At 41.0% G+C, this 57,671-nt stretch carries 46 protein-coding genes and 1 pseudogene (1 of these 47 running past the window's edge); 15 read left to right on the top strand and 32 right to left on the bottom strand.

Translation table 11 applies throughout. The features are described 5' to 3' along the window. Window positions 1–17: 17 nt before the first annotated feature. Entirely contained in the window at window positions 18–4,904 is a 4,887-nt protein-coding gene (locus HWQ36_RS17415; RefSeq protein WP_366829197.1) for an AAA family ATPase, read from the top strand. Between the two features lie 197 nt (window positions 4,905–5,101). Here HWQ36_RS17415 and fabD read toward each other — a convergent pair whose 3' ends face one another. The 4 genes from fabD to HWQ36_RS17435 form a co-directional block, all read right to left on the bottom strand. Beyond that, window positions 5,102–6,025 (bottom strand): ACP S-malonyltransferase, encoded by a 924-nt coding sequence (gene fabD, locus HWQ36_RS17420; protein WP_292704947.1) that lies wholly within the window; start codon window positions 6,023–6,025, stop codon window positions 5,102–5,104. Window positions 6,026–6,137: 112 nt separating this feature from the next. Continuing rightward, window positions 6,138–7,130: a beta-ketoacyl-ACP synthase 3 gene (locus HWQ36_RS17425; RefSeq protein WP_292704948.1), complete on the bottom strand. Its 993-nt coding sequence runs from the start codon at window positions 7,128–7,130 to the stop codon at window positions 6,138–6,140. Window positions 7,131–7,270: 140 nt separating this feature from the next. After that, window positions 7,271–8,293: a phosphate acyltransferase PlsX gene (gene plsX / locus HWQ36_RS17430; RefSeq protein ID WP_292704949.1), complete on the bottom strand. Its 1,023-nt coding sequence runs from the start codon at window positions 8,291–8,293 to the stop codon at window positions 7,271–7,273. 313 nt (window positions 8,294–8,606) lie between these two features. Next, window positions 8,607–10,088, bottom strand: a complete 1,482-nt coding sequence (locus HWQ36_RS17435; protein ID WP_292704950.1) for a leucyl aminopeptidase — start codon at window positions 10,086–10,088, stop codon at window positions 8,607–8,609. 188 nt (window positions 10,089–10,276) lie between these two features. Between HWQ36_RS17435 and HWQ36_RS17440 the strand changes: the two genes are divergently transcribed. Next, window positions 10,277–10,636 (top strand): type II toxin-antitoxin system RelE/ParE family toxin, encoded by a 360-nt coding sequence (locus tag HWQ36_RS17440; RefSeq protein WP_292704951.1) that lies wholly within the window; start codon window positions 10,277–10,279, stop codon window positions 10,634–10,636. A 5-nt stretch (window positions 10,637–10,641) separates the two neighbouring features. After that, window positions 10,642–10,857 carry a hypothetical protein gene (locus HWQ36_RS17445; protein ID WP_292704952.1) on the top strand — a complete coding sequence of 72 codons (216 nt, stop codon included), beginning with the start codon at window positions 10,642–10,644 and terminating at the stop codon, window positions 10,855–10,857. Window positions 10,858–11,114: 257 nt separating this feature from the next. Here HWQ36_RS17445 and HWQ36_RS17450 read toward each other — a convergent pair whose 3' ends face one another. The 5 genes from HWQ36_RS17450 to HWQ36_RS17470 form a co-directional block, all read right to left on the bottom strand. After that, window positions 11,115–12,281, bottom strand: a complete 1,167-nt coding sequence (locus tag HWQ36_RS17450) for an EcsC family protein (RefSeq protein WP_292704953.1) — start codon at window positions 12,279–12,281, stop codon at window positions 11,115–11,117. A 154-nt stretch (window positions 12,282–12,435) separates the two neighbouring features. Beyond that, the gene (locus tag HWQ36_RS17455; RefSeq protein WP_292704954.1) at window positions 12,436–13,059 is read right to left on the bottom strand and encodes a Uma2 family endonuclease; all 624 of its coding nucleotides are present in this window, start codon (window positions 13,057–13,059) and stop codon (window positions 12,436–12,438) included. Window positions 13,060–13,152: 93 nt separating this feature from the next. Beyond that, on the bottom strand, window positions 13,153–13,980 hold the full coding sequence (locus HWQ36_RS17460; RefSeq protein ID WP_292704955.1) for an alpha/beta hydrolase: 828 nt from the start codon (window positions 13,978–13,980) through the stop codon (window positions 13,153–13,155). A gap of 44 nt (window positions 13,981–14,024) precedes the next feature. Beyond that, entirely contained in the window at window positions 14,025–14,261 is a 237-nt protein-coding gene (locus HWQ36_RS17465; protein ID WP_292705017.1) for a hypothetical protein, read from the bottom strand. Beyond that, complete coding sequence (locus HWQ36_RS17470) at window positions 14,221–14,946, bottom strand: 1-acyl-sn-glycerol-3-phosphate acyltransferase (protein ID WP_292704956.1); 726 nt, start codon at window positions 14,944–14,946, stop codon at window positions 14,221–14,223. Before HWQ36_RS17470 ends, HWQ36_RS17465 begins: the two co-directional genes overlap by 41 nt. Before the next feature lie 380 nt (window positions 14,947–15,326). Here HWQ36_RS17470 and metG point away from each other — a divergent pair, with 380 nt between their 5' ends. From metG to menH, 5 genes are all read left to right on the top strand, one after another. Continuing rightward, window positions 15,327–16,931, top strand: a complete 1,605-nt coding sequence (gene metG / locus HWQ36_RS17475; RefSeq protein ID WP_292704957.1) for a methionine--tRNA ligase — start codon at window positions 15,327–15,329, stop codon at window positions 16,929–16,931. Between the two features lie 166 nt (window positions 16,932–17,097). Then, the gene (locus HWQ36_RS17480) at window positions 17,098–17,727 is read left to right on the top strand and encodes an NYN domain-containing protein (RefSeq protein WP_041565095.1); all 630 of its coding nucleotides are present in this window, start codon (window positions 17,098–17,100) and stop codon (window positions 17,725–17,727) included. Continuing rightward, window positions 17,727–18,932, top strand: coding sequence for an LPS export ABC transporter periplasmic protein LptC (gene lptC, locus HWQ36_RS17485; RefSeq protein WP_292704958.1), 1,206 nt, complete (start codon window positions 17,727–17,729; stop codon window positions 18,930–18,932). Before HWQ36_RS17480 ends, lptC begins: the two co-directional genes overlap by 1 nt. Window positions 18,933–19,091: 159 nt before the next feature. Beyond that, a complete protein-coding gene (locus tag HWQ36_RS17490) occupies window positions 19,092–19,493 on the top strand; it encodes a metal-sensitive transcriptional regulator (protein ID WP_292704959.1) in 402 nt (133 codons plus the stop codon). Between the two features lie 203 nt (window positions 19,494–19,696). Then, window positions 19,697–20,515 carry a 2-succinyl-6-hydroxy-2,4-cyclohexadiene-1-carboxylate synthase gene (gene menH, locus HWQ36_RS17495; RefSeq protein ID WP_292705010.1) on the top strand — a complete coding sequence of 273 codons (819 nt, stop codon included), beginning with the start codon at window positions 19,697–19,699 and terminating at the stop codon, window positions 20,513–20,515. A 14-nt stretch (window positions 20,516–20,529) separates the two neighbouring features. Here menH and HWQ36_RS17500 read toward each other — a convergent pair whose 3' ends face one another. Then, complete coding sequence (locus HWQ36_RS17500) at window positions 20,530–21,180, bottom strand: glycoside hydrolase family protein (protein WP_292704960.1); 651 nt, start codon at window positions 21,178–21,180, stop codon at window positions 20,530–20,532. A gap of 306 nt (window positions 21,181–21,486) precedes the next feature. Between HWQ36_RS17500 and HWQ36_RS17505 the strand changes: the two genes are divergently transcribed. Further along, a complete protein-coding gene (locus HWQ36_RS17505; RefSeq protein WP_292704961.1) occupies window positions 21,487–21,951 on the top strand; it encodes a DUF29 domain-containing protein in 465 nt (154 codons plus the stop codon). 467 nt (window positions 21,952–22,418) lie between these two features. Here HWQ36_RS17505 and HWQ36_RS17510 read toward each other — a convergent pair whose 3' ends face one another. Continuing rightward, window positions 22,419–23,075 (bottom strand): NAD(P)H-binding protein, encoded by a 657-nt coding sequence (locus HWQ36_RS17510; RefSeq protein WP_292704962.1) that lies wholly within the window; start codon window positions 23,073–23,075, stop codon window positions 22,419–22,421. Between the two features lie 178 nt (window positions 23,076–23,253). Here HWQ36_RS17510 and HWQ36_RS17515 point away from each other — a divergent pair, with 178 nt between their 5' ends. After that, window positions 23,254–23,925, top strand: coding sequence for a DUF1997 domain-containing protein (locus HWQ36_RS17515; protein ID WP_292704963.1), 672 nt, complete (start codon window positions 23,254–23,256; stop codon window positions 23,923–23,925). A gap of 69 nt (window positions 23,926–23,994) precedes the next feature. Here the strand turns inward: HWQ36_RS17515 and HWQ36_RS17520 are convergent, their stop codons facing one another. Then, the gene (locus tag HWQ36_RS17520; RefSeq protein WP_292704964.1) at window positions 23,995–24,465 is read right to left on the bottom strand and encodes a DUF4079 domain-containing protein; all 471 of its coding nucleotides are present in this window, start codon (window positions 24,463–24,465) and stop codon (window positions 23,995–23,997) included. 297 nt (window positions 24,466–24,762) lie between these two features. On the opposite strand from HWQ36_RS17520, the gene HWQ36_RS17525 reads away from it, so the two are divergent. Then, window positions 24,763–26,043 (top strand): ankyrin repeat domain-containing protein, encoded by a 1,281-nt coding sequence (locus tag HWQ36_RS17525; RefSeq protein WP_292704965.1) that lies wholly within the window; start codon window positions 24,763–24,765, stop codon window positions 26,041–26,043. 548 nt (window positions 26,044–26,591) lie between these two features. Here HWQ36_RS17525 and HWQ36_RS17530 read toward each other — a convergent pair. The 17 genes from HWQ36_RS17530 to metH form a co-directional block, all read right to left on the bottom strand. After that, window positions 26,592–27,983, bottom strand: coding sequence for a PP2C family protein-serine/threonine phosphatase (locus tag HWQ36_RS17530; protein ID WP_292704966.1), 1,392 nt, complete (start codon window positions 27,981–27,983; stop codon window positions 26,592–26,594). 1,186 nt (window positions 27,984–29,169) lie between these two features. Next, window positions 29,170–30,813, bottom strand: a complete 1,644-nt coding sequence (gene ftsY / locus HWQ36_RS17535) for a signal recognition particle-docking protein FtsY (protein WP_292705011.1) — start codon at window positions 30,811–30,813, stop codon at window positions 29,170–29,172. A 218-nt stretch (window positions 30,814–31,031) separates the two neighbouring features. Continuing rightward, entirely contained in the window at window positions 31,032–31,673 is a 642-nt protein-coding gene (gene nusB, locus HWQ36_RS17540) for a transcription antitermination factor NusB (RefSeq protein WP_292704967.1), read from the bottom strand. Between the two features lie 122 nt (window positions 31,674–31,795). Beyond that, the gene (locus HWQ36_RS17545) at window positions 31,796–32,560 is read right to left on the bottom strand and encodes a DUF502 domain-containing protein (protein WP_292705012.1); all 765 of its coding nucleotides are present in this window, start codon (window positions 32,558–32,560) and stop codon (window positions 31,796–31,798) included. A gap of 529 nt (window positions 32,561–33,089) precedes the next feature. Then, window positions 33,090–33,998, bottom strand: coding sequence for a glycosyltransferase family 2 protein (locus HWQ36_RS17550; protein ID WP_292704968.1), 909 nt, complete (start codon window positions 33,996–33,998; stop codon window positions 33,090–33,092). Between the two features lie 118 nt (window positions 33,999–34,116). Further along, entirely contained in the window at window positions 34,117–34,959 is an 843-nt protein-coding gene (locus HWQ36_RS17555; protein WP_292704969.1) for an HpsJ family protein, read from the bottom strand. Window positions 34,960–35,201: 242 nt separating this feature from the next. After that, window positions 35,202–35,846 (bottom strand): TIGR04282 family arsenosugar biosynthesis glycosyltransferase, encoded by a 645-nt coding sequence (locus HWQ36_RS17560; protein WP_292704970.1) that lies wholly within the window; start codon window positions 35,844–35,846, stop codon window positions 35,202–35,204. A 32-nt stretch (window positions 35,847–35,878) separates the two neighbouring features. Continuing rightward, entirely contained in the window at window positions 35,879–36,445 is a 567-nt protein-coding gene (locus HWQ36_RS17565) for a GspH/FimT family pseudopilin (RefSeq protein WP_292704971.1), read from the bottom strand. Then, complete coding sequence (locus HWQ36_RS17570) at window positions 36,411–37,487, bottom strand: glycosyltransferase (RefSeq protein WP_292704972.1); 1,077 nt, start codon at window positions 37,485–37,487, stop codon at window positions 36,411–36,413. The genes HWQ36_RS17565 and HWQ36_RS17570 overlap by 35 nt, the downstream gene beginning before the upstream one ends. Continuing rightward, window positions 37,480–38,478, bottom strand: coding sequence for a hormogonium polysaccharide biosynthesis glycosyltransferase HpsE (gene hpsE / locus HWQ36_RS17575; RefSeq protein ID WP_292704973.1), 999 nt, complete (start codon window positions 38,476–38,478; stop codon window positions 37,480–37,482). Before hpsE (HWQ36_RS17575) ends, HWQ36_RS17570 begins: the two co-directional genes overlap by 8 nt. 18 nt (window positions 38,479–38,496) lie before the next feature. Beyond that, window positions 38,497–39,459, bottom strand: coding sequence for a hormogonium polysaccharide biosynthesis glycosyltransferase HpsE (hpsE, locus tag HWQ36_RS17580; protein ID WP_292704974.1), 963 nt, complete (start codon window positions 39,457–39,459; stop codon window positions 38,497–38,499). Window positions 39,460–39,658: 199 nt separating this feature from the next. Continuing rightward, window positions 39,659–40,357 (bottom strand): prepilin-type N-terminal cleavage/methylation domain-containing protein, encoded by a 699-nt coding sequence (locus HWQ36_RS17585; RefSeq protein ID WP_292704975.1) that lies wholly within the window; start codon window positions 40,355–40,357, stop codon window positions 39,659–39,661. 28 nt (window positions 40,358–40,385) lie between these two features. Continuing rightward, window positions 40,386–41,369, bottom strand: a complete 984-nt coding sequence (gene hpsC, locus HWQ36_RS17590; RefSeq protein ID WP_292704976.1) for a hormogonium polysaccharide secretion pseudopilin HpsC — start codon at window positions 41,367–41,369, stop codon at window positions 40,386–40,388. 127 nt (window positions 41,370–41,496) lie between these two features. Then, the gene (gene hpsB, locus HWQ36_RS17595; protein ID WP_292704977.1) at window positions 41,497–42,180 is read right to left on the bottom strand and encodes a hormogonium polysaccharide secretion pseudopilin HpsB; all 684 of its coding nucleotides are present in this window, start codon (window positions 42,178–42,180) and stop codon (window positions 41,497–41,499) included. Window positions 42,181–42,201: 21 nt separating this feature from the next. Further along, entirely contained in the window at window positions 42,202–47,190 is a 4,989-nt protein-coding gene (gene hpsA, locus HWQ36_RS17600) for a hormogonium polysaccharide biosynthesis protein HpsA (RefSeq protein ID WP_292704978.1), read from the bottom strand. A 460-nt stretch (window positions 47,191–47,650) separates the two neighbouring features. Next, a complete protein-coding gene (locus tag HWQ36_RS17605; RefSeq protein WP_292704979.1) occupies window positions 47,651–47,827 on the bottom strand; it encodes a hypothetical protein in 177 nt (58 codons plus the stop codon). A 561-nt stretch (window positions 47,828–48,388) separates the two neighbouring features. Continuing rightward, window positions 48,389–51,916: a methionine synthase gene (metH, locus tag HWQ36_RS17610; protein ID WP_292704980.1), complete on the bottom strand. Its 3,528-nt coding sequence runs from the start codon at window positions 51,914–51,916 to the stop codon at window positions 48,389–48,391. A gap of 181 nt (window positions 51,917–52,097) precedes the next feature. Here metH and HWQ36_RS17615 point away from each other — a divergent pair, with 181 nt between their 5' ends. Both HWQ36_RS17615 and HWQ36_RS17620 read left to right on the top strand, forming a co-directional pair. Then, window positions 52,098–52,880 carry a hypothetical protein gene (locus HWQ36_RS17615; protein ID WP_292704981.1) on the top strand — a complete coding sequence of 261 codons (783 nt, stop codon included), beginning with the start codon at window positions 52,098–52,100 and terminating at the stop codon, window positions 52,878–52,880. A gap of 31 nt (window positions 52,881–52,911) precedes the next feature. Beyond that, on the top strand, window positions 52,912–53,334 hold the full coding sequence (locus HWQ36_RS17620; protein WP_292704982.1) for a DUF488 domain-containing protein: 423 nt from the start codon (window positions 52,912–52,914) through the stop codon (window positions 53,332–53,334). A 148-nt stretch (window positions 53,335–53,482) separates the two neighbouring features. Here HWQ36_RS17620 and HWQ36_RS17625 read toward each other — a convergent pair whose 3' ends face one another. Continuing rightward, window positions 53,483–55,291: an ABC transporter ATP-binding protein gene (locus tag HWQ36_RS17625; RefSeq protein ID WP_292705013.1), complete on the bottom strand. Its 1,809-nt coding sequence runs from the start codon at window positions 55,289–55,291 to the stop codon at window positions 53,483–53,485. Window positions 55,292–55,556: 265 nt separating this feature from the next. Between HWQ36_RS17625 and HWQ36_RS17630 the strand changes: the two are divergent. Then, window positions 55,557–55,781 (top strand): annotated as a pseudogene (locus HWQ36_RS17630) (DNA-binding protein); the annotation flags it as partial. Between the two features lie 2 nt (window positions 55,782–55,783). Next, complete coding sequence (locus tag HWQ36_RS17635) at window positions 55,784–56,011, top strand: hypothetical protein (RefSeq protein ID WP_292704984.1); 228 nt, start codon at window positions 55,784–55,786, stop codon at window positions 56,009–56,011. Window positions 56,012–56,220: 209 nt separating this feature from the next. Here HWQ36_RS17635 and HWQ36_RS17640 read toward each other — a convergent pair whose 3' ends face one another. Beyond that, a complete protein-coding gene (locus tag HWQ36_RS17640) occupies window positions 56,221–57,351 on the bottom strand; it encodes an aldo/keto reductase (RefSeq protein ID WP_292704985.1) in 1,131 nt (376 codons plus the stop codon). A gap of 98 nt (window positions 57,352–57,449) precedes the next feature. Beyond that, on the bottom strand, window positions 57,450–57,671 hold the 3' end of the coding sequence (locus HWQ36_RS17645; protein WP_012406891.1) for a bifunctional nuclease family protein. It continues 276 nt past the right edge of the window; only the last 222 of its 498 coding nucleotides appear in the window; its start codon lies off the right edge, out of view; it ends in the stop codon at window positions 57,450–57,452.

Below are 57,671 nucleotides of genomic sequence, written 5' to 3' on the forward strand. Positions count from 1 at the left end.
GCTTGGGTGCAACAGAAATGATGCTGGTAGCTGGGTTTTCGGGAATTGGTAAAACTGCCGTTGTTAACGAAGTTCATAAACCAATTGTGCGGCAACGCGGCTATTTTATTAAAGGTAAATTTGACCAATTTCAACGCCATATCCCCTTTAGTGCATTTGTGCAAGCATTTCGGGATTTGATGGAACAATTATTAACAGAAAATGATCTGCAAATTCAGCAATGGAAAAAAGAAATATTATTAGCTGTGGGAGAGAATGGACAGGTAATTATTGAAGTCATCCCAGAATTGGAAAAAATTATTGGGAAACAGCCGCCTGCACCAGAGTTATCAGGAATAGCTGCTCAAAATCGCTTTAATTTATTATTCCAAAAATTTACTCAAGTTTTTACTAACAAAGAACATCCATTAGTCATATTTTTAGATGATTTGCAATGGGCAGATTCAGCATCTTTGAAATTAATAGAACTATTAATAGCTGATACCGCTCATCTTTTGATCGTTGGGGCGTATCGTGATAATGAAGTCACTCCAGTACATCCATTCATGTTGACTTTGAGTGAAATTGCCAAAACATCAGCAACCATTAATACGATTACTTTAGCACCACTGCATGAAGTACAAGTGAATCAATTAGTAGTTGATACCCTAAAGTGTGCAGAAAATGCAGCTTTACCTCTATCGCAATTGATATTTCAGAAAACTCAAGGTAATCCATTTTTTGTTACCCAATTTCTCAAAGCATTACATCAAGATAAATTTATTCAATTTAATTTGGAATTAGGTTGTTGGCAATGTGAAATTACTCAAGTAACTCAGCTAGCAGTTACGGATGATGTTGTTGATTTTATGACTTTTCAATTAAAAAAATTGCCAAAAATAACTCAAGATGTGATGCAGTTAGCTGCTTGCATTGGTAATTCTTTTGATTTAACAAATTTGGCAATTATTTCTGAAAAATCAGAGGTAGAAACAGCAGCATATTTATGGAAAGCTTTACAAGAAGGTTTGGTTTTGCCTAGTGGTGAAGTTTATAAATTTTATCAACAAGAGTCATTAGTCAATAGTCATTTGTCATTAGTAGACGAACTAAAACAAATGACCAATGACCAAGGACAAATGACAATTACATACAAATTTTTGCACGATCGCGTCCAACAAGCTGCTTATTCCCTGATTTGCGACGACCAAAAACAGGCAACTCACCTCAAAATCGGACGATTATTCCAACAAAACTTATCACAGATCGAAAAAGAAGATCAGCTATTTGATATTGTCGGGCATTTGAATATCGGAATTGAATTAATCACTCAACCAAACGAACGAGAAGATTTAGCCAAACTTAACTTAGCCGCCGGACAAAAAGCCAAAAATTCTACAGCCTATTCATCTGCCAGGAATTTTGTGCAAACAGGGCTGGAATTGCTCACCCAAAACTGTTGGCAAAATCAGTATGAATTAACCCTGAATCTTTATGTGGCTGCGGCTGAAACTGCCTACTTGAATGCTGATTTAGATGGCATGGCAGAAATGGCAACCCAGGTGTTGCAATCAGCCAAAACAATACTAGACAAAGTTAAAATTTATGAAACTCAAATCTTAGCACTGACAAGCCAAAGTCAGATGTTAGAAGCGATCGCTGTAGGACAACAAGCCCTAGTACAATTGGGGGTTGAGTTCTCATCTGAACCTGACGCAGCCTTGACTGGCATTGCACTACAAACTATTGCCGAGCGACTCCAAGGCAAACAGATTCAGGAACTGGTTAACCTACCTGTGATGAGTAACCAAGAGACAATTGCGGCGATGCAACTGTTAACAACGCTGTTTGCACCTATTTTTCAGGCAAAGTCAGACTTGTTACCTCTGCTTTGCTCCACAATGGTGAGCTTATCACTGCAATTTGGCAATGCACCTGCATCAACCATCGGGTATACAGGCTATGGCATGGTGCTGTGTGTTTTTTTAGGAGAGGTAGAAAAGGGCTATAGCTTTGGACGAGTGGGATTAAGCTTACTCGAACGGTTAGATGTGCGGGAACTCAAGTGCATAGTTTTAGTTTGGTTTGCCAGTTGTCTCCAGCATCGTCAAGAAGCACTGAGGGCAGTAATACCAACGCTGAAAAACAGCTATCTGGCGGGAATGGAAACAGGTGATTTTCTCAATGCTGGCTACAGCACACTGAATTATTTTGCTGCTAATTTATTGGCTGGAGTCTGTCTAGATGATTGGGAACCAGAAATGGAAAATTACTGTGTTGTCTTCGCTCGATTAAAGCAAGGTTTGACTTTGGCTATTTTGAAGATCACACAACAGGTAGTCCATAACTGGAGAGAAACTGTCAATCAACCGGATTTATTAATTGGCACTGCTTACGATGAAACGGTAATGATTCCTAAGCACTATCAAGATAATGAACTGACTGCGATCGCTAATCTCTATATCTATAAATTGATGCTTGCCTATTTCTTCGGCAACTATAACAATGCCCTAGACTACATTACTCAAGCCAAACTCTATTTAATCGCAATCCCCGGATTATTTCATATTGCGATTTTCCATTTCTATGCTGGGTTAACCTACTTAGCAAAATTCTCTACGCTCTCAGAAATTGAGCAAGCAAACAGTCTCGCTTTAGCGGAAACTCATCAAACTAATCTGGCTGAATGGGCGCACTATACACCCATGAATTACCAACATCAAGTTGACTTGATAGAAGCAGAAAAATACCGAGTTTTAGGCAAGAATTATCAAGCAGGTGATTTGTACGATCGCGCTATTTCTCTTGCCAAAGCTAACGGCTACATTCAAGAAGAAGCATTAGCCAATGAACTAGCAGCTAAATTTTACCTCGATTGGGGTAAAGAAAAATTTGCTGCACTATATATGCAGGAAGCTTATTATTGTTATGCTCGTTGGGGAGCAAAAGCCAAAACCAATGACTTAGAAAAACGTTATCCTCAACTACTCCAACCGATATTGCAACAGCGACGACTGCACCTCAATCCTCTAGAAACCATCGCTTCTATTGCTCAAACATCAAATACCTCATCTACTTACAGCAGTAGCAGCAGTATTTCCGATACTCTAGATTTTACCTCCGTTCTCGAAGCTTCTCAAACTATTTCCAGCACTATTGAGTTAGATCAACTCGTTGCCAGTCTCACCAAAATTATCCTCGAAAATTCCGGCGCAAAAAAATCTGTATTAATTCTCCCTCAAGCAGGTAATTGCCAAGTCCGAGCAATTACTTTTATTAATGATCAGCAAAATTCCCTAGAGCCAATCCAAACTATTCTCAACACACAACCACTAGAAACTTATCAAGATATTCCCATCAACATTGTTAATTATGTCAAGAATACTCAAAAAACTGTTGTGATCAATAATTGCCAAACAGATATTCCTGGGCTGATTGGGGAATACATGATAGAACATCAACCCCAGAGTGTTTTATGCACGCCAATTATGAATCAAGGGAATTTGATAGGTATTTTATATTTAGAAAATAAAATCGCCTCCGAAGTATTTACCCAAAAACGTCAAAAAATTATTCAACTACTTTCCTCTCAAGCTGCAATATCTTTAGAAAACGCTCAACTATTCACTCAACAGCAAGAAAAAATCCGGGAAATTTCTCAAAAAGAAGCAGAGTATCGCAGTATCTTTGAAAGCGTTCATGATGGATTATCAATCTGCGATTTAGAAACAGGAAATATAATTGCGAGTAATCCTACTAATTGCCAGATGCATGGTTATTCTCAAGAAGAATGGCTGCATCTGAAACCACAAGATTTCATCCATTCAGATTATCTCTATCTCTTTAGTAACTTTTTAGAAAATCTCAGAGTAGGCAAAGAATTTTCTGCTCAGGTTATTGGTAAACGGAAGGATGGTAGTTATTTTGACGTTGAAGTGAAAGCATTACCTTTTTTGTATAAAGGTAAGTTGCATGGATTAACAATAGTACGAGATATTAGCGAACAGCAAGCTGCACTCCGTGAACGTCAAAAAGCAGAAGCGATTATCATCCATAAATCTCAAGAATTAGAACTAGCATTACAAGATTTACAACAAGCACAATTACAAATCGTCCAAAGTGAGAAAATGTCAGCACTGGGTAATTTAGTAGCTGGAGTTGCTCATGAGATGAATAATCCTCTCGGTTTTATTTCAGCTACTCTCAAACAAGCTAAACCTAATTTGGCTGATATTGTTGAACATTTAAAACTATATCAAGAAAGCTTAGAAAATCCCAGTGATGAAATCAAAGAACATGCAGAAGAAATTGACTTGGATTATACTTTAGAAGACTTGCCAAAGATGATAGATTCAATGCTGATAGCGTGCGATCGCCTGAAAAATATCAGCACTAGTTTAAGAACTTTCTCCCGTGCAGATAAAGATTACAAAGTTGCATTCAACATCCACGAAGGTATTGACAGTACGATTTTAATTCTCAAACATCGCCTCAAAGCTAACGAACAACGTCCAGCAATTGAAGTGATAACTGAGTATGGTAATTTGCCCCAAATTGAATGTTTTCCTGGGCAATTAAATCAGGTATTTATGAATATTCTTGCTAATGCTATTGACGCGCTGGATGAATCAAATAGAGGACGAAATTTTGAAGAGATTAAGTCTAATCCCAACAGAATTATAATTAAAACTTCTCTGAAAAATCAAGGCGTTGAAATTGCTATTGCTGACAACGGTCAGGGAATGAATGAAGAAGTAAAACAAAAGATTTTTGACCATTTATTTACTACAAAAGGTGTGGGTAAAGGGACGGGATTAGGATTAGCGATCGCTCGGCAAATTATCGCAGAAAAACATGGAGGAGTGATTGAGGTAAATTCTCAACCAGGCGAAGGTACTGAATTTTTGATCCAGCTACCGATGTAGCATATCCACAATAGGAAAAGGCGCAGAATTTGTCGTAATCTTACCGATTGAAGCTAACTTCGCAGGTTGATGAAAATTTATCAAGGATTCGTTTTAGCTCTACCTTTATCGCTCCTTCAAGTACATAATTTCAGTACTTCAGCATGAATTTTGTTAGCGGATAGCTAGGGTTTAGCCCATTCTGAACGGTAGTTGCTCTACTTGGGGAGACCCCAAGACCGCACTACCTCCTCCTGAATTCTGTTTGGTAAATCAGCAGCACTCTGGATGTTTTTTAATATTAAGTCAGGGCTACTACGTTTAATCAAGCCAGTTAGAACTTTACCAGGCCCAATTTCCATTACTTGCTGGATACCGTTAGCTGGTAATTGCAGAGAAATTTCTCGCCATCTTACAGAACCAGTCATTTGTTTATTCAGACGTTCCTTTAAAATCTCGGCATCAATAGACGGAATTGGTTCGACATTAGATAAGACTGGCACAGTAGCTGGTTGAAATTCCACAGAGTCTAAAATGTCTTGGAATTCCGCAGCAGCTGGCGCGATTAAATGTGAATGAAATGCTCCAGAAACTTTTAGGGGAATAGCACGCTTGGCTTTAACTTGAGTCATCACTGCTTGTACAGCCTCAGTCGTGCCTGAAATTACCACCTGAGCCGAACTATTATCATTTGCTAGAACTACATCAGGGGTTTGGGAAATGACTTTTTCCAACTGTTCGCGGTCAAAGTTCATCAAAGCTGCCATCATCCCACCGACGGCACTATCCATGAGTTCTGCACGACGCTTTACTAGATATAAACCAGCCGACCACTCAAAGACACCCGCTATATAAAGGGCAGAATATTCTCCCAAACTGTGACCAGCAACTAAATCTGGCTGGTGTCCTCGTTCTCGGAGAAGATCGGCAAGAATGCTTTCTATCACATAAAGACTTGGCTGAGTATATAGCGTCTGTGATAACTTTGCTTCTTCGTTTTGACAGATTTTGGTTACAGACCAGCCCAAAATTTCTTCGGCTTGGGCAAATTTATCTTTAGCGAAAGGTATATCTAATAAGTCTATTCCCATTCCCAGCGCTTGAGATCCTTGTCCGGGAAACACCCATGCAGTTTTAGTCATTTGTCATTTGTCATTTGTCACTTGTACTGAGCGTAGTCGAAGTATTGGTCATTGGTCATTTGTCATTGGTCATTAACAAAGGATAAATGACTAATGACAAAGGACAAAATATTTATTTTCCCCATTGAAAAATTGCCGCGCCCCAGGTAAGACCGGCACCAAAGCCGGATGTAGCAACGATGTCATTAGGTTTAATTTTACCTTGCCGCACTGCTTCATCCAAAGCTAAGGGAATGGAAGCAGCAGAGGTGTTACCATACTGGGCGAGATTACTTATAACTTTATGTTCTGGGATATTTAGGCGTTGGGCAACGGCATCGATAATGCGCTGATTAGCTTGATGTAACACTAGCCAATCTATTTGGTCAACGCTAAGATTAGATTGAAATAAGGCTTTATCTATGATTTCTGGCACTTTTTGCACAGCAAAGCGGTAGACTTCTTTACCGTTCATAGTAATAGGTTGGTAAGTGCCTTTAGTGATATTTACACCGGGGAGTAATACTTGGGAAGCGCCTGTATAAGCAAGGTTGAGGTGATGATTTTGAGTGCCATCACTTTTAAGGGCAAATCCTAATAAGCGATCGCTTTTAGCAGCCTGCAATACTACCGCTCCTGCACCATCGCCGAATAGTACACAAGTGCGACGATCTTGCCAATCTACCCAACGAGAGAGGATATCTGCCCCTATCAAAAGTACATTTTTATAGACACCTGTTCTAATGTATTGGGCTGCTGTAACCAAACCAAACACAAAGCCAGAGCAGGCTGCTGTCAAGTCAAAGGCTACTGCGTTGGTAGCTCCTAATTGAGCCTGTACTTGACAAGCACTACCAAACAAATCATCAGGGGTGGAAGTCGCTAGCAAAATCAGGTCTAGGTCTTCTGGTTTAATTCCTGAAGCTGCGATCGCTCGACTGCTGGCGGCAGTAGCTAGTCCACTTAAGGACTCAGATGATACAGCTAATCGACGCTCACGAATTCCAGTTCTTGTGGCAATCCACTCGTCTGATGTTTCAACTAGTTCAGTCAATGTCTGGTTGTGTAGGGAAATTGCTGGTACTGCCGAGCCACTTCCGGTAATTGCTATGCCTAAATTTTGCACTCCTAATCTCCCAAGCTATCAGCTTTTGTCCTGTGTCAGTTGTCCTTTGTCATTTGTCCTGTGTCAGTTGTCCTTTGTCAGTTGTCCTTTGTGCTTTACAAATGACTAATGACTAATGACCAATGACTAATAACTAATGACTAACCGCTTTCGCGCTCTAGGATATATTGGGACTGAATTCTTTGTAGCACCTGGTTGTCAACGGCTTCTTTAGCCATGCGAATAGCATTGAAAATTGAAGGTGCTTGTGAGCTACCATGACCGATAAAACAAACTCCTGCCACGCCTAACAACAAAGCACCACCGTGTTCTGCATGATCCATCCGTTGCTTAACTCGCTTCAGGTTTGGTTTTAAGAATGCTGAACCAATTTGACCATGCAATCCTTGGGGTAATTCTTCCCGCAGAATTTGCAGAATCACTTCTCCAACTGCTTCGGCAAATTTTAACAGTACATTGCCCACAAAGCCATCGCAGACAATTACATCAAAGCGACCGGAAAGCACATCACGCCCTTCGGCATTGCCAATAAAATTAATTTGAGAATTTTCGCGGAGCAGTTGGTGGGCGCGGACGGCTGCATCATTGCCCTTAGAGTCTTCTTCGCCGATATTCAACAAACCCACTTTCGGTTCGGTTGTACCTAAGACATACTGACTGTAAGCCGATCCCATGACGGCAAACTGCTCTAAAAACTTTGGACGGCAATCTACATTTGCGCCGACATCAAGGACTAACACTGGCTTACCAGCAACAATTGTCGGAAAAACAGTCCCGATCGCTGGACGATCAATTCCCGGCAATCGCCCTAAGCGGAGTAAAGCTGATGCCATAGCTGCCCCAGAGTGACCGGCAGAAAACACGGCATCTGCCTTTTGCTGCTTGACTAAATCCATTGCCACATTGATAGAAGCCTTGCGTTTGCGTCTAACTGCATTTAAAGGCTCCTCATCCATTGCGATCGCTTCCTCAGCAGCAACGATCTCCACCTGCCCTAAATTCGTTTTTGGCGGCAAGGCAGCTTCTATTTGTTGGGGATCACCAACAAGTAATATATCTACACCCAATTCTTCCTTTGCTCGCAGTGCGCCAGCAACGATTTCACCGGGTGCGTGATCCCCTCCCATTGCGTCAATTGCGATCCGTACACGAGTCGATCCCATTGCTCAGAGCTTTTAGAAACCTTATAAATTTTACCAGATGGCTTTGCCGAAAAAGCTTAACTTTCTCACCGCCAAATTATTTCTGTTACTATTGCAACAATTTTTGCTGGCAAGCTCAAGATAGCACGAATTGGGATTAGGGAATGGGGAATGGGGCATTGGGGATTGGGCATTGGCCAAACAGGGCATTGGGCACAAGAGGCAGAGGTGCAAAGGAGCAGAGGGGCAGAGGGAAAAATACTTACTGCAACTTCTCCCCTGCTCCCTCATCCCCCGGTTGGTGAGCGAAGTCGAACCACATCCCCCCTACTCCCTACTCCCCAATCCCCAACACCCAGTTAACTAGCGTCCGAACGCCGTAGCCTGTTGCCCCTGCCCCGTTGTAGCCATTTTCTTTATCTGCCCACACTGGGCCAGCAATATCTAAATGCGCCCAAGGGGTTTTTTTGACAAATTCCTTGAGGAAAAGGGCAGCAGTAATTGCACCACCTGGACGCGGCCCTGTATTTTTCATGTCCGCAATGCCAGACTTTAGCCCTTCAAAATATTTTTCTTCCATTGGCATCCGCCAAATCTTTTCTCCTGAAGTTTGGGCAGCTTTCTCAATCTGAGAAGCTACGGCATCATCGGGAGTGTACAAACCAGCAATATCATCACCCAAGGCAACGACGTTGGCACCGGTTAGGGTGGCTAAATCGACGATCGCATCCAAGCCCAATTTGTCGGCATACACCAAGGCATCTGCTAAGGTTAAACGTCCTTCTGCGTCGGTGTTGTTCACTTCAATTGTTTTGCCATTTGATGCGGTGAGAATGTCTCCAGGGTGCATGGCGCGACCGCTAATCATGTTTTCAGCTACCGCCGAGATAAAGTGAACTTCAACATCTGGCTTAATTTGAGCAATTGCTTTTGCCGCCCCCAAGGTAGCAGCTGCACCGCCCATATCCATTTTCATGGTTTCGATGCCGCTACCAGCACCTTTAATATTGAGTCCGCCGGAATCAAAGGTTACACCTTTGCCAATAATTGCTAGTTTCTTTTTCGGTGTACCTTCTGGTTTGTAAGTCAGGTGAATGAATTTAGGTGGCAACTCGGAAGCTTGCGCTACTCCCAAAAAAGCACCCATCCCCAACTTTTCACAGTCTTCTTTTTCCAGAATTTCTACTTGTAAACCGTAGTCCTTGGCGATCGCTTGAGCAGTTTCGGCTAAAGTAATTGGTGTTACCGCATTGGCTGGTGCTGCCACTAACTGCCGTGCCAAATTTACCCCGGAAACGATTTGATTGGCGAGGGTAATGGCTGCTTCTTGTCCACCGAAACCTAGTAAATCTACGGTTTCTATTTGCGATCCTTTATCTTCTGGTTCTGATTTAAAACGAATATCTTGATAAAGTGCTAATTCAACACCTTCTGCGATCGCTTGGGCGCTTGCGGCTGGATCGTTATTCCATAATGGAAAATTAAATCCCAAAATTTTGCTTTTCTGCTTTTTTGCTACTCTGGCTACAGCAGCAGCAGCGCGTCTCAAAGTGTCGAGTTTTAGTGCATCTGGTTTACCCAATCCTACCAAAATCAATTTACGCACTGGGCTACCAGGATTGACACGAGTGAAGATGGTACTGTTGGCTTTACCTTTAAATTCTTCTTCAGCAATTAGTTCTTTTAAGACTCCAGAAAACTTTTGATCTAAAGTTGCCAGTTCTCCGGTTAACTCTACTGCATCTTCAAATAATCCAATTGCCAAACTATCGCCTGCCCACTCTAGCAAAGGCTTATCACTAGGTTGAATTGTCATTTCGGGATTTTGTGTAAATATTCCTTCTTGTACCAGTATTGCTCAAAATTCTTGTTTCAGGATGAGGTAAGGGACATAGGGGAGATAGGGGAGATAAGGGATCAGGGGGCCAGTAACCATAATTTAGTGCTGAGAGTGTCAATCGATATACTCTTGAAAATGTATGACATTTTAACCATAATAAATTAGTGGAATGGCAAGTTGAGTTTCATGATGATTTCGAGTCTGAGTTCGATGCTCTACCTCAAGAAGTAAAAAATGAGTTGCTTGCTACGGCTCAGGTATTAGAAAAGTTTGGCCCACAAGCAAAACGTCCTTATGTTGATACGCTCAAAGGGTCGAAGTACGGAAATATGAAAGAGTTACGATTCTCAGCTTTTGGTGGTGTTTGGCGTGTGGCGTTTGCTTTTGACCCATTGAGACAAGCCATTTTATTGGTTGCAGGTGACAAATCCGGTATTAGCCAAAAACTTTTTTATAAACACTTAATTCAAAAGGCTGATGCACGGTACAAGAGTCATCTTAAAAAGCTAAAAGAAGAAGGGTAAGAAGAATGGGCAAAAGCTTAAGAGAAAAAATTGAAGAACAGCCAATAGAAAGCCAAATTAAAATTGAAAGCCGCGCTCAGGAATTAATAGCTCAGGAATTAACTAGACAAAAAATTAGGCTTGAGAAACAGCAACTTAAAGTTCGAGTTAGAAAAGTAAAAGGTTCTAAACAAAGACAGGTAGTTATATTTGGAAAGATTAATGACAGAAAATTAATTTAATAAAACACTACAAAACCCTGCCAAACTCGAACGAATTGGCAGGGTTTAAACTTATTAAAAATGTTGAGCCTCATTCAACCTTTTAAATCACCTTTAAAGGGGTAGTGCAAGGAGGCAGAAGGGAAGAAATCTTATACAGTGAGGTTTTTAAGCTTTTTAAACTGGATAGTTATTTCTGCCACGCTGCACTAGTTCTGTCTTTGATACTCGTGAACTCCGCTCATAACTCCACTCTTTTACCTCCTCTACCCAATGTCCTATGCCCCAATTGTTGTATCAATGTCAAATTTGTTGGCGATCGCTGCGATTATTTCTTGCTCAAGTCGTGTAGTCTTATTGTCAAGCTGGGCAATTTTTTTACACTGAGCCAGCAAGGGTATGGCAAAATCACGATTTAGCTGATTGAGGAGTATATCTAAAGACTTAGGTGATTTGATATTTTTGGCAATGGCATCTAACGAGGTAGGACTGAGTTTTAGAGCTTGTAATTCTGGCAAAATTTCTGCCAAAGTCTTGTCTGGATGGCTAGCCAAAATCATGTGAACTAAGATTTGATCCATGACAGCTTCTTGAGCGATCGCACTTTCGAGATACTTTTCACTCTCTGCTTTTAATGTTGCCAGAGTCTGTGGCGATGCTAGGGAAGTTGATTCATCCAGCTTGGCTTCATAAAATCGACAAGCAGCATAACCCAATGAATAGATCATTGTTGCATTTGAACTAGCTCCAATAACTGCACCCGCTAAGGGCACATTTCGCAGTAATCCTAATCCCGCAGCTTTTAAAAGACGACCTCCACCTAATGCCAGACCAAAAATTGCCAAAATTTCACCTTTACGGGCAGAATCTTTTAAATCTAGCCCGTAGACAGATGCAATTTGATAAAGCATTTCTGACTGCAATTTGGTTGTTGCTGTTAAATCAATTGCTAACAATGCAACTGCTATTCCTGGCAAAATACTAGTAGCTAATCCAATAGTGCCTGCTTGAGTCGCTTTTTCCACCATGATTCGGTGAGCAATCTCGCTAGGTGATTCATTTGGATACTTTTGCTTGAGTTTATTTACCGCCGCTTCTGCTTTTTCCAAATCAACAAGGTTAACATCACCAATTAGCCAATTTAAATTTAATACTCCAGATAGTTTTCTAATTAGCCAATTTTCGCTGAGGCTATTCACAACATGACCACTGGTTTGAGTTGTTTGCTCAATTAACTTGTGTGTTTGTTTCGCTGTTGCTTCTCCCACTTCTACTGCTGTATCTAAAACTGCTTTGCCAGTTTGAGCAACACTTATAACAAAAGACGCTAATGCAGACGGTTCACTTTCTACTGATGATTGAGCCTGGATCTTTATTTCTGAAGTTTCTCTGGGTGAATTAACTGATTTATTCACTACTATTTCTTGTTGGGGTTTATCTGCCATTACTTGACACCAATTCTGTAAAGCCTCTTTCTAAATTTGTAGCGAATTATAAGCGGCTTTACATCCCTCTATAAACGTAAATATCAGTTTAAGATTAACTATTTTCTGGGTTGCCGCAGGCATCACGCAATTAGAAATTCAAGCAGATCGCCAGCTATTTTTGAAGTGCCTGCTGAAAAGTCTTAATGGCATCCAGATGATTCACCATAAGAATGCAACGTAACAACAAATCCAGATCCATCCCTTTGACCTCTTCACTACTAGAAACCCTCTCATAGTGAAGTGCCTTGTCCTCTTTCCGTAGGTGATAAACTTCTAACACACCATCTTCCCAGAACCACACTTCTGGAATCAAAAGCCGCTTATATGCCTCCAGCTTGTCGATACCGCCACTGGTAAACACCACCTCAATCACCAGATCGGGACGCACTCGACCTGGAGCCAGTTTATAAGATTCGTCTGCCTCACGCTTGACAGCACCCACTTCACTTTCTAAGGTCATTGAACCAGTGGGAATAAAGTCAAACCCAGCCGCAAGCAAGTACAGTTCCACCAATGCAGCAATTCTTTTCTTAATGGTTTCGTGTGGTTCTCCAGGCATTCTTCGGATCTCCAAAACTCCATTCAGGAAAGAGAGCCTATATCCTGGACGGTCTAGCAACTGCTCAACTGCTTTGAATTCTCTCCACGTCAGTCCCTCAAACAACAGGGGTGATTCTTGATGGGGTGTAGCGTAGACGCTTTGCGGCTTGTCGCCAGACATTGCTGCTGGGGTCATTTGAGTCTCCAGTCTGTTTCCAGATGAGAAATAATTCCGGCGTAGAAAAGCAGTTTGTTTATTTTAACTTCTTTTTGGAAGCAGGCGCTCACCCTATCCTTTCACCTCTAGCCCTGTATTTATATCAGCATTATTTTCTAAAAAGTCGTTATCCTTAAGAATTTTATAGAGATTAATATCTTGCTCTAGCAAGCAAGCGTGTCCGCAATGGGGCAACACCACAATCTTGTTATTTGGTAAGATATTTGCTATGCGCTTCACTTCAGTTACAGAAGGTAAAAGGCGATCGCTAGCACCGGCAATCAACAAAACTGGTTGAGTTAAGCGACTTAACTTTTCCTCATCAACATCAAATTCTCGCAGTAAAGACAATCGCCACAGAACGGTTTCTGCTGGTACAGAACGCATGGTTTTCAGCAGTTCATGGCGATCGCTCCGAGAAATACGGGGCAAAGATGCCAAAAACGGTAACAACCCCAGTGCGCCAACATCATACAATCCTGATGGCACTAAGTAAGTAAGTTGGGATGCCCAACTCAACCAAGGGCGAAGACGAAAGGACGAAGCTGGGTTAATTAAGATAGTTCGCTTAAATAAATGGGGTGCTTGAATTGCCACTTTCATCGCCAAGCAACCACCAAAGGACTCACCACACAAGTAAACTGGCCTCTGAGAACTTTTTTCTAATTCAGCGTCGATCAAGTCCAATACACTCTGAGTTAGCACATCCCAAGTGTTAAGGTCTTGACGGGGGAGCGCCAAAGAACGGACATCAAAGCCAGTTTCTAATCCAGCAGTCTGCGATCGCAATAATTGACCTGTTCCATCCATTCCTGGCAAATATACCAATAACGGATACTCTGGCTGTACTCGTTTAGGAGTCAGGAAACAAGGCTTTAACTCAACTTCAGAGATAGTCATTGATCATTAGTCACTTGTACTGAGCGTAGTCGAAGTATTGGTCATTAGTTAATGGTATAAAACTTTTGGACTGTTGATTGTTGAAGGAAGTTCACTGCTTTTGACCAAAAACAAAAAATCTCTCCGAGAAAGCGACTCAAAGCCGTAGCGACAATCCAAAATCCAAAATCGTTCGACTGAGCGACTTGTACTGAGCGAAGTCGAAGTAAGCCGAAGTCTAAAATCCAAAATCGAATAGCTTTAATAGCAACCTTGACGCAGTAAATGGCTAATTTCACCATGACAGTGTTCTGTCAGTTCAGCCACAACAGTTCTGGCTTGTTTCCCGTGATATTTTTTTTGATGTTGGGGTGTAATCCAATAAGGGCGACCGATTAACACCGCAACCCGACGATAAATTACCAAAGGATGCCAACCAGCTTGATTAAATAAAGGTTCTGAAGGGTCAAATACACTCAAAAGCCTTAAGGGAAAACCATTGGTGTTTACCTCTTCTAAGGAAGCGATCGCGATCGGCAAAATTGCTAAATCCTGCACATCCGCTCGCAATGCTAAATGGGCAAATCCCCGTTGAAACTCACCCACCTGGTTTGGCTGAGTAAATTTCACCATTGGTTCAGTCCCTTCTGGAAACACTCCTACCATCTGCTTAGACTGCAATAGCAACTGCGACTGCGAAAAAAAGCTTTGTTGGCGGTTTTGAGTTTCCTCCAAAGGAAAACACCCCAATTGACCGGTGACAATCTCCCGCATTACTGGTACTTGTCCCATATAGTGATGGCAAGCAAAGCGAATCGGATTTGATAACGCCGCCATTAAAATCAGTGCATCCATGAAGCTGCGGTGATTGCTGACTACCAAAACGCTAGCATCCTGGGGAATGCGATCCTCATAATAGCGAAACATTTGTGTTGAGAATGCCGCCACCAAAGCGCGAGAAATCTCTAGGGGGCTATTTCGACTCATACCTAATCAATATATTTTTCCGGTAAATATGGCGGTTTATCTTAACTTAATTTTTACATTTCTTTACTATTGCCATGACCGTCTTAAGATAGAAATATCTAATCCACAAGACCAGCTAAATTTTTTGCATTCTATATTATGTATTCTCGATCACAATATTTTCTAATAGAAAGTATTCAAAAAAATTATGATTAGTTCATTTCCCTCTTATAGGCAAAAATAAGTTGAATAGATACATATTACAAAACCATTTTTGACCTGATAAATTTGCTACTATTTAAGGTGTTATTGGAAAAAATGGAAATATTATTGTATAATCGCGTGGTTTTGCCCACAAAAGCAAGATGTAAAAGGTTTTAATAAGTTAATTTTTATTTTGTATGAATCTAGTGAATAAAACAGAAAAAACATTTGCACTGACAACACCACTATATTATGTAAACGATATCCCCCATATAGGCAGTGCTTATACGACGATCGCAGCAGATGTAGTGGCGCGATTTCACAGGCTGCTAGGGCATCAGGTATTACTAATTACAGGTACAGATGAACACGGACAAAAAATTCAGCGATCGGCAGAAAGTTTAGGCAAAGCGCCACAAGAGTTTTGTGATGAAGTTGTCCCTAGTTTCATTAGTTTGTGGCAGTTACTAGACGTTCAATACGATCGCTTTAGTCGGACTACTGCACCTCGTCATGAAGCGATCATCAAAGAATTCTTTGAGCGAGTCTGGGAATCTGGTGATATTTACCAAGGACAACAACAGGGTTGGTACTGCGTATCCTGCGAAGAATTCAAAGAAGAACGGGATCTGCTAGAAGGACATCGTTGTCCGATTCATACTAACAAAGAAGTGGAGTGGCGAGACGAGCAAAACTATTTTTTCCGCTTATCCAAATATCAAACTAAGCTGACAGAATTTTATCAATCTAAACCCGATTTTATTCAACCAGAAAGTCGGCGGAATGAAGTTCTCAGCTTTGTCAATCAAGGGCTGCAAGACTTTTCTATTTCACGGGTAAATCTAGATTGGGGTTTTCCCGTACCAGTTGATCCCAAACACACCCTTTATGTTTGGTTTGACGCGCTGCTAGGTTATGTCACAGCATTACTCGAACCAGATGCAGAACCGACTTTAGCAAATGCTTTAGAAACATGGTGGCCAATCAATTTGCACCTAATTGGTAAAGATATTTTGCGCTTCCATGCAGTTTATTGGCCAGCAATGTTGTTGTCAGGTGGCTTACCCTTACCAGAAAGAGTATTTGGGCATGGCTTTTTGACCAAAGATGGTTTGAAGATGGGGAAAAGTCTGGGTAACACCCTTGATCCTGTTGCGTTAGTTAAACGCTATGGTAGTGATGCCGTTCGTTATTACTTCCTTAAGGAAATCGAATTTGGCAGGGATGGAGATTTTAATGAAGTAAGGTTCATTAATGTTCTGAATGCAGATTTGGCAAATGATTTAGGTAATTTGCTCAATCGCACCTTGAGCATGGTGAAAAAATACTGCGTTGACAATAATGTTCCATCAATCGGCAATGAAGGAATTCCTGACGAAAATCCTTTGAAAGCAATTGGTTTACGTCTAGGAGAACAGGTGAAAGAAGCATATAACGAACTAGCTTTCAGTCAAGCCTGCGGCGCTATCCTTTCACTGGCACAAGCCAGTAATAAGTTTATTGATGAACAAGCTCCTTGGTCATTATATAAACAGGGACAGCAAGAGTCCGTGGAAAAAGTTCTCTACGCAGTTCTAGAATCAGTTAGACTAGCAGCTTATCTGCTATCCCCAATTATTCCAAACATCAGTAGCGATATTTATCAGCAACTGGGCTTTGGAATAAACTTTAACGATCAAATACAAAGTTCAGTTACCGCTCCTTTTGCCACTCATGCGACATGGGGGATACTATCTAGTAAACAACACTTGGGTACATTCCAACCAGTTTTTAAGCGAATAGAACCCCCGAAAAACGATTAGCCCTTATCAAACTCTGATTTTGTTCAACTTCTTATTCTCTCAAAAAATTTATCGGGGCTTAATTTATATTAACCCCGGAACATTATCATAAGCCGCTGTGACTAGCATCTAAAAGTTCGTAATTTGTATCAAAAATAACAGGGATAAAAATCGAGGTATCACAATGATGTTGAATAATTTTGAAACCGATTCAATATTTACGCCAGAACAAGTTTTGGAGAATCGGGGTAGGGTCGCCATATTTATTGACGGCTCAAATCTATTTTACGCTGCACTGCAACTAGGGATTGAGATCGATTACACGAAGCTATTGTGTCGATTAACCGGAGGTTCTAGACTGCTGCGGTCTTTTTTCTACACTGGTGTAGACCGGACGAACGAGAAGCAACAGGGATTCCTGCTGTGGATGCGTCGCAATGGCTATCGAGTCATTGCTAAAGATTTAGTCCAGCTACCAGATGGCTCTAAAAAAGCTAACCTGGATGTAGAAATAGCAGTAGACATGATGGCGCTAGTAGATTCTTATGATACCGCAGTTTTAGTGAGCGGTGATGGGGATTTGGCTTATGCAGTCAATTCAGTTAGCTATCGCGGCGTGCGGGTAGAAGTGGTAAGTTTGCGTTCGATGACTAGTGACAGCTTAATTAATGTAAGCGATCGCTACATCGATTTAGAAGCCATCAAAGAAGACATTCAAAAAACCCCTCGCCAAAGCTATCCATACCGGCCGTTATCTGGTATCGGCTTTTTGGAAGACCCAAGAACTAGTGATGGACACCTAGAAATCCAAGAATAATGGCCTATCAATTTCATAAAAGAGGGAGACAGGGGGAGAAAAAAATTCAAAATTACTCCCCCACTCCCTCCTTCCTTTTTTTACCTTTGATTTTTTTATTGATATTTGGTTTAGTAAGTTGTGGAGGTAAATCCCCTTCAGCTTCTCAAGAAAATCCTGCGGCTTCATCTAAGCAAGATAGCGATTTAACCTTCTTTGATGTCACCCTAGAACAGGCAGATGAAGTAGGAAGACCAATTTGGAAAGTCAGAGCTAAACAAGCAAAATACACCAAAGAAAAACAAATTGGTCAAGCTGAAAGTCCTTATGGTGAACTATATCAAGATGGTAAAGTAGTTTACCAAATCAAGGCAGATGTCGCAGATATTGAACAAGATGGCAAGCAGTTGTTTCTTAAAGGTAAGATATTTGCCACAGACCCTACAAATGGTGTTGTATTGCAAGGCAATGAATTAGAATGGCGGCCCAAAGAAGATTTGTTGATTGTCCGCAAGCAGATTAATGGTAGTCATAAACAACTACAAGCTGTAGCACAAGAAGCGCGAGTTAAAACCCGCGAACAGCGGATGGAATTTTCTGGAGGGGTAGTTGCAAATTCTGCCGATCCCCAATTACAAGTAAGAACCGAGCATTTAATCTGGAATATTAAAGAAGAAAAACTGATTGGCGATCGCCCCCTACAAATTGACCGCTACAAAAATGGTAAGATTAGCGATCGCGGTAAGGGAAATTCTGCCGAAGTCAACTTAAAAACAAAAATTGCCACTATTCAACAGAATGCTCAATTAGACTTACTAGACCCACCGGTGCAAATAGCTAGTAACTCTATTACCTGGAACATGAACGCAGAAACTGTTACTACAAATTCCCCTGTGCGGATGTTTCAGCGTGTCGAAAATCTGACTGTAACCGCCAATCAAGGTGAAATGAAAATACCGCAAAAAACGGTTTATTTAACAGGTAACGTCAACGCCATTGGTCAGCGTCGCCAGTCTTTAAAATCTAATACATTAACTTGGTATTTAGACAATAAGTTAGTTGAAGCTCAAGGAAATGTGCTTTATCGGCAAGTTGACCCACCGTTAAATTTTACAGGTGAAACAGCTGTTGGTAATCTGCAAACAGAAAATATTGTTGTTAAAGGTGGCAGTTCTAGCGGTAGGGTAGTAACAGAAATTATTCCTCAAGAAAAAGTCAATCGTTAGTATTAGAGGGGGAATGGGGAGAAAAATTAATAATCTATTCCCAATTCCCAATTCCCAATTCCCAATTCCCAATTCCCAATTCCCAATTCCCCACCCATAAATTTTGGGTTAGTCGAGTACTAGGCTAGGATCTTAGTATTACAAGTCCTTGGATAACCCATGAATGGATCAAACCCATTAGGCAAGAAATCCTTGCCAATATCCCAGCAAGCAGAACATTCGCAGCATAATGATACAAACCACGAGCATACAGATCATACTCATGGGACTGGAGAGCCTGCTCATCCTCACGTCCATAGCGAAGAGTCTTTACGGCGAATTGCCAATCGATTATCGCGTATAGAAGGCCATGTTCGTGGTATTAAAACAATGGTGCAGCAAAATAGCCCTTGTCCTGATGTTCTACTGCAAATTGCCGCAGTCCGAGGTGCATTGGATAAGGTAGCGCGAATTGTTTTGGATGAACATTTAACTGAATGTATTGCTAGAGCGGCACAAGAGGGTAATATTGACGTTGAAATTAAACAGTTAAAAGCTGCTTTAGATCGATTTTTACCTTAAAAAAAATTAACTAGACATTTTGTAGAGTTTGGTATGTTTACTCAGGCAAAAGTTTTTTTATGCCAAAATTAACATCATTGTCTCACACTCATCGCTGGCAGCCTGGGTAATTATAAAGCAGTTGCGAGTGAGTAAATATACCCTCAAAATTGTATTATAGTAGGGAAGTTTTGGCATTTGGATTTTATACATATCTTCCAAACATGACTTCAAAAAATCAGATTTTTAACTATTATTTAAATTTCAATGAAAATCAGCCTCTAATTGTTTTTTTACACGGCTTTATAGGAAATATTAATGAATTTGATGAAGCTAGAAAATTGCTAGCTGAAGATTTTTCTTATCTCACTCTTGATTTACCAGGACATGGTAAAACCGAAGTTTTAGGAGGTGATGAATACTATAAGATGGAACCCACCGCTCAAGCAATAATCAATTTATTAGATGAATTAAAAATAGATAAATGCCACTTAATTGGTTATTCGATGGGCGGAAGATTAGCTTTATACCTAACTCTGAACTTCCCAGAACATTTTATTAAAGTCATATTAGAATCAGCTTCCCCAGGTTTAGCAACAGAAGCAGAACGATTAGAACGAGTTAGACATGATGCTCAAATAGCTAGAAAATTAAGCAGAAGTATTATTAAAACTGATTTTGCTAATTTTTTGTCAAATTGGTACAATCAACCAATTTTTGGTTATATAAAAAATCATCCAGAATACGATCGCATGATAGAAAGTAGGTTGCAGAACAATCCACATGAATTAGATAAATCATTGCACTTCATGGGGACTGGATCTCAACCTTCTTTGTGGGAAAAGCTACAAGAGAATAAAATACCAATGCTTTTACTAGCTGGTGAATATGATGAAAAATTTATATCTATTAATAAAGAAATGGCTAACTTATGTAAGTTTTCACAGTTTAAAATAATTAGTAATGCTGGACATAATATTCATTTTGAAAATACTTTGGCATTTGTAGAAAATATCAAAGATTTTTTAGATTCAGCAAGTTAAAAATTAGGATAGCCTCACTGCTTCTTTACTGGCTTACTGGAAGTAGTTGAAGATGGTTTCAATTTTGGGGCTGTTCGTTGATTTGCTGCGGTTAATTCTTCTTGTAACATTTTCTGATAAATCTTAGTTAAAGAGCTACTAACAGAATTAGTTTCTATACCGTATCCTAAACTTGTCCAAGTCGGAGAGAGCCGCCGCAAAACATCATTTAACTTTCCCTGACGCAACATTTTAGAAATATCAGTTCCCCAAACTTTAGAATCAGTTAACCAACGGTAAACTACTACATCTTGATATTCTGCTTCAAAACTATAAGCAGTCCAAAACATCATCTGCATCGGCTTTGGGTGATAACGAGGGGCTAAACGATACCAAGTAATGTTGATAATTTGATATCTGCCGGCAGCTGTAGAACAATTACCTGTGTTGGGGCCTGTAACAATTGTGACGCATATCTCAGGATGTCTGCTAAGGTCGTTAACTTGTTGTCCACCATACAACAGCGAATAGGGACGGTTTCCACTCGCTTCACTCGCCGAGATGGTTCGCATTAAAGCGCGGATATAGGGGTCGCCCTGTTTCATCACCAAAGGCGGCTGTTTATTTTCAAAGATGGGATCGGAAGGCGATCGCAAGTCTCCAATATACCATTGCAACAAATACACAAAGCCAAGAAGCGCAGCTATTGGCCCAATAAGTTTTTCAACACCTTTGAATTCAAAGCCTTTCAGAGTCTAACTCCTTCAAATTTGCTCTTTTTGCTAACAAAAATCATCGACGAACTTATTCTGATAAAGTTCACATTTGATTGTTAGTCATTATTCCCATTTCTTCATTTTTTTAGTAATTAGGAAAAAAGGGTATGAATCAGTATAGCAAGCGAGATACTCCCAACAATAGCGACTAAGTAAAAGAGTTACGCTTACTAATTATGTTATGGTTAGCATAGTTGATTTTCCCTGCGATTAGCTATGACAACAGAAATATTAAAATCTGTTGAGCCTACCCTTTATGAAGAAGATTATTATTTATGGGTAGAAACAACACTTAAACAATTAGAAAATAAAGATATTGATAATCTTGATTGGCAACATTTAACAGAAGAAATTGAAGCTTTGGGAATTGAACAAAGACGAAAAGTAGAAAGTTACTTAAAACAATTATTAATTCATCTTTTACTTTATCGTTATTGGGAAACTGAAAAAGAAAATTGTCACCGAGGCTGGCAAATAGAAATAACTAATTTCCGTGATGAACTAGAGTTTTCTTTTCGTTCCAAAACACTTTATAATTATTCTCTTAACTGCTTAGGTGCAGTTTATATTAAAGCCAGAAGGCAAGCAATTCAAAAAACAGGTTTATCCCCTGAGATTTTTCCAGAACAATGCCCTTTTACTCCCGAAGAGATTTTTAATAGTGAGTACTTCCCGCAATAAAAGTGATTTTGTATCGCTGTTTGTGGAAATGAAGGCAATAAAATAGCGATCGCTTGTCTATGGTAAATGAGTATAGGGTTAAAGCGCATTAATCATACGGCGCTTTAACGAACTTTGGGGGTTTAAGTCCCCTGTCTCTACAGACAGCGCGTTTTGGGTCGGGGTCTAAATCCCCGTCACAAAACTTAATTACGAATTACGAATTACGAATTACGAATTATTTAACCCTACGTTTTAGGGACTTCCAAATAAAAAAATACTCAATTACTTCTTGTGGGGTGGACATCTTGTCCGCCCTTGGCTATGGGCGGGCGAGACGCCCACCCCACAAGATTGGATAATTTATTTCTTGGAAGTCGCTTAGGTGTCAGATGGAGCGATCAATTTTAGATGAAGCAAGCTACTTGACAAAGTGCGATCGATCGGATTTGAGCCGATCATTTTGGGGAATAGAATCCTCAAGGATATCAGCACTGTTGAAATAGCTCCTGAAAGCTTTTTGAGGCTGCTTCAGGTTTAGCAACAATTTCGACAATTTTATTGCGTGCATCTGCTTCAAACAGCGCCTCAACAGCAACTTGGGCGACTTTTTGCCGAGGGATACTACCGTCAAACAGTGTATCTGCACTCTGCATCACGATCGCGTCAGTGTTATCTTCATTCTTCAACCCACCAGGTCGCACAATCGTATAAGTAAGACCACTTTTCTGAATATACTCTTCAGCTTGCTTTTTCCACACCAAAATCAGCCAAAACAAGTTCAGTGGATGGAATAACTGCGAAGTACACAAAGAAGAAACAAAGACAAGATGCTCAATTCCCTTTGCTTTGGCAGCTTCTACTAAATTTTTAGTCCCTTCAAAATCTACTTTATAGGGGCCAGTGGGGTCAAAACTAGGTTTTGCACCAGTCGCAACTAACAAAACTGTGCTATCTCCCAACGCAGCATTTAAACTTTCTGGTTGTAATACGTCGCCTACAACCAACTCGGCTTCAGGAGACAGAATACCCTTAGCTTTCTCTATATCCCGCACCAAAGCCCGGACGGGAATATTTCGCGCTATCAACTCTTGCACAATCCGGCGACCTGTTTCACCGGTTGCCCCTGCTACAAATGCTTTCATGAAAGATGTTATCCTGGGAAACTATTGTGTGCTTGTTTTGTTCTTTATTTTAGTAATTCTATGGAGTTGATGGCAGATTAATGAGGTTTTGGTCAAAATGAGATATTGATGCGAAATGACCCAGGAACGTGGGGAACTATTAATATAGACGAACGCCAAAATATACAGTAATGCATTTATGCTTTCAAGACAAGGCGAATATAAATCCTGGGAAATAACAGAAGCAGTTTTACCTGTAGTGTCCAGCCAAGAAGAAGCCAAGGACACATTAACACAAGCAAATGTAGCGACGATTACAAAATTTTACGGTCGTTATCAAGATTTTATGGAAATGCCTGCCCCGGCAGAGAAGGTTGCTGAGTATCTTAATACTCACTCATCATGGTTTTCTCGTTGTGCTGAACCCATGAAGGTGCAATTACTTGGGGAAAATGGCTATGCTTTAGTAATTGGTCGTTTTGGTGCTTTCGGTTATGAGGTAGAACCAAAAATTGGTTTGGAATTGTTGCCTCCAGAGGAAGGTATTTACCGCATCCGTACAATCCCCATTCCTGATTACCAAGCGCCTGGTTATGACGTAGACTATCGGGCATCTCTACAGCTAATAGAAAACGATGCTTGCAGTAGCGGCGAGGTTACGAGAGTTGAATGGGAATTGGATTTAGTAGTTGATTTGCACTTTCCCCGGTTTATTCAACGATTACCCAAGTCTATAATTCAATCTACAGGCGATCGCTTACTTAACCAAATCGTCCGCCAAGTCTCTCGCCGCTTAACACGCAAAGTTCAGCAAGATTTTCAGAAATCTTTGGAAATCCCCTTACCTGAAAATTCCCAACAAAAGCGCTGAGTCAACAGTCCTTTGTCATTTCTCATACAGTAATGACAAAGGACAAATGACTAAGATAAGGACAAATGACTAAGATTTAGTAAGAAGTCTTTGGACAATTTGCACACCAGTAACAGCCTGCCAAGCAAAAAGTCCCAAAAGCGTGAAATTTAGCAAAATATGAGTTGCGCGTGCCCAGTTTGCCCCTTTCTGCATATAAGGGGACAAAGCAGCAGAAAATGCAATCATACCCGTCATACCCAGTCCTGCCAGTAGGTGAGGCCCGACAAATAACTTTTGGTTATTGATGTAAGTGATACCCATCCCTCCAATTGCACCTGCTACCATCAAACCTAAGAGTATAGACCCGATTTGGTAGTGTCGGACGTTATATCTACCTTTAATCAGTTCTTTCTTTTCTTCCCCCTGAGCATTTCTGGTACGCTGTACTTGCAGCCCCAAGTAGGTAGCATAGATTGAAAGTACTAATAGCGCCCACATCAGCACCGGATGGAAGAAATTCAGCCAATATTTCACCGACGCAGAAAGTTCCAGACTCATAGTGTTCCCGCCTAATTATTAAATCTTCATAAAAATTAGCATAACTCTATTCTCTATGCTTAAAGTTGCACAAATTAAAAGAGGCTGAGGGATGAGAACAGAAGACAAGAGTGAAGCCTCTCTTAATTTAATTTGCATCCAGTCAAGAGATAGAATGCTTACCAATACTACATTTCTTAATTTTGAATTTTGAATTTTGAATTTTGAATTGCGTAACCCTCTTGCCAAAGTGCATAAACAATCTCAGACTGAGTTTTGAAAGTAGACGAACAAAACCCCCTGTGTGGGATCTCATTCATGACTGAAAACAACGATACTTTGCTGCTAAAAGCTGCTAAAAGTGGTGATATTAAGGGGCTGTGTGCGCTACTGGTTGCTGGTGCGAGGGTAGATGCGTGCGATCACCTTGGCACTACGGCGTTAATGTTTGCTGCCAATTTAGGCTACACCGAAATTGTGCGATCGCTACTGGATGCCGGGGCAAATATCAACTTGCCCAGAAAACTCTATGGTTTGACGGCTTTGATGTTGGCAGCTAGTGCCAAACAACTTGACATTTTGCAGCTTTTAGTATCCAAAGGTGCTGATGTCAATGCCACTAATGAAGATGGTAGTACAGCTTTGATGGCCGCAGTCCTCAAAGGTCATATCGATGTAGTGCGAGTCTTATTGGCTGCTGGTGCGGAGGTGAATATTGCCGATAAAGATGATGATACTGCGTTGAAACTTGCCATTAAGCAGGGAAATATAGAAATTTTACAAGCAATTCTCCAAACTGGTGTCGATGTTAATATCCCAGATCAAGAGGGTGAGACACTCTTAACATTAGCCGCAGACTTGGGGCATCTGGAGGTTGTGGAAGCACTGCTAGCGGCGGGGGCTGATGTAAATGTGAAAAATGATGGTGGAACTGCATTATTGGCAGCAGCAGCAGGGGGACACAGTGCGATCGCAGCAGCTTTACTGGATCGAGGTGCTGAAATTAATCTCCAAGACCAAGATGGTGAAACTGCCCTACATCTTGCCGTTGTGGAAGGCTACATTGATATCGTGCAAGTATTACTTAACAGGGGTGCAGATGTCCAAATTAGGAACCGTCTGGGTGATACGCCACTGCTTGTAGCAGCATTGCAGGGACATAGCAAAATTGTCAAGGCACTCCTGGGTTCTGGGGGAGATATTAATGGGAAAAATCTTGGTGAAGTACCTTTGACGTTGGCTGTATCACAAGGACACACCCAAACAGTGAAAGCATTGTTAGACTATAGTGCTGATGCCAACACTCTGGGGGATGATGGCAAAACTGCTTTGATTAAAGCAACCGAACGCAAGCACACAGAGATCGTACATTTGCTGCTGGCAAAGGGGGCAGATGTGAATTTTCAAGACACAGCGAGGGCAACATCATTGATGTGGGCTGCCTCAGCAGGTTATGGCGAAATTGTGCAGTTATTACTCCAAGCTGGTGCAGATGTGAATTTAAAAAATCGGGGTGGTTATACTGCTTTGATGATTGCAGAATTTAATGGTCATAAAAATGTAGTGCGGAGTCTGCAAAAAGCTGGAGCGCAAGAATAGCTATTTTACTCAATTTTTCAACTAAAATATTTTTAGAAGTATCTTGACAAATCATTAAATGAAGGTTATTAACTTAAATACCAAGTAAGTTTAAAACTACCAAGTTTAGACTTAAAAAACAAAGAAAGCAAAACTCCGTCGTAACTGTTGTGAACTTGCTACGGCGGAGAAAAGAAAAATTAAAACGCCAAGAGGGAACAGGCTAAATGCTTGCGTGACAAGGATAGAAAGAAAGCAAAAATGAAGAAGTAAATTTACCTTTTACTTTTTACCTTGTACATTTTACCTTTTACCTGCTCTCCCCCTTGACGTTTCCTACTGTGCTAGATGTGCAAAATATATAGTTTTTGCTTAAACATAAATGTATTCTAAGGATCATTTTTTATGTATTATCCTAAAGGCTAAATACGAATGAGTCCTGAAAAAAGGTTAATGTGCGACTATTTGGGCGATCGCTAGGGAAATTTAAAGAAAAAATAAATTAAAAATTAAATTTAGTAGAATCACTGTGGTGAATCCACATTCTTGGATTGGGATTTAAGCACGATCTATAAAATTTGCAGAACAACTAGTGTCATATCATCAGTGTTTTGCTTATCATCACCAATGAATTGCTGAACTTGGTCAAATAGGTAATCCACAATCTCCTCTGGCCCATTGCAGTACTTGCAAGCCGTATTGAAGCCAGTGACAAAATTATCTTCATCGAAGCGATCGCCACCAGCCGCCGCCGCATCGGTCAAACCATCTGTATAGTAAATAATTGTATCCCCAGGCTCTAACTGTACCTGAGCATCTTCATATTGGCTGTTAGCGTCCAAACCGATTAGCATTCCTAGAGTATCTAAACGGCTGACAGTTTTCGTGGCTGCGTGCCACCACAACGGAGGATTGTGTGCCGCATTGCTATAAGACAAAATTCGACTGTGAGGATTATATTCTGAATAAAATAGTGTTACAAAACGGTGAGAATTTTCCAAATCCGCATACATAACTCTATTTAAGTTTTGCAGAATTTTTGCTGGGGAATTCCCGTGTAGCACTTCTCCCCTTAGCATTCCTCGCATCATCGTCATAATCAGCCCAGCAGGGACACCTTTACCCATGACATCTCCAATAACCAAACCCCAACGACCAGTTTCGGTGTCGCCTTTAGTCTTAGACCGAATTTTATTCTGATTGGTAGCAATAAAGTCGTAGTAGTCACCGCCGACACGATTTGCAGGTTTACAACGGGCCGCTAGAACTGCACCTGGGACTGTGGGACATTGACGTGGTAGAAGTCGCCGTTGAATTTCTGCGCCAATTTCTAGTTCTTGGTCTAAGCGTTCTTTTTTTCTTAGTTCTACAGCTAGTTCATCGTTTTCGATCGCTACTGCTGTTTGGTCTGCCACTAACCTAACTAACTTTTGCCTAGTTTCTGTCCAACTATATTCTGGATCGCGGCTCAATACATAGAGCCATCCCCTTTCTGTATGCTTTACCAGAATCGCCGTACCAAAGATTTGCACATCTGGCCCCAAATGACGATGCATCTGGTCATCCAAAATCCCCGTCGCATTTGCTAGAGGGGCAGTATTTGGCAAAAGCGTGATTTGACTGCTGGCTATTTCTAGCGCTTTGCGGATATTCTTGCGCTGTCCACTATCTTGCCAATGTAACTGTTCTAACCTGACTTGACCATTAGGTTTGTAGAGAAACAGGGCGCTGCCGTCTGCATCTGTCACTCTTGTTGCCATTAGCGGAATCAGTTCCAAAAACTGATTCAAATTATTGAAACTTCTCAGGGCAAATCCTAAAGAACTGAGCAAATCTTGAATTTTGTTCTGTTCCCGGTGCAACCTTGCCACGAGTTCTTTGAGTGCCACGACTGGGGTGACATCCGTCGCGGCACTACTATTGTTGTCAGTGGGTTGAGAGGGCAGTTGAGACACAGGCACAGGTACTATTGCACTTTATATTGGCAGATTTTAGATTACTTATAAGCTTTTTGGCTTTCGCATTGCTAAACCATATTTAGACAAGACTTGTCACTTTAGCAAGAGTATAAAGACGTAACAGGCAACTTTTATCAGTATTTTATTTGCTTATTGTATTTTTGATGTAATCTTAGTCATTTCAAATCATGTATTTTTAGTCAAAATCCAACCCGTAAAAATTACTAGTTGCGGTCATAGTTCAGAAAGCTTTTCCTTTTTTCATAACTTAATTTCCAAAGCATATCTCTAAAGTCAGAAAAATACTTTATTCAAAGAATAATTTATAACGCTTTCAGAGTAATTATTTGGGTATAGGCAACTAGGAAACTAGAAGTCTTTTGAGTGAAAACCTCTATAAGCGCTCAAATCGAGCTTAGTTTGGTCAAAACAGACTTACATTCATTCCCAAAGCTGAAAATATGTAAATAAGTCTTTAAATACTTAATCTGTATACCATAATTACCGTGATAATCGCCAAGGATGACACTAAATATAGAAAAAATATCCTCCAAGAACTTTAAGTCAAAAGCCAGAAACAGTATTGTCGTTTAATTATCAGAATTTAAATCTCTCGATTTACTACAAAAATATTTGTAGATTCTTTCGCAAGTAGGAGCGGAAAATACACCTGGGAGTGTTGAAACAGCTTACTTACACTAATTCGCTTTTTGAGTCCACAGTGGACGATTTTCCGAAGTTCTGATGATCGAAAGCAGGACTGACGCAAAAAAGCAGTGAAAGCCTTGATTTACCGTAGGGGCAATTCATGAATTGCCCCTACAGCGTATAGATTTGCGTAAGTCCTAATTGTGACAAACTCATGTTTTTAAGATTTTAACTGTTTCTAGTTAGTTCAAGTGATAATACCAGATCAGTTATCCCTAAATTTATCGGTTTGTCAAGAAAAATTTTTAACTCCCAATTAAGTAAGTTGACGCGAAAAAACCCAAGATGTTACGAAACGTAAATAGGCTTAAAGCTCTTACTAATGACCAATACAACTCTTGGAGACGCTATGCGAACGGCTTCGCGGTTCCTGAGCGTAGTCGTTCGCGCAGCGTCTCGTAGAGAAGGGCAGTACAAGTGACAAAGAACAAATGACAGCCTCCGCCAGTTAGCTTTAATTGTGCCGACGTACTTATTTCAATTAGCCACTCAAGAGAGCTTCGACAAACTCATAGCTCGAAAAGGGGCGTAGGTCTTCAATTCCTTCACCAGCACCAATAAAGCGAATGGGTAAACCTAGCTGTTGCACAACGGCAAGGGCAACGCCGCCTTTAGCAGTGCCATCTAGTTTGGTTAAGACAACGCCACTCAGTTGGGCAGCTTGGGAGAAAACTTCGGCTTGCCGTAGTCCATTTTGACCTAAAGTTGCATCTAGAACCAATAGCGATTCTACTTTGGCATTTGGAGCTTTTTTGTCGATAATTCGCCGGATTTTACCGAGTTCGTCCATTAAGTTTTTCTTGTTTTGTAGTCGCCCAGCAGTGTCTACCAGAAGTAATTCTGTTTGCCGCGATTGGGCAGCTGCGATCGCATCAAATACAACTGCTGCCGGATCTGTATTTTTTCCCGGATTGGCAATTACTTCTACACCACTTCTACTACCCCAAACCTTCACCTGTTCCACGGCGGCGGCGCGGAAGGTGTCTGCTGCCCCAATCAAGCATTTATAACCAGATTTTTGCCCTAAATGGGCAATTTTGCCGATGGTGGTAGTTTTACCGGCACCATTCACCCCAGTGATTAACCAAATGTTCAAGGTTTCTTTTTCTGGGGTAAAACTAGTTTTGTGGGATGCTTTGCTTGGTGCATCCAGCATATCCCGCAGAATTTTTTTCAGATAAGCGATCGCTTCTTCCGGTGCAGTAACTTCTTCTCGAAGTTTTGTCTGTAGGGCATTGATAATAAAGTCTGTCGCCTCTACACCCACATCAGCTTGCAAAAGTAATGCCTCAATTTCCGTCACAGCAGCTTGGTTAAGCGGCCCTTGACCAACGATCGCCTTTAGTTGGTTAAGGATACTCCGGCGAGTTTTGTCTAACCCTTGCCGGAGCTTTTTCAGCCAGGTAATTTCTTCAATAGAAACGTCTTCTGGATTTCTACCTTGAGCCGCTAAAACTTTCGCTGACCAGACAAACCCATCATCAAATACCAGTCCAGGAATTTCTTCTCCTATCTCTGAGGTTGCAGCTACTGGCTGTACTACCTCCGGTTCTGGAACTTCAATAGCGGTGGCTATTAGTTGTTCCAGTTTTGCTTGCCGTTCTGCCGCCGCCCGTTCTAAGAAGGATAAATTAGCTGGTGCTGTTGGCTGCGTTGCCTCTGGCGTGGGAATTTGTTCAACTTCGTTTGTGGTTATTTCTGGGCTTTCGACATCTGCTTCTTCAGCAATAGCAACTACTGAGGAATCTTCTGTATTTTGTTCCTCCGTAACAGTTTGGATAATTTCTGGCTGTGCTGTTTCTAGGGTTGTACTAACAGGTTCCTCAGCCGCTTCTGATTCAGTGATTTCCGCAATTGCCGTTTCTACAGTTTCAGGTTCTGCTGAGGCATTTTCTAAATCAGGCGGGGTTTCTACTACCTCAACCTGTTGTTTTTGCTGAATATTTTTGTAAGCAGCTTTAGCAAACGCCAACAAGTCTGCTGTTGTGTCTGGTGCAGTTTCAGTAGTTGAGGTTTCGGCTGGCTCTGGTTGGGGTTCTTGTGCAGGAGTGGTTTCTTCCTGTTTTTTATCAGAGGGAGTCTCAGAGGAATCGTTATGTTGACGGCGGAACCAATTAAAAACCATTGCAGCAGTATTAGTTATATGAGTTACTAATTTATAAGTTATGAGTTTAATTGAACTTGGGGCATTGGGCATTGGGCACTTTTACTGAGCGACCTGTGCCGAGCGAAGTCGAGGTAAGTCGAAGTATTGGGCATTGGGCATTGGTTATTAATTCTTTTCACTCCCTCATCTCCCTCATCTCCCTCATCCCCCTCACCTTAGCAAGTAAGTATAAAAGGCTATGCTGTTTTTTTCTGCTCAGTGACTCGGCGCAAAACACCGTTAATAAAGCGATGACCATCGTCTCCACTGTAGCGTTTGGCTAGCTCCACAGCTTCGTTGATGGCAATACTGTCTGGAACTCCTAAGAATTTCATTTCTGCCACAGCGATTTGTAAGATATCGCGGTCAATTTGGGCTAGGCGAGTTACTTGCCAATCCACTAAGGCAGTAGAAAGGAGTTGATCTATAATGTGTCGATTTTCGTTGACGGTAATCACAAGCTCTTTAGCGTAATTACGGACTCCCTTATCTTGATTAGCTAGTTGAATCAATTCGGGGAAATCAACTGCTGTACCTAATTGATTGATTGCTGTTTGGGTACAGGCGATCGCTTCTTGAAGCATTACTCTAGCAGAATCGAGATCGGAAGCGCGAGTTTGACTACTTAAAATGCGATCGTTACTGCGTTGTAGTTCACCTGCGGCATTATCGAGGGTATCTTGCACTTCTGAAGTCAGGGTGCGTACTGCTCCTAGCACCAACTTGGATACTAGTTGATCGTCTGGTAATGTATCTAATTTTTTTGGGTTGACTGGCAATTGGCTAAGGCTTAAAAGCGCCAATTCACGAGCAATTTGCTGGGGTTTACGAGGTTGCATAAAAGTCAGGGGTGATTGTGCGAGAACTGATTAACTAAGCGGGGCAAACTTATAAGTCTATCAATTTTGGCACAGTCGAACAACAAGATTACGCATTTGCTTGTGACTTTGCCAGATTGATTTTAAGTTTCTTCAACGGAAATAATCTGCTGCTTGATTTCGTCGTGTTTCCCTTCCAGGGTAGATTCTTTGGGAAAAACCAAGGGCGGATTAGGGGCGACAATGCCACCTGATACAACTATTTTAAAAGCGTCTTCAATGGACATGGAGAGGTTCACCACCTCGTCTTCAGGAACGACTGCGTACCATCCGGTAGTTGGATTTGGGGTGGTGGGGATAAAAACACTTAGCACGGGGCGAGACATCTGGGATTGAATATCACTACTGATTGCACCAGTGACAAAGGCGATCGCCCAAATTCCTCGGCGGGGATACTCTACCAAAATTACCCGACGAAACTTGCCATTAGAATCTTTTAGTATTGTTTCTAAAAGCTGTTTGAGAGTTTTGTATACCTGTCCAGCTAAGGGAATTGCCTGTAATAATCGCTCACCAAAATCTAACAACCACCGCCCGGCAATATTGCGAGCCATCAAGCCCATCAATAAGATACATAGTAGTGGTACAGCTAATCCTACTAATAAATTCAGTAAATTTACTAGAATCGGGTTTAACCCATCAAAAGGATTCAGTTGTTTGGGAATTTGGGTGAGGAAGTTGATTACCCAATTAGCAATGGTAATTGTCAGCCAGATAGTGGTTGCTAGGGGAATTACTACCAACAAACCAGCAATCAGGTCGTTTTTTAAGTCCTGTTTTAGGCGATCGATTACCAAGCCCCGATTCTCCTGTTTTAAGCTAGAGGAACTTTTGTTATTGGTATCCATACCAGCAAATTCGTCAAATAGCAAAGGCTTTACTTGAAGCAATTTCTGCCGCAAGTAACTATCCAAAACGCTAGCAGCTTGGCTGCTACAGCAAAAATACGTACTTGTTGCTGTAAATCAGCTATTTTTCTACAAGCATAGACATAGATATAAACCAATCCGATGGCGGCTGGTTATTCTCAGAGGATGTTACTTTTCCTTGTAAGACTTGTAAATGATTGTTGCAAGTCATGAGGTATTACTAATCTATCGCGCTCAATCAAAAGCTGCTCATGATTGTGAAAGTACCACCAGGTAAACTGAGGAGTTATTTTATATGGTCAGTCACCTTTGATCGGGAGCGCCTTTTATGAAAACGGTCTGTTAAAAATATTAATTTATTATGGTGGTTTTGTTTAAATGTAAAATAGGTTAGGGTAGCACAGCTAGCTGTGCTACCCTACTTCAGAAATTCTGATTTTGCGATCGCCTACCCGCCCGATCGCTACCTGTTGATTTTACCGGGAATCCTTCTAATCTCCAGTCCCCTTTATGCCACATCAGCCTGTGTAGTTTCAGAATCTGCACACTGTAACCGTTGTGGACTCTCTTGTGCCAGAATTGCTGTTACGTCTAAATTAGGTTTTGGTAGATACTTCATTTCCCAAACTTTGAGTAAAATTAAGTATTCGTAAAATGCCTGCAATGTACACCAAGCAAGTCCAGCGTGTCCATCTAAACATCCGCCTAACATAAAATACATATATACAAAGCGTAGCAAAGGTCTTGCAGGTAAACGCAAAGACAAATCTTTCAAGGCGCGGCGTTTTTCGACTTCCGATTTGCCAAAGAATAAATCTTGCCAGTTGACCTTCCCCTGTTCTAGCTGATACAGCGTTTCTTGAGCTTCATCTGTAGAATAACGGTTATGCTTTTCAATCCAACGGCTCAAACCTTTGCTACAAGTGTAGTGCGGGTATGTTTCTTTTAAAAAGCTAGTTGCACCCTCACAAACTTCCCGCTCAGTATGACCATAGTCAGTAAACCACACCTTACCGTGGCGGAAGAGACGCATTTGGTAACGGGGATACTGTGTGCTGTAGCGAATCCAACGATTCATGAACATGACACGTTCAGCCACGTAGTAACCGATGTAATCGGGATTCTGACTGACCTTTTCGCATTCCGCGAACAGTTCTGGTGTCATGCGCTCGTCAGCTTCGAGAATATAAACCCATTCGTGCTTGGGGGGGAGAGATTCTAACATCCAGGTGCGTTGGCGGCCGTGGCTTTCAAAAGCGTGTTGGACAACGCGGATGGGATAGCGACTGGCAATTTCCACAGTGCGATCGCTACTGCATGAATCCACAACAATAATGTCATCCGATAGCATCGCTGATTCGATACAAGCAGCAATATCTAGTTCTTCGTTATATGTCAGTATGTAAATTGAGAACATTACTCAAGTTTTATAGCGATTTTATTCAGTGATAATTGTATTTTTATTAGCTATTAGGCGCATGGCAGTATAAACCGAATAATTTTTGTATAAGTCTTACTGCCATGCCAATAGTGGATTAACGGGCGGTAGCTTTAGGTTTACCACCTTGTACAGCACCCATACCTTTTAAGCCTGTCCAGCCGATGATAATGTAACCAATGGATAACAGCAAACTGCTAATCCCAATCCGCAGTCCAGACTTCCAAGCAGTATCTTTAGCTTGTTGTTCTGCTTCTTCTCTGCGCTGGCGAACTTGGCTAAGTTGTTGAGTTCGCAGTGTCTGAATATCTGTTTGTTGTTCGATAGCTTTGTCAAGTGCTTGGGGATCTGTTTTAGCTTTCTTCAGTAACTCTTTGATATTTGGGGGAATTTGAGAGCTTTCAAGCGCTTGCTTGTATTTTTGATCGTCTTTGAGGATTTCACTAAACTGAGCTTTGGTTTGGGTTCGCAGTTGATCTAATTGGGCTTTTCCTTGCTCAGTATTCAGTTGTGCTTGCAATTGCGATAACCGAGTGTTGAGTTGAGCTTCTGCTTGATCTGCTTCTTGGGTGATTCTATTGAGTGTTTGAGTCTTAGCTTGATTGACGTTATTGAGGTGCAGGGGAAAAATCAGCAAGAACATCAACCCTAAAATACTTGAGAGAATCACGGCGGGAAATCTTAAATCGATTCCTTGGGGGCGATCGCTTCCTGCATCAGCGTTTTCAATCCAATAGGCAGCAAACAGCAGCCCCAGTCCTACTAGAGGAACAATCCCCCGATCGACTAGCGCTGTTGCCAAGTTGATTTGCCATACCCGATCAGTCGGCTGAAAGGGTAACAATAGAATAAAAAAGTCCACAAAAAAGGACAAAATGCAGATTATTCCAACTACCTTAACGGTGAGGGCAGTACTCACGGAAGTAAAACGGTTAACCATAGTTTTTCAAACTGGCGGTGAATACGAGTGATTTTCATATTTCAAGTTACTTGAATATTGTGCCCATGACCGTGACTTTTGTGTAGAAATATAAAGCAGATTCAATATTGGTAAAGGCTATCTGCCTCTTGGTTTTCAACTAGACCACAGTAACATTTGTTATGTACAGTGTCTTCAGGAAATTCCTAGTATTTGAAGATACGCAGCTAATGCGGGGCTATGGATTCAGATCCCCGACTTCTTCAAAAAGTCGGGGATCTGGGCACTTGTTCCCAAATCGGCAGATCCTCTGGTCGGTCAACATCAGCTAAAGGCGATAAGTTCACGTATGATAGATGAAGTTTCTGGGCAATGTCTACGGTTTTCAGGAATACTTGAGCAGTTCCCCACTCGATGTTAACGAATAACTCCGGGATAGCTTGGCGCAAACCAATCAAGTAATATCCACCGTCGATCGCAGGCCCAAGTACGAGGTCAAAGGTGTGTAACTTTTCAAAAGCTGTTGCTAGAATTTCGGCATTGACTCCAGGACAATCTGTACCGATGATAATTACTTTTTCTGCACCAGATTGAAAAGCATCAAAAAGCGATCGCGCCATCCGTGAACCTAGATCGCCTTCGCCTTGAAACTGGTAAACCAAATCTAACCCCAGCCAGTCTTGCATGAGTTGCAAATCGCCACCCGCAAATCGCACTTCCACAAATATGGCAATGGCTTTTTGCAATTCTTGAACCTGACATATCGTATGTTCAGTCATTTCCCGTTGAAGATTGGCAGCACCAAGATTTCCTAAAGCAGGTATCAATCGGGTTTTTGTCTTACCTGGCTCTGGATAGCGAGTAAAAATAATCAGGTGCTGTTTTGGGTTTGCTGGTAAGTTCAGCACACAATACCTTTTTTAATCAACTAAGAGATATTTTAATAGCAATACCTGTCGTTGTCGGTTGTATTATGCTCCTTTGCCGTTCGCATTGCCCCTAAAATTGTAGAGACTATTACACAACGTTTAACTTTACCACCGTACTTACTGGATAGCGTGATCCTTCCTAGCGGTGGTTTACTAACATTACCTCTATAATCAAATTGGATTTGCTTGATGCCATTTAACTCTGATAGAGTTGTTTCCTCATCTAAGCGCACATTGGAATCTAGATTATTCCAGTTAGCCGCAGATGGGTTGACTGTAGCAGGATGAACTGCCCATTGAATAATGCCGTTTTGCTCACGAAAGCTGGCTTGCCAAGTCAACTTTTCCTTACTGGCTTGGCTTCGGGCTTGATAAATAGCAAGTTGAACTTCGTTTTGAGCAGTGTTGAGACGGCGAGTCTCTACAAAAGCTAGCCAGTTAGATATTCCCAGCGTAGCTAATATACCAATTAATACAACAACTATTAACATCTCTGGTAGGGTAAAACCACTACTGGAGTGCTTATTCAAAAGATTTTTTGTATTAACTAGAGACGGTAAATGCACCCGGATATCCATTTTTGTCTTCTGATCGCTTTTCAACTACCCAGCCGTTGAGCAATGTTCCAGTTTCTTGCCTTCTTAATTGACGCTGGTTAGTAATAATGTCTATCAAGGTAGGCATAATAAGGATTGCGACAATTTTCAGTGACAGTTTTAAGGTAAAATTTATATTCTGAAGTCTTGAAGGGTCATAAATAAAATACTTCCACAAAAATATAGCAGCAGCTAGACCTTTTTTTCTGTTTAATGGCTTTTGTAGAGCTTTGCAAACCAGGTATTTGTATAAATTTGCTAGACTTAGATTCCAACTATCCTTTAGTGCCGTTCCTGTAGTGTCTCGTAGAGAAGGTCTTTCCTTATAAGCTCTCTTGAGCACTTGCAAACAGGATTTTTCCTGTCTGACAAGATTGCAAGAAACAGAATTAGGAGTCATGCGATATAAGATTTGTACAGATGGGACACATATAAAATTAAACTTAGAGGCTAATCGCAGCCACATATCCCAATCCTGAGCCGCACCTAGAGATTCGTCAAAGCCACCTAATGTAATTAAAGCTTTTCTACAAATTAAAGGATTGGAACCGTTCTCTAAAAAATTATTTAGTAACAATTTTTTATAAACATTTCCATTAGCAGTAACTCGCTTTCCAGAAAGTACAAATTCTCCCTTTTCATCAATATAATCAGTCCAACTGTAAGCCACTTTTGCAGTAATGTTTTTTTGCAAAGCCTTTAATTGGGACTGAAGTTTATCAGGTTTCCAAAGATCATCTGCATCTAAGAAACTAACAAATTTTCCAACAGCATGTTGTAGCCCTCGGTTACGACTAACGTTTCCGCCAGCATTAGGATAGGAAAATACTTTTATTCGTGAGTCTGGAATTTTTGTAATAACTTCTAAAGTTGAGTCTTGGGAACCATCATTTATTACAATTAATTCTAGGTTATGAAAAGTTTGATTTAAGACAGATTCAATAGTTTTTTTAATAGTTTTTTCACTATTGTAAGCTGGGATAATCACACTAATTAATGTTTTGTTTAAAGTTGATTTAATCATTTTGTATACTTGTTCTTTTAAAAATTCTGTCTAACTTCCATCTTAAAGAATAGAAGGGACTCATCATACTAGCTAAGTAAAAGTTAATCTCAAAAAGTGCGATTAAATTACTTTCTAATTGACCTCTATACTTAATAAGATGGTGTAAGACTCTGTGTAAATTTCCCAAAATAGTTTTAACCAAAAGTATTGGTTTTTGCCAATTTTTAGCATTGATCAAGCGTAGCTGGAAAATACACAGGCCACAACCACGTGCTATTACTAGTAAGTAATCTTTTTCTAGCCGCCAATGTGGAATTTGATGATCGATATGCATCGCGGGATTGTACCAGATTTCCCAACCTTTTTTGTGCAAGTATAAGAGAGCTTCTGTATCATCCCCACCAACCATCAATTTAGTTAGTCTACCTTTAAAAACCAATTGTTCAGGAACACTTTCACACCAAGCTTGTTTACGGACAACTAGCGCAGCACCTGGAGGAAGTCTTAAATTATCTGCATCAAATAAATATGGTTGTGAACCGTGTTCTCTAATGGCTAGAAAGGCTTGAATTCTTGCAAAATCTTTTGGGGGTTTTACTTCAAAATCTCCATGAATTTGACCACTCCAGGCACCAGCTTGAGGATGCTCTTTGCCGAAAAGATAAGACTGCAAAACCCAATCATTTTTTGGAAGATTATCATCATCTATGAATGCAATAAACTCGCCTCTGGCCTCATTTATAGCCCGCATTCTTGCGAAGGCTATTCCCTGTTCTTTTTCTAAAAAGTACCTCACTGAAAAGTTTTGATTAGAAAACTTTTGATAATACTCACTTATTTTATTTGTATCATCTTTACTATTATTGTCAATAATAATAATTTCCCAATTCAGATTTTCTACTCCTGTCTGATTGAGTAACAAATCTAAAACTTTCGGTAAACGTTTGGCTCCATTGTATGTAGGAATAGATACAGTAAAATCTAAGCTGCCAAGTGCATGTTTATCCATAAAATATTATTATTTAAATTATTTTTTAGTTAAATAACCATTCTTCCAAAGATAAAAAGGACTAAATAAGCTGCTTAAAAACAGTTGCATTTCACAAGCAGCAACTAAATCACTTTTCAACAGAGTGTTATATTTAATTAAGTGTAAAGCAATTTTACGCAGATCATTTATCATATAGGCTAAAATAAAAAATGGCCTATACACTTGTTTTATATTCACCATTCTAGTTACACAACGGCTAAGTCCAATACCTCTAAAAAACGGAATTAAATAATCTTTTTGTAACCGAAAAATTGGTATTTTGTGAGAAATTTCCATTTCTGGGTTATACCAAATTTCCCACCCTGATTTTTGGATGTAAGACAACATTTCTAAGTCTTCACTGGTAAGCATATTGCCTTTAACTCTCCCAGTTAAAATAGACTTATCTGGTACACTTTCTAACCACGCTTGTTTACGCACAACCAGTCCAGCAGAGGGAGGTAGTAATTTTTTGGCTGCTTCATATAATAGCGGTAAATTACCTCGCTCTGTAATTGCCAAAAATGGGGCAATTCGCTGAAAATTCTCTGGTGGTTCTACTTCCCAGTCAGGATGAATTTGGCTGCCATAAGCTCCCGCTTTAGGGTATTTTTCACCAAAATCATAAGCTGCGGATACCCAATTTGATACTGGATAGTTGTCATCATCTAGAAAACCTATCAATCTACCTTTAGCTTCTACAACTGCCCTTTTTCGGGCATAAGCTGCCCCCTGTTGTGCTTCAAAGTAATACTTTAAAGGGTAAGGATATTGCCAGTTTTGCTGATAGGTTTCAACAACTTTAGCTGTGTTATCAGTACTGTTATTGTCTACAACTATAATTTCCCAAGATAAATTTTCGGTGTGAATTTGGTTTTTTAGTCGTTCCAATAGTTCTGGCAAACGACTTTCACCGTTATAAGTTGGGATAGCTACAGTAATATCAAGGTTTTCAGTCATTTGACAAAATTTATATTTGATATCTTGATTAAGACACTTTTTATTTTATACATTGAGCCAATAGCTAGTTTATTACTGACTCTTAAATAAATCTATCGAACATTAAAACTGCACCTGATGTTTTAATTTTGCTATCAACGTGCAGTTTTATGTACAGTATTATTGCGTATCTTTTAATTAAGATTGCTGCATAAGCTACTTAACTGCATTTATCATCTTTTGCTGTAAGCATTGAACCTAAGAGAGTTTTCACAATGACACATCGCTTGGTGCTACTAGCCGATGTAGAATTTGCAGAGTTTGGTACAGCTACCACAATTTTTAACCCAGGTGCTTCTGTCGCAGGGGCTGTAATTGTTCCAAAGTTTGCATTTGGTAAAGTCCCCATATAGTCAAAGGTAATTTTTGTTGATGCACTTAAAGTGTCAGATACAGATGAACCAGCAGTGTTTTCACTGCTGAGATTCGTACCTATCAGAAATTTATTAGAGCTAACTCCTATATCCGCCCCTAAAGGTTTCCATGTGGGACTTCCATCGCTACGATAAATGGCAACCTCTACATTTTGGGTTGTGCTATTTTTCTGAAAACTGACGCTGTAGTTAAGTTTTTTGTTTTTAGCTTCGCGCTGTCCTTCTCGTAGTGCAGCTAAAATAGCGTCATTAGCCTTATTCACTTGCTGTCGGTTCACAAAAGCAACCCAACCAGGAGCTGCGATCGCTGATAAAATTCCTACTATGAGCATTACTACTATTAATTCTATCAGGCTAAAGCCAGCATCCTTTTGCAAGTATGCAGATGCATAGCGAAGTCTGTTCGCCAAAGATGCCTGCTTTGGTGTTTCTACTATAAATTGTTTAGGAATTTCGTTTAACCTCAATAAAGCTGTGCCGTGCATACAATACCTTTCATTGATTAGCTAGAGGTTATTTACTAAATAAAAATCCGCGTCCTTGGACTCGAATGCTTGAACTGGGAAAATAAGTTTTTGTGTTATCAGCATAAGCTAGGTTATTATTTTGCAGACGAGCAAGTGCATTACCTCTGATGTATACCTGTGCTAACACTTCGTTGGCATCGACACAAGCAAAAAATCCGCTTGTTTGACTGCCTACGAGGTTTGGACTAGAGCAAGGTGTAGTGGTAGAGGTAGGGGCAGTGGTGCTAACGTAATCAATCAAAGTATCCACACGTTGAGTATAACTACCTGATGCAGTCTGCCATTGATTCATTTTGTCTTTGAGCGTAGCACCGCTCTTATTTATTGGTGGTGGATTAAATCCAGTATCACTTGCACTTCCTGTTGTATTAGCATTAGCCGCATTCACTGGGCCTTGAAGTTCAAACCTGCCAATCCGTGCTTCTTGAGACCAAGTGGAGTTGGTCTGATTTGGATTTGTGATTAAGTAGTATGCTACTAATGAATAAGCAAAGCCATCATCTGCATTTGCACCAGTCTGAGTGCTGGCACTAATGCCAACGCTATCAGGCTTAAGCTGACGTTTCCAAAAAACAAGTATTGGCGTGCAAACACTCGGACTGCTGCCGGTAGTTGGGTTACAGTTAGGAGCGGATTTGACTGGTGGGATTTGGTCTGCGATGCCTGAACTAGTAATAGTAGTATTTGTGTTTCTGGTAACACCATCAGCATCGTAGATGTAAACTGCTTGTTGTAAGTCACGAGCAATATAATCTAGTGCTGCTTGGATTTCTTGCTCAGAAGTTGCTTTGGCTTGTTCTTTGCGATCGCCATCTAGAATGTTAATCATAAAGGCCATTAAAGGCGTTATGATTAATACTGCCATCACCATAGCTACTAGCAGCTCAATCAGGGTAAAGCCGCTAATTGTCTTATTTATTCCAGAGCGTTTTAATTGAGTACTCAGGATAAATTTCAGTGAATTTATCATGCTGCGGGTTCCCTTTTATTGAGAGATATTTAAGAATAGACTTCTTGCATAAATATTTGTTTATCTCACACAAAGGCGGAGAAAAAGAGTGTAAAATCGGACGTTTTGCAAGAAGTCTAATTAAAATTCAATTGCAACCACCTGTGTAGCGGGCACAAAGGTCGCTGTATTTAGGCACTGCGTCGTTAATATCTGTTGTCATTTCCACTAAAGGTGATGTACGCTGACCTACACCTCCGGTGAAAGTAGCTTGTGTTGTCTTAGTTGTAGAAGTGTTCTTGAGTAGGGTAGTGCTATCTTTGAAAGCATCTGCTCTGTAAACCCGCACACCTAAACCATATCCACTAGTAGCATTAGTACTAGCTAAGTTGTAGCGAAAACCCTGTACAATCATGTCTGTGACACTAGTGTTTTCGCAGCCACCACTACCATCAAAATCAACGCAGTACAAAGATGTCCCCGTTGGGGCTGTGCAGTAAGAGTTTGCTGTTGCACAAGTTAAAGTTCCCGTAGCTGTGGGAGCGGCGTATGCAGTTAGGGTATCAGTACCCGTAGAGGTTGGGGCCGCGATTTTCTTAGTTTTCACCGCATCAATGTATGATTTGGAAGCTTGTGTGGCTAATTCTATCCGTCGGGATTGTACACGAGTTGCCACTGACAGGGAAAGAACTGGTGCGATCGCAACTAGCAAAATGCTAACCACAAGTATCGCTACCAAAGATTCAATAATCGTGAAACCCCCTTCGCTGCTTCGTAGGTAGAATCTAGCTGTCTGTAACCTTTTGTTGTTAGCTTGTTTCCCTATCATCATGGCAATTTACCTAATATTTAATTAAACCGAGTCATCTGGTATGGATGAAGGACAACTACTTGTTGGGCGATATTCATTTGGAACTGCATTTGCGTAAGTTACTGTCACTCCTGTTGCTGGGATACCTGTTTGATTACTAGCTTCACCAGCACAGAGCAATGTTTTCACCCAGGTATCATCTCGACCAACTTCTCTAAAGTACTCATTGGGGCGACCTGTTGGAGGTAAGGTAAATCTTTGAGCAAACAAGTCTGGTTGCTCTGACAAAAGGCCAACATCAAACCCCCATTGTCTATTTGGTGCCGAGTAGAAAGGCAACAGACCACTAGCGTTTTTAGTTGGGTAGGTGTCTAATAAGTAGTCAAAAAGGCTGAGATTATAGGTCTTAGAAGCAGCAGAAATTGCATTCGATTGTCTGTTTGTGAAAATGGGTGCAATTGGCGCGGTGGAGAAGCTACTCCGCTTTAATTGAATAAAGCTACCGCTAATTTTGGCTGTTTTTGTATCCCAGTTTTCTAACAACCGGACAAAGTTTTGCAAACCCGATGAGGTTTCATCTGTTCTACTTGGACTATTTCCTACTACAAAGGTGGCATTGAATATAGTGTTAGTTGCCCGTTGCAGCCAATTAGGCTTAAAGTCATCCCCATCGGCTATTGCGGTTGCGTCCGTTCTCAAGCTAGGAGGATTATTATTTGCATCATGAATTTGTAAGACTGGTACTAAGAGCGGCTGATTGTCCAAATCAGGGTCAGTATCAGCGTCAGGCCCATCAATGGGGGGGAAATAGAACAGTGGTTTGTCACTTGCGTATGTTGCTTGGTCTATGTCTCCTGGGTTAGTTGTGCTATTTGTGGTTCTAAACCAAAAGGCGCGGATGTTGCTGTCTGTTAAGCCGTAATTAGTGCCATAAGTACATCCATTATTGCTATAAGCAGTACCAGTAGTATCCAAGGGGCAACCTACACCCATAGGTTTGTAAATGCCAGCACTGCTTGCGACCAGGTTGTTGCTATTATCACGGGCAAATGCAACTCGACGGGGATAAAGGAGGTCTGTAGCCAGAGTATTTTGCAGGGACAAATAAGTTGTACTTGTATCACCAGACCCCAGTCGCTCTCTGATACTTTTGTTATATGTAGTTGTAGCATTACTGGTGTCACAAGAAGGAGCTCCAGTACACCAACTTGATGGAAAAGTGGAAGAGAATGCAGTAGACCAATTTGACAGTGCAGTAGTAGTAGCAGTAGTAGAACCAGCAGCAGCAGCTATGGCTTGACCTAACTGATAGGTTTTGATGTTTCTTTCAACAAGCGAGATATCACTACCGTTTAATGTGTAAGTTTGTGAAGTGGTACTTAAAACACCATCTCCATTGATGTCAAACCCAACTAACCAATTTTTAGTAAGGTCTGAGGAACTGTTATCACATTCTGAAACTACTAAACTACGGCACATTTCCATGACATACAAGGGTTGACCAGTAACCCGGCGCTGAATTGGAGTTACTCCATTTACTAAGTAAGAGCCTAGAGAAATGTTAGGAGTAACGCTAGTGTCTAGTCTGGGATTACCGTCACTTGTCCAAAAAGAACTGGTTGAATAGCTGTTTTCCCAAAAACCATTTTTCAGACGTTTTAGTCTTCTATCATCTAAAGTTGCTAAGAAAGTGGATGAAGGTGTGGGGCGGGGAGTTAAACCATCCTCTACAGTAATGCCAGTGTTATTGTTCAAATCATAATCACCTTGGCTACGCACACCATCTACGAAACTGCCAGATAGTAAGCTCATGGAATCTGCAATGATTGTTGCTGGTCTCCAAAAGTCACCTCCAGTAGTAGGACAACCTGTTCTTCCTGGACGACACGCAAATCTATCTTCGCGTGTATTACGTCCATAAAAGTCGCTACTTGCTGAAACTGTAAATTCCTCAATTTCCGTAGTGCTACTTGTACTTGTACGGTGCAAATTGAAGTTGCCTTTGATATATACAGGTAAATTTGTTACTAAAATCAAACCTTTTTCTTTGGCATTATAAGCATTGCTACTAGTTCTTGCTAAAGTTCCCCCATTAATCAGGCGGATGCCGTTTGGCCGGCGAGTGGGGTCAAGTTTAAAATCGGTCGGGCTGAGTAACTCGGAGTTAGATGTGCTACCTACATTACCTTCAGTGTATGGCTCACTCGCATCGCGCAAGGCATCATCTCTAGAGGCGTAAATAATCCCGCTATAAGGCAATAAATACTCGTTTGTTGTTATTGCTGTCGTAGCTAGTAAACCTAAATCAATGTCAGTTACCCTAACCTCTAGGGGTTGGCGCTGTTCTAAATCTAAGTCGTATGTGCTTGATGTGCTTGAAGCACTAATCTGCTTTGCTTCCCTGGCATCCAAGAAAGATGCTTCTTTGATTGCACCGTGTGGAGGTTGGTTAGTAGTAGTAGGAGTAGCAACAAAACCATTTTGATTACTAAAAATGGAAATAGCACAAAGTGCTGTATCGATTGCTGAATAATCAGCTAGCTGCAAACCAGTACTAGGTACTGTGGTAGCAGTTCCAATTTTTGTTAGAGCATCTTTTAAAGGTTGATTAACCCAACGCCCGTTGGGGAATTTCAAGTTGGCTTGTAGTTGTAGACGAGTTTTGTTAATTGTAAAAGAGGTTCTTCCAGGAAAGTTGTAAACAACGCCATTGTTTGACCGACCGTTGGTAGTATCTACACCATATCCACCATCTTGATTAACTTTGTTTCTAATTGTATTTGCGTTCGAGGGATCGTAATAGCTGCTTACACAAGCGATCGGTTCTTGGTCAGTGCCATAGTCTACTTTGTAGTGATAAACAGCCGTGGCTCGCATTTTGAGATCGCCTGAGCGAACATTACCAGGTGTTGACATTGGCATTGTGTCAGGCCAGACAATTGTATTATCAGTTGCAGAAGGAGCCGTTAAGAATGAACCAAGTACACTATTACCTCGTGGGTAAAACGGGCCAGTTATTACATTTGGAACATTACCAGAACCATCTACATAAATACCTGCACCAGTAACAATCCGCACACCACCCACACTATCTAAATCGTTTGTAGGATTTGCTGCGGCATTTTCTTCCCAAAAACCATTTCGGTCTGATAGACCCAAATCTGTAACAGCTTGTATTTGAGTATTACGCCATCTTTGTTGAGCATCTGAACCAGTTGGTCTAGTCCAATTAACAGCAGCGCTACTACTCGTAATTAACTGGTTAGCTTCTGAGCCAACATATTGAGTGCCTTGTTGCCATAAAGCAGGTAAGTTGTTACCTACAAGAACGCGATCGCCTAATTTGGTCTGAATGCCTTCTTTTTTTTGTAAATCTGGATATGTCGCCTCTAGCTGAGAAGTACTTAAAGTAATACCTGTTGCACCAGTGAACTGATTACTAGTGTTTACTGGCTCTCTCCAGGTTTGTTGAGGATCTAAACTGGCAGTAATAGCGGTATATCCATACGTTTGATCTCCTCCTGTAGCATCTGCTACTTCTGCAAAGGGTACTCGACGGGTACGATTCCGCAGATAAATTTCTATTTCGTCATAGAGGATATTTTTTGCTGTGGTGATATCATCAGTATCCTGTACTTTTTCTGTGACGTTAGTTTTCACATCACTTGGATAACCACTACCGTTAACAGCAGCTTTGAGAGCGCTACCAGTAGTTGTAGCTGCGTCATTACACGTTGTGCATAAAGCGATCGCAGTAGTCTTCATTGCAGCAATACGCTTATTGAATGCTGCATCATTGAATCCAATCTCCGCCCCACCAGTACTGCTTGTAGATTTATTGGTGTTGTTAATATTATCTGTGCTAATGTCATTGCCAAAACCTTTATAAAGGTCAACGTTTACACTTGTACCAGTATTATTTTGAGCAAGACTACCATTTCCGACATTTCCCCCAACATCAATTTGCCCGTTTTCTTGATTGTAGAAACAAGATGTTTTGCTACTAACTTGCCGAAAAGTTATATTACCACCACTGTTAATGACACCTACTAGTAAGTTGCCATTTGTGTGAATTCTTCCATTCAGCAACAACGTTGTACTACCTACTATGACTTCCAGATCGTTCTCAAACCAAACAGCATTATTTGAAAGGGGAATGCGAGTGCGGTCTTGCTGAAATTCTAGCGCTACAACGCTTTTATTTCCTTTATAGGCTTCGTATTGTGTAGCACTTAAGCTGCCTAGTTGAGTAATTGGTACATTAACGCTATAGACAAAGAAGCTTTTACCCAGATTGCCACTGTTTAACTTATACCAACTTGAGTTACCCACTAAGCTAGAAAAACCACTGGCACTACCGCAGTTTTGGCTTGAGGTACCATCCATTGGTGGGGTTCTAGCTTCTAGAGCTTTTCTTTCACGACTAAACTCCCCTGAACTGTTTCTAGGTGGTGTACGAAAGTAGATTCCATAGAGAGTAAAAGTGTCTTTCAGACCATTATTATCTGTATCAACGGCAAATTTCCAAGCACTTTTTAGTGTTTCATCACTCTCTAAAGTGCTACTAGTATCAATGCTGTTGTTACCGTTAAAATCTAAAGCTAGCTTCAGGCGAGTCTCATCACCAAGCCTATACTTATCTTTTTTCAGAACATCATATAAAGCGCTATCAGAGGGAGTTCCTCGTGGTAGTGTTGGGTCTTGTAGTAGTGCATCTATTTTTGCTCTAGCACGGTCAATAGCTGGGGTAGCAGCGTTGAGTACAGCTTCATTCACCCTGACATTGCTGGCGTTTTTGGAGCGTTCAAAAGACCGAAATAAAATTGCAGTTGTTAACAGGACGACTACCAAAATTACCATCGCCACTGTTGGCAACACAAAGCCAGCATTCGCCGAGACGTGTCTTCTTCGATTGCCGAAAAAAGCCCTTAGTAGCCAAATAATTTGCTTGTTAATTGCAGATAAAAACTGCTTGCTAATTTGTTTGAAGGTTTTTTGAATTGCCTTGAATAGCTGGCGTTTTCTAGGCATAGCTGCTTCCCTGTCAAGTGGTTTTTATTTTTTTATTGTTTTAGACATAGGACTTACACAAAACTAGATGCTGTAGGGGCAATTGATGAATTGCCCCTACCTGAAAATAGGGTTTCGGCTATTGTTTGCGTAAGTTCTGAGACATCTTCAACTATGCCCGTAAAGTATTTTTATAGGCATCAGTTGAAGCTATATTTATTTAACTACTGCATCTTGTTTTCTTAACTTTCAAATAAAGTAATTACAACAAAAGACAATTTGTTAAAGTTATATCATTTATGAATTGTTCATTTTATCCGGTAAATACTGATTTTTTGAAAATTATTTAGTTTCAGTCCAAGAAACAGTAAGAGCATAACTTCACAGTAAATTTGCGGAAATATATTTTATTTAAAAGCAAATTTATGAAGATGCTGTTGACAGAGTAGGCTTATAGTACCCAACTGTTAAATGAAAAATATCACTTAGGTACAAAATAATCAGATATAGCGGTTATCACTTCGGTGGAATACTGTCGAAACCTTACCCTTAATACTGTTCGGTTAAAGAAAGAGACGCGATGAATCGCCGTCTCTACAATAATCGGTCTTTCGTCTTGACGGCGATTTATCGCATCTTTGCGATCTAGAATTTTCATCAAAAAACCTTAACTTAACCGTATTGACCCTACTCTGACTTAATCCCTCTTCTTGCTAATGAGAGGGACAGGTTTTGCGTAGTATAACTATGGTGAGGTTTTCTTGAGCTATTCGGTAAACTGTAAATTCTGCCGAGAGAGATTTGTCTGTATACCGTAACTTCTTAATAGGTAGAAATAAGTTTCTTAGCTTTTGTTGTATTTTGGCGTAATAGTCCGCCTTTTTTCTATTTCACTATTTTTGTTATAAAGTTGAGTTATTTTTGCTTCAATATATGGAAAATCGTACAAATTTATTTATTTTCAATTCCAGTCCCCTCTCCTTATAAAGGCTACGATGTACACACATCTCTCTACAAAACCCAAATGTTGTAGATCCTCCTAAATCCTCCTTAAAAAGGAGGACTTTGACTCCTATTCCCCCCTTAAAAAGGGGAGCCAGCGCGGTCTTGAGGTATCCACAAGTGGAGCGACTGGCGTGGGTTAGGGGGGATTTAAATGCTGTGGGACAACTTTAAAAGACTTGTGTGTACACCGCAACTAAAGGAGAGGAGATATAGATTAAGCGCTAAAGTATTTCGCTACTGGGTGGTAAGTAATAATTGCAGTGGTAGACTGTTCTGGATAAAGTTGTTCACTTTCATCCATATACAATTTAATTCTGCCAGTCTGCAATAATTCCAGTTGCTTGTATTGGTCTTGGATATTCGGACAAGCTGGATAACCAAAACTATACCGTGAGCCACGATAGCGTTGTGCTAATATGTCCCGAATATTGTCGGGTTCTTCAGCAGTAAAACCTAACTCTCGGCGAATTCTGGCGTGTGTCCACTCAGCCACAGCCTCTGCAACCTGCACTGCCATACCGTGAAAATACAGGTAATCGCTGTATTGATTAGCAGCAAATAGCTTTTGAGCAAACTCTGTGGCAATCTCTCCTACAGTCACCGCCTGCATGGGGAACACATCAATAATTCCCGATTCCTTCGGTGCAAAGAAATCTGCTATGCACAGCCGCCTTAACGACTTTTGTCTAGGAAACTCAAAAGTTGTAACCTGCTGTGATTGGTTCTCTGAGTCATATATATGTAGAGAATTCCCCTCAGCTTGACAAGGGAAATACCCATAAATCACCTGGGGATGCAACAGATTTTCCTCAATAATTCGCTGTTTCCAAGTTTCTAAAACTGGGTAAACTTTCTCTGCTAAGAAAGCCTGATATTCTTCCTTAGATTGTTCCTTTGGTTTGCGGAATTGCCACTGTCCAGCAACTAAAGCTTGTAAATCTAAATGCCAGAATATCTCCTCAATGGGAATATCACTAGGCTGCAATAACTTCGTTCCCCAGAAAGGCGGTGTGGGACGTTCAATATCTACAGCCACTGCTTCGGAACGTCTCGTATCTACTACTTTTGGTTCAGCAGATGTTTCTTCAGCAGTTGTAGCTTTTGGTTCTTTGTGACCATTTGTCGAAACTTCAGCAGTTTCAACTTCATTCAAAAATCCCTGCAAATCTTCCCAGTTACCAGCAGCTTTTGCTGGCATTAATTTATCCATGAAGTGCAAGTCAGAAAAGGCATCTTTGCCATAAACTACTTTACCTTTATAGGTGTTTTGACAATCTTCATACACAAATTTAGGAGTCAGCGCCGCACCTCCTAATATCACGGGGACACTAATTCCGTTTTCGTTAAATACCTCCAAATTTTCTTTCATGAAAGCGGTGGATTTAACCAGCAAACCACTCATAGCTATACAATCAGCTTTGTGCTGTTCGTAAGCGTTGATGATGTTTTCTACTGGTTGTTTAATTCCCAGGTTAATCACCTTGTAGCCGTTGTTAGACAAGATGATATCCACCAAGTTTTTACCAATGTCGTGGACATCGCCTTTAACTGTGGCAATGATAAAGGTTCCCTTGGCATTATTGCCTGATTCTGATTTTTCCATGAAGGGTTCTAAAAACGCCACTGCCGCTTTCATGGTTTCTGCTGATTGCAAGACGAAGGGTAGCTGCATTTGTCCCGAACCGAATAATTCGCCGACAACTTTCATGCCATCTAGCAGGAAGGTGTTGATAATCTCCAGAGGGGGATGTTCTTCTAAGGCTTTTTTCAGATGTTCTTCTAAGCCAATGCGTTCGCCGTCGATGATGTGACGCTTGAGTCGCTCTGGGATGGGGAGACTTTCATCTAAGGAGCGATCGCGCTTTGTCGTCACCCCAGCAAATACTGTGGTAAGCTCTCCCAAGGGATCGTAAACGCAAACATTACCCTCAAATTTCCGTTCGTCATAAATCAACTGGCGGCAGATTTCTTGATGGCGTTCTTCAATCTTAGCGAGTGGTAAAATCTTGTTAGCACTGACAATGGCTGCATCCATTCCCGCCGTCGTCGCTTCGTGCAAAAACACGGAGTTCAGCACCATCCGCGAGGCTGGATTCAAACCAAAGGAAATATTGGAAACACCCAAAATTACATGACATCCAGGCAATCCTTCACGAATTCGCCGGATGGATTCAATTGTGGCTTTGCCATTTTCTCGGTCTTCTTCAATCCCGGTGGAAATGGGTAACGCTAGGGTATCAAAGAATATTTCTGTGGGAGGTATGCCAAATTCTACAGCTTGACGGTATGCGCGTTGTGCGATCGCAAACTTTTTGTCTGCTGTCCGCGCCATCCCATCTTCATCGATAGTACCAATGATGACACCAGCACCGTACTTTTTCGCCAACTCCAGCACCTTCAAAAAGCGCGGTTCCCCATCTTCGTAGTTGGTGGAGTTTAGCAAACACTTACCACCGGCAACCTTTAAACCCGCCTCCATCTTTTCCCATTCGGTGGAGTCAAGCATTAAGGGCAGTGTGACATTATTAACAATGCGCGAAACTAATTCGTGCATATCCCGCACGCCGTCGCGTCCCACATAATCGACGTTGACATCGAGGATGTGTGCGCCTTCTTTGACTTGCGCCCTCGCCATTGAAACGAGTCCATCCCAATCTTCGGTATTTAGCAAATCGCGGCACTTCTTGGAACCACTGGCGTTGAGACGTTCGCCAACAATCAAGAAGGAATTATCTTGATCGTAGGATTGAGTGGTATAAATTGATGCTGCTGCTGGTTCTAAACTTGGCTGTCTAACTTTTGGCTTCAGGTCTTTAGCAACTTCTGCCAATTGTTGAATGTGTTCTGGACGCGTCCCACAGCAACCCCCGATCACTTGGACACCCAAATCTTCAACAAAATGCATCAGCGACATCCGTAATTCTAACGGTGTCAGGCGGTAGTGTGCTTGACCGCCAACGTTTTCAGGTAAACCCGCGTTGGGAATACAGGAAACGATAAAAGGTGAATGTTCTGCCAGATACTTGATATGTGGTTTCATCAAGTCTGGGCCAGTGGCACAGTTTAGACCAAGAATGTCAATTGGGTAAGGTTCCAGAATTGTCAGCACAGCACTGATTTCTGAACCTACCAACATTGTGCCCATGCTTTCCATTGTCACAGACACCATCAACGGTCGGCGATCGCCCTTCTTAACAAACACTTCTTCAATTCCATTCAGCGCCGCCTTAATTTGCAGCACATCTTGGCAAGTTTCCACCAGAAATAAATCCACACCACCATCCCACAGGGCCTCTGCTTGTTCGGCAAAAGTAGCTTTCATGGTGTCAAAGTCAATATGTCCCAAGGTAGGGAGTTTAGTTGTGGGGCCGATGGAACCTGCCACAAACCGGGGTTTTTCTGGTGTGGAAAATTCCGCAGCGACACGCTTCGCCAATTCTGCGGCTGTCTTGCTGAGGTAATAAGCTTGGTCTGCCAAGTCATATTCTGCCAGCACAAGGGACGTACTACCAAAGGTGTCCGTTTCTATGACATCAGCACCAGCAGCGAGAAAGTCACGGTGAACCTTAGCGACAGCTTCGGGTTTCGTGTGGACTAAGTATTCGTTACAACCTTCATACTGTGGGCCGCCGAAGTCTTCAGCAGTCAGGTTTTGGGTTTGCAGGTTGGTTCCCATTGCCCCGTCGAAGACGAGGACTGGGCTATCTGGACTACGCAGGCGTTCAAGGAAAGGATGAGTCATATTTTCCTAGAAGAAATGAGGAAATCAAGTGAGTCTTGTGATACTCAACTTACTTTATTATTTTCCAAAATTTTGGGAGTTTCGGCAGTATGTAATGGAAAAATTTTGATATATACTGAAGCGACTGATGTACTTACATTGTCAGTATACATAGTGAGCTAGTTCATATAGAGGTCGTTCTGTGGAAAGAAAGAAAATTTTGATTGCAACTAAAACATACCCTTCAATTAGCACAAAATATCAAGAAACAGTCTGTACAGCAGGAGTTTTATTAGATGATGACGATAAACCAGTTCAGTGGATTCGGATTTATCCCATTCGTTTCCGTCAATTAGATTTTGATCAGCGTTATCCCAGATGGTCAATTATAAGTGCTAAAATAGAAAGAAATGATAAAGATTACAGAGAAGAAAGTTTTCGTATAGATGATTCTTCAATAGAAGTAATACGAAAAATTGATACTAGCAAAAACTGGGAAGAGCGAAAAGCTTTGGTTTTGCCACTAGAATTCAAATCTATTCTCGATATCAAAGAGCAAGGTAAGTCTCTCGGTATTATTAAACCACAAACTATAAAAAAATACTTCTGCAAGAAGGAAATAGAACGGGAGTGGAAACCAAAACAGCAAGCAATATTAGATCAGATGGACTTGTTTGAGCCTTCAGTACAGTTAGATAAAATTCCTTACAAGTTTGGTTACGATTTTTTTTCTAAAGATGGAAAGAGGCATCGTTGTACAATAAATGATTGGGAAATTCAACAACTTTATAGAGGCTGTAGAGATAGATCAAAGGAAACAAGTATGGAGAATAAAGAAAAGGAGGCTTTAGAAAAAGTACGCCAAAAATTAGAAGACGAGTTTTTAAGCAAAAAAGATTTATACTTTATCATGGGAAACCTAAAAAATCACAAAAATAGCTTTATGATTATTGGGATATTTTACCCACCATTAATCAAAATATAATATTTAAAGTTGATTGTTCCAGGAATTAAAAATGAAAGTTAAAGATATTGCTAAAACAAGATGTATACTTACTTTTGGATATGGCAATCGCAAAGACTACGATGCCTTCTTGGAATACCTGCAAAAGTTTGATGTGGAATGTGTTGTTGATGTGAGGATGGTTCCTCGTGCTTGGAGCCGTAAATGGTACGGCGACAAAATTAAAATATTCTGTGAATCAAATCATATTGAGTATATTTCTAAAACCGCTTTAGGTAACACATCTGGTAAAGAAAATTGGATTCCTATAAATCAGGAAGAAGCAAACAAAGCTCTACATGAAATTGCACAAATTGCTCAAACAGGTAATATTTTATTGTTGTGTGCTGAAATGAACCCGAATCGCTGTCATCGAAAAGAAGTTGCTGATTGTTTGGGAAACTTGGTATCAATTCCTGTTAAGCATTTAGAGTAGTAAACTACAATTTTTTTACTACTTAGGGAAGAGTGCTTAATAGACCTCATCTCAGAAGAAGCGATCGCAACCTATAGCTTTGGTGGTGCGATCGCTATTAGAATTATCCGTAAATCTGAAATGCTTACTATACCTTGGTTTTAGCGATTTACTGATAACCTGCTGCTTGTAAGAGAAACAGCTTGGCATAACGTCCTTTTAGCTGTAACAATTCTTCATGAGTTCCCTTTTCTATAACTTCGCCGTTTTCTATAACTAGGATTTTGTCAGCCATTCGGACTGTAGAGAAGCGATGGGAAATCAAAAGTACCATCTGATTTTGAGTAATAGCGCGAAAATGATTGAAAATCTCAAATTCAGCTTGGGCATCTATTGCTGATGTTGGTTCATCCAATACTAAGATATCTGCTTGCGATCGCATAAAAGCACGAGACAAAGCAATTTTCTGCCACTGTCCCCCAGAAAGTTCCTGTCCTCCCTTAAACCAACGACCAAGTTGAGTCTGGAAGCTTTGGGGTAATTGGTCAATAAAAACTTGGGCCATGCCTTTTTCAGCAGCAGTTTGCCAACGGGTTTTGTTTTCGAGATGTTCGACATCACCCACGCCAATATTCTCCCCCACAGTGAACTGGTAGCGGACAAAGTTCTGGAAAATCACACCAATCCGACGACGCAGCACATCCACATCCCATTCCTGCAAATCCAAGCCATCTAAGAAAATTCGCCCAGAATCTGGGGTGTAAAGTCGGGTAAGTAGTTTGATTAAAGTAGTCTTACCGGAACCGTTTTCACCCACAATTGCCAGTTTTTCTCTGGGTTTCAAGTGTAGCGAAATGTTTGTCAAGGCTGGCTTAGAACTTCCCGGATAAGTAAATGATACGTTCTCAAAACGAATACCATCTTGGGGATTTAAACCAATGGTTGCCTTACCCCAAGACTTTGGTACTTCTTCTTCGAGGAAATCGTAGAGATTTGATAGATATAGGTTGTCTTCATACATCCCTCCAATAGATGTGAGGGCATTGGAGAAAGTTGATTGTCCTTGGCGAAAAACGGTGAGATACATTGTCATATCTCCCAACGAAATCTTACCTTGCACTGTTTCTAGTACAATCCAAGCATAAGCTAGGTAAAAAGCACCAGTACTGACTAAACCCAGGAGATAGCCCCAGAATCCTCGCCGCAGGGTCAAATCGCGGTCTTCGCCATAGAGTTGATCGAACAGGTTGCGGTAACGCCCTAGCAGCATTTCTCCCAACTGGTAGAGTTTGACTTCTGTGACAAAATCTTCTCTTGCTAGCAGATTTTCTAAGTAGTGCTGTTGACGAGTTTCTGCCGCCCGCCAACTAAATAGGCGAAAGCCTTCTCCAGCAAACTTTGTTTCAGCAATAAATACAGGCATAGCTGCCAAAATCAGCACCACCACCGCCCAAACTGAGAAATTTACTAGCAAAATCCCGTAGGTAATCAGGGAAAGGGCATTTTGCACCAATCCAAAGGTGCGGTTGACTAACGAAAGGGGACGAACTGATGCTTCTCGTCGGGCATTAGTCAATTTGTCATAAAATTCTGAGTCTTCAAACTGCCTAAGATCCAGTGTCAGCGCCTTTTCTAAGATGAGTACATTCACTCGCTGACCCATTAGCGCCCGTAATAACGATTGACAAATGAGGATTCCCCTCTGACTACCTGCTAGTAGAATTACTGCGATCGCTTCTAATCCTACATAAAATAGAGAAGGATAAGTATTGACAAAATCATTGTTTTGTGAATTAACTTGAGAGGCAAATACCACTGCATCAACAATTAATTTACTGATGTAGGATATCGCCGCCGGTAAAAGACCAGCAACTAAAGTTAAACTCGCCAGAAGAATGGTAAGCCATCGGCTAGTAGTCCATACTAAGCCTACAGCCCGTCCACTGTAACGGAAAACCGTCAGTGATTGGCGGAGGATATTTCTTTTTTTTTAATTTTCATCTTTTTTTGGGCGAGATACCCCAGCTTGGGCGGATCTACCTAACTCTATATTAATCTTTATAAATTTTACATTTTTATCAGAATGTTGGCTGAAAACCCCGAAGTTGAAACCTAAAAACTAGTTTTGTAGGGTGTGTTATGCCGTAGGCTAACGCACTAGGGTGTTAACTTTGTACCATTTTAGGTGTTCAAAATTCATGCAAAATATATATATGCCAGTAGTTCTAATCAAGCGGACTACGAATTTAGCAGAACAATTCTTGGGACGCAGTAACCTTCCCGCAAAAGCTGATGTTGACGCTGTTCATATTGCAGCCGCAACCGTTCACGGCATGGATTATCTGTTGACCTGGAACTGCAAGCACATCGCCAATGCTCAAATCCAGGGAAAGTTGGCAGAAATCAGTCTTGATTTTGGATACGAGTTGCCGATTCTTTGTACACCCTATGAACTGCTCGGAGGTTAATCATGTATCAGGATGAGATTGTTGAAGAGATCCACAGAATTCGTGAAGAGTATTCTCGTTCATTCAATCATGATTTGAAAGCCATCTTTGATGATTTACAAAAGCAGCAAGCTGAAGGTGGAAGAGAAGTTGTGAACTTATCGCGAAAGCCCGGTCTAACAACACGTTGGAGCGGACGAGCGCGAGATATTGATGGTGAGGCAAAGGATATTAGCCGCCGCTCAACTTAGCAGTGATCGCTGAGGTACGGTCTAACAATCCCGTTGCACACCGACCGTACAGAGTCTCTTTGTTGAGTCTGAGAGGTTGCTTACGGCGGGTGAACGGGGGCGTTCGTCGTTATACATATATGTCCATAACGCACCCTACCAGATTCAAGCCAATGTGGATGAGGTTTTCCGACTTGTGTATACACAGTAAGTCTTTAGACCGGAGAGTGTCAACCCCACAATCTCCTACCTGCTTTGCCACTTAATCTTTCATGAGCATCTTCTAACAAAGCTGGAATATCTAACTTTTCTGGACACCGAGGCAAACAGTCTCCGCATTCTGTACATCGGTTGCCTTTCATTCCAGGGAACCAGTGACCAGCATTTTCAAACATTCCGTAACGATATTGTCCATAGTCTTTCATGTCGTATGCCACTGCGAGATTACGTAACCGTAATACCTCTGGAATATTGATATTTTCTGGACAGGGCAAACAAGCATAACATTGGCTACATTTATCAGTTCCCAAAGCAAATTTTTGGTGATTTTCTAACCTCTGGAAAGCAGAAATTTCTGCTGATTTTAGCTCTCCAACATGGTCAGCAACTCGCAAAGGTTCTATTAATTCATCTGGGTTGGCTGGCCCTATACTCAAAGTATTAATACGGTTATCAGCAAGTAAAAAACGATAACTTAGTTCTAAGGGTGAATACGGCTGACACAAGTTTTTTAGGGTTTGGGGTGGGGTATACAGCTGTCCCCCCTTGTCAGCAGGGGAAATAATGAAAATGCCCATATCTTTTTCGGCAGCTAGTTGAATTGCTGGTGCGTGCCGTTGAAAAAAATAGTAATAATGCAGATTGACAAATTCAAAAAAATCTGTTTTAATAGCTGCCTGAATTAGCTCTAATGACCCGTGGCTGGAAAAACCAACGTGTCGCACTCGACCATCAGCAACAGCTTCATCTACGGCTTGCATACAGCCATTTTTGGCTTGCACCCACTCCAAATGTTGCCAAGTGTTCAAGCCATGAACCCCTAAGCAATCTAAATAATCTAGCTGTAATCGTTTTAGGGATTCGTCGATGCACCGACGCATGGTGTCAGCATCTGCTGTGGCTGAGATTTTGGTAGTGATGTAAAGCTTCGTTCGGGGTACTGACAACCCAGCTTTTAATGCCCTACCAAGATACTCCTCGCTTTTGCCATAACCTCTGGCGGTTTCTAGATGATTAATTCCTAGCGCTAAGGCTTGTTCAACGATCTGGTGAGCATTTTCAAAATCAGCCAGGTAGCGCATTGTTCCCAGAGAAAAAACCGAGAGGTGCAGATTCGTTTTCCCAAAGCGTCGGTATTGCATCTTTAACAAAGTTAGGAGTTATTCAATTTTAGATTTTGAATTTTGGATTTTAGATTCAAGGAAAAATCTAAAATCTAAAATCTAAAATCTAAAATTTACTAACTGTCGCCATTACCAAAGCGCTTGATCAAATCTTCGGGACGGAGATTGGAAATAAATTCGCGGAAGGCTTGCTGTTCAGCTTCATCTGCATCGCGGTCAACAGGGATAGAAGCATCGGCAATCACTTCTTCCATTACCCAGATGGGGGTATTTGTACGGAGAGCAATGGCGATCGCATCGCTAGGACGTGCGTCAATTTCTTTTTTTACCTCGCCTTG

It is taken from the genome of Nostoc sp. NMS2 (genome assembly GCF_017115105.1).
In the GTDB taxonomy this organism is placed as follows: domain Bacteria; phylum Cyanobacteriota; class Cyanobacteriia; order Cyanobacteriales; family Nostocaceae; genus Nostoc.

What these genes read in the sequence shown, in the direction of transcription:
- HWQ36_RS17445 (WP_292704952.1), top strand. Translation starts at nt 10,642, where the DNA reads ATGGGCAAAAGCTTAAGAGAAAAAATTGAAGAACAGCCAATAGAAAGC.
- HWQ36_RS17510 (WP_292704962.1), bottom strand. Translation starts at nt 23,075, where the DNA reads ATGAAAGCATTTGTAGCAGGGGCAACCGGTGAAACAGGTCGCCGGATT.
- nusB (WP_292704967.1), bottom strand. Translation starts at nt 31,673, where the DNA reads ATGCAACCTCGTAAACCCCAGCAAATTGCTCGTGAATTGGCGCTTTTA.
- HWQ36_RS17555 (WP_292704969.1), bottom strand. Translation starts at nt 34,959, where the DNA reads ATGGTTAACCGTTTTACTTCCGTGAGTACTGCCCTCACCGTTAAGGTA.
- metH (WP_292704980.1), bottom strand. Translation starts at nt 51,916, where the DNA reads ATGACTCATCCTTTCCTTGAACGCCTGCGTAGTCCAGATAGCCCAGTC.
- HWQ36_RS17550 (WP_292704968.1), bottom strand. Translation starts at nt 33,998, where the DNA reads ATGTTCTCAATTTACATACTGACATATAACGAAGAACTAGATATTGCT.
- plsX (WP_292704949.1), bottom strand. Translation starts at nt 8,293, where the DNA reads ATGGGATCGACTCGTGTACGGATCGCAATTGACGCAATGGGAGGGGAT.
- HWQ36_RS17635 (WP_292704984.1), top strand. Translation starts at nt 55,784, where the DNA reads ATGTATCAGGATGAGATTGTTGAAGAGATCCACAGAATTCGTGAAGAG.
- hpsB (WP_292704977.1), bottom strand. Translation starts at nt 42,180, where the DNA reads ATGATGATAGGGAAACAAGCTAACAACAAAAGGTTACAGACAGCTAGA.
- HWQ36_RS17490 (WP_292704959.1), top strand. Translation starts at nt 19,092, where the DNA reads ATGAATGGATCAAACCCATTAGGCAAGAAATCCTTGCCAATATCCCAG.
- hpsA (WP_292704978.1), bottom strand. Translation starts at nt 47,190, where the DNA reads ATGCCTAGAAAACGCCAGCTATTCAAGGCAATTCAAAAAACCTTCAAA.
- HWQ36_RS17505 (WP_292704961.1), top strand. Translation starts at nt 21,487, where the DNA reads ATGACAACAGAAATATTAAAATCTGTTGAGCCTACCCTTTATGAAGAA.
- HWQ36_RS17460 (WP_292704955.1), bottom strand. Translation starts at nt 13,980, where the DNA reads ATGACTATCTCTGAAGTTGAGTTAAAGCCTTGTTTCCTGACTCCTAAA.
- HWQ36_RS17605 (WP_292704979.1), bottom strand. Translation starts at nt 47,827, where the DNA reads ATGAAAATTCTAGATCGCAAAGATGCGATAAATCGCCGTCAAGACGAA.
- HWQ36_RS17620 (WP_292704982.1), top strand. Translation starts at nt 52,912, where the DNA reads ATGAAAGTTAAAGATATTGCTAAAACAAGATGTATACTTACTTTTGGA.
- menH (WP_292705010.1), top strand. Translation starts at nt 19,697, where the DNA reads ATGACTTCAAAAAATCAGATTTTTAACTATTATTTAAATTTCAATGAA.
- HWQ36_RS17525 (WP_292704965.1), top strand. Translation starts at nt 24,763, where the DNA reads ATGACTGAAAACAACGATACTTTGCTGCTAAAAGCTGCTAAAAGTGGT.
- ftsY (WP_292705011.1), bottom strand. Translation starts at nt 30,813, where the DNA reads ATGGTTTTTAATTGGTTCCGCCGTCAACATAACGATTCCTCTGAGACT.
- HWQ36_RS17480 (WP_041565095.1), top strand. Translation starts at nt 17,098, where the DNA reads ATGTTGAATAATTTTGAAACCGATTCAATATTTACGCCAGAACAAGTT.
- HWQ36_RS17455 (WP_292704954.1), bottom strand. Translation starts at nt 13,059, where the DNA reads ATGACCCCAGCAGCAATGTCTGGCGACAAGCCGCAAAGCGTCTACGCT.
- fabD (WP_292704947.1), bottom strand. Translation starts at nt 6,025, where the DNA reads ATGACTAAAACTGCATGGGTGTTTCCCGGACAAGGATCTCAAGCGCTG.
- HWQ36_RS17415 (WP_366829197.1), top strand. Translation starts at nt 18, where the DNA reads ATGATGCTGGTAGCTGGGTTTTCGGGAATTGGTAAAACTGCCGTTGTT.
- hpsE (WP_292704973.1), bottom strand. Translation starts at nt 38,478, where the DNA reads ATGGATAAACATGCACTTGGCAGCTTAGATTTTACTGTATCTATTCCT.
- HWQ36_RS17515 (WP_292704963.1), top strand. Translation starts at nt 23,254, where the DNA reads ATGCTTTCAAGACAAGGCGAATATAAATCCTGGGAAATAACAGAAGCA.
- HWQ36_RS17450 (WP_292704953.1), bottom strand. Translation starts at nt 12,281, where the DNA reads ATGGCAGATAAACCCCAACAAGAAATAGTAGTGAATAAATCAGTTAAT.
- HWQ36_RS17585 (WP_292704975.1), bottom strand. Translation starts at nt 40,357, where the DNA reads ATGCACGGCACAGCTTTATTGAGGTTAAACGAAATTCCTAAACAATTT.
- HWQ36_RS17520 (WP_292704964.1), bottom strand. Translation starts at nt 24,465, where the DNA reads ATGAGTCTGGAACTTTCTGCGTCGGTGAAATATTGGCTGAATTTCTTC.
- HWQ36_RS17545 (WP_292705012.1), bottom strand. Translation starts at nt 32,560, where the DNA reads ATGGATACCAATAACAAAAGTTCCTCTAGCTTAAAACAGGAGAATCGG.
- HWQ36_RS17570 (WP_292704972.1), bottom strand. Translation starts at nt 37,487, where the DNA reads ATGATTAAATCAACTTTAAACAAAACATTAATTAGTGTGATTATCCCA.
- lptC (WP_292704958.1), top strand. Translation starts at nt 17,727, where the DNA reads ATGGCCTATCAATTTCATAAAAGAGGGAGACAGGGGGAGAAAAAAATT.
- HWQ36_RS17565 (WP_292704971.1), bottom strand. Translation starts at nt 36,445, where the DNA reads ATGGATATCCGGGTGCATTTACCGTCTCTAGTTAATACAAAAAATCTT.
- HWQ36_RS17465 (WP_292705017.1), bottom strand. Translation starts at nt 14,261, where the DNA reads ATGGTGAAATTAGCCATTTACTGCGTCAAGGTTGCTATTAAAGCTATT.
- HWQ36_RS17470 (WP_292704956.1), bottom strand. Translation starts at nt 14,946, where the DNA reads ATGAGTCGAAATAGCCCCCTAGAGATTTCTCGCGCTTTGGTGGCGGCA.
- HWQ36_RS17435 (WP_292704950.1), bottom strand. Translation starts at nt 10,088, where the DNA reads ATGACAATTCAACCTAGTGATAAGCCTTTGCTAGAGTGGGCAGGCGAT.
- HWQ36_RS17640 (WP_292704985.1), bottom strand. Translation starts at nt 57,351, where the DNA reads ATGCAATACCGACGCTTTGGGAAAACGAATCTGCACCTCTCGGTTTTT.
- metG (WP_292704957.1), top strand. Translation starts at nt 15,327, where the DNA reads ATGAATCTAGTGAATAAAACAGAAAAAACATTTGCACTGACAACACCA.
- hpsE (WP_292704974.1), bottom strand. Translation starts at nt 39,459, where the DNA reads ATGACTGAAAACCTTGATATTACTGTAGCTATCCCAACTTATAACGGT.
- hpsC (WP_292704976.1), bottom strand. Translation starts at nt 41,369, where the DNA reads ATGATAAATTCACTGAAATTTATCCTGAGTACTCAATTAAAACGCTCT.